Raw genomic sequence first — 55,604 nt, forward strand, 5'->3', positions numbered from 1 at the left:
GGCACGTTCACGGCGCGGACGAGGGCCGGGGGCGGCTGGAACACCGTGGAGCAGTTCGGCGGCGCGGGCAACATCCCGTCCGCCGGCAAGACCCTGTTCATCGGGCGGGACAGGGCGGGGACCCTCTTCTGGCACCGCGGTCTGAACAACGGCGGCCTGGCCGCCCGCGAGCAGGTGAGCGATCCCGGCGGTTACGCGCGCTCGAACCTCACCCTGGCCTACTCGCTGGACGGCGGGCCGATCCCCGACCTCCTGCAGAACCACCGGGGCCACCTCTACAAGAACGACGTCGACTTCGGCGGCGGCTGGCAGATCTACGACCTGATCGTCGGGCCCGGTGACCTGAGCGGCGACGGCAGGTCCGACCTGCTGGCCCGTGACGGCTCCGGCGTCCTGTGGCTGTACCGGGGCGACGGCGCGGGCACGGGCATCGTCGGCTCCCGGATCAGGGTCGGTGCCGGCTGGGGCGCGTACAACCGGATCCTCGGGGCGGGCGACTTCTCGGGCGACGGGCGTGCGGACGTCCTGGTCCGCGACGGCTCGGGCACCCTCCACGTGTACCGGGGCACCGGTGTGGCGACCGCCCCGTTCGCCGCGCGCGCGAAGGTCGGCACGGGCTGGGGCGCGTACACCGAGCTGGTGGCGCCGGGCGACCTGAGCGGCGACGGCAGGGCGGACCTGCTCGCGGTGGACGCGGCGGGCGACCTGTACCGGTACCTGGGCACGGGGACGGGCGCCACCCTCTCCCCCCGGGCGAGGATCGGCAACGGCTACCAGACCTACACCATCCTGTACTGACGTGGCCCCGGGCGCCCCGCACCGGAGGCCCGGTGCGGGGCGCCCTCGCGTGCGGGACGGGCGCGAGTAGACTCCTGCCACAGCCGGGAGGGTGTTCGCCCCCCGTACGCGTTTTCGGCGTGCGGACGCGTCGCAGAGCCCCGCCCCGGTCCACTGTCATTCTGATCCCTGGGGGGGATCTCTTGCGTTCTGTGCGTTCCACGCGTGCCCGCCTCGCGGCCTGCACCGCTCTCGTTCTCTCCGCGGGCATGCTGCTCGCGACCCCGGCGTCGGCCGACCGGCCCGCGCCCCGCCCGGCCGCCGAGAAGCCGGCGGCCGGCTTCACCCCGCCGTCCCCGACACGTCCGGCGGCCGGGGCCGTCCGTGCGGGCGCCGCGGCGGCCGACGGCGTCGGTGCCTCTCCGCAGCTGTCGGACCTCGACGGCGACGGTGGCGGCGACCTGATCTACCGCGGCTGGGACGGCAACCTCTACACCGCCACGACCTTGGGGGAGGGCGGGCAGTTCGGGTCCTTCGCGGCGCAGCCCCCGAAGGACGTCGTCCCGATCGGCAACCAGGACGCGTACGCCGGCGGCCCCGAGGTGCTCACGCTGTCGCAGACGGGCACGCTCAGCATGTTCGCGAACGCCACGCCCACGGGCGGTTCGCGGGTCTGGCAGGGCAGCGGCTGGGGCGTCTACAACAAGCTCGTCGCGCCCGGTGACGTGAACGACGACGGCCGCGCGGACCTGGTCGCCCGCGACCACGACGGCACCCTGTGGCTGTACTACGCGACCGGCAACCGCACCGCGCCGTTCTCCGCGCGGGTGAGGCTCGGCGGCGGCTGGAACGCCTACGACCAGCTCCTCGGCATCGGCGACAACAACGGCGACGGCTGGGCCGACCTGCTCGCCCGCGACCCCGCCGGCACCCTGTGGTTCTACGCCGGCAAGGGCGACAAGAAGGCGCCGTTCGCCGCGCGCAAGGCCGTCGGCGGCGGCTGGGGCGCCTACAACCAGATGTTCCCCGTCGGCGACGACAACGGCGACGGCAACGGCGAGCTGATCGCCCGCGACCTCGCGGGCACGCTCTGGTACTACACCGGCCGGGGCGACGGCACCTTCGGGGCCCGTGAGCGGACGAGCGACCCGGGCGGCTGGAGCGGCGTCCCGCAGTTCGGCGGGGCGGGCAACAACCCGGTCGTGGGCAACAAGGAAAGCGTCCTCGCCCGGGACAGGGCCGGGACGATGTTCTGGTACGGCGCCACGACCGGCGGCAGGCTGGGCGCCCGCGACCAGTTCGGCGACACGGGCGGCTGGGCGGGGGCCAGGTTCACGCACCTGTCCTCGATGGACCTGGACGCCTCCTCCGACGTCTCGGAGATCTACCAGGGCGTCCTCTACATCGCGGGCAAGCCGATCGGCAGCGGCTGGGGCGTCTACAACGCGATCGTCGGCCCCGGCGACCTGTCCGGCGACGGCAGGGGCGACCTGCTCGCCCGCGACACCTCCGGCAACCTGTACCTGTACAAGGGCAACGGCGCCGGCACGGCGCTGGCCTCCCGCGTCAGGGTCGGCACCGGCTGGGGCGCGTACAACGCGATCGCCGGCGCGGGCGACCACACCGGCGACGGGCGGACCGACGTCGTGGCCCGCACCCCGGGCGGCGACCTGTACCTGTACGCGGGCACCGGCAACGCCGCGGCCCCGTTCAAGGGCCGGGTGAAGATCGGCTCCGGCTGGAACACGTACACCAGGCTGGTCGCCCCCGGCGACCTGAACGCCGACGGCAAGGCCGACCTGCTGGGTGTGGCCTCCAACGGCGACCTGTTCTCCTACCTGAACACCTCGCCGGGCAAGTTCTCCCTGCGGGCCAGGATCGGCACCGGCTACGGGATCTACGACTCCATGTCGTGACGGCCCCGGGTCCACGGGCGCCCCGCACCGGAAGGACCGGTGCGGGGCGCCCGCGCGTTCAGGCCGGCTTGCGGGCGACGGCGAAGACGCGGCGGAACGGGAAGACCGTCCCGTGCGGGCCGGGCGGGTAGGCCTCGCGCAGCCGGGCGCGGTACTGGCCGAGGAAGGCGTCGACCGCCTTCCGGTCGTCGCCCAGGGCGGTGAGGACGGGCCGCAGGGCGGTGCCCTTGACCCAGTCGAGGACGGGGTCCTCGCCCTGGAGGAGCTGGCAGTACGTGGTCTCCCAGACGTCCGCCTCGCAGCCGAGGCCGGTGAGGCGGTCGAGGTAGTCGGCGGTGTCGAGGACGTGGACGAAGCGGCGGCCCTGTTCGCCGAGGCGGTCATGCCACTCGGGGCTGTCGCAGAGCTCGCCGAGCAGGGCGTGGCTGGGCGAGACGAAGTTGCCGGGGACCTGGAAGGCGAAGGTGCCGCCGGGGCGGAGCCCGTCGATCCAGGCGGCGAAGGACTCGGGGTGGTTGGGCACCCACTGGAGGGCCGCGTTGGAGACGATCAGGTCGTAGGGTTCGTCCGGGGTCCAGTGGGCCGCGTCGGCGTGCCGGAAGTCGATCCAGCCGCCTCCCCGGGTGGTGCCCGCCCAGTCCTTCCCGGCCCGTTCCAGCATCTCGGGCGAGAGGTCGAACCCGGTGATGTGCGCGTCGGTCCACCGGTCGGCGAGGAGGACCGTCACGTTGCCGGGGCCGCAGCCGAGATCGGCCACGCGGGCGGGCCGGCCCCCGGCCGGCAGGTCGGGTATTCGGGCGAGCAGGTCGAGGAAGGGCCGGGCGCGGTGTCCGGAGTGGCGGAGGTACTGCTGTGGATCCCAGGTTGGTGCGGCGGATTCCACGGAATGCATGTTCTAAGCCCCCTTGCTGGAACGAATGACCGAAACGGAACGGTGTTGTTCCGGCCGGGTCCTTCCCCGTGGTCCAGGGAAATATATCTTGAGGGTGAGAATCTTTGGGTGAAGAAACTTGACCCGAAGAGACTTTATGTCAACAGACCCTTTACACTGATCGTCATGGAGGACGAGGTCGACCGACTGGTCGCAGCATGGCGCCGCGAGCGCCCCGACCTCGACGTGGAACCGCTCGAGGTGCTCAGCCGCGTCTCGCGGCTCGCCCGGCACCTCGACCGCGCCCGTCGGCTCGCCTTCTCCGAGCACCAGCTGGAGCCCTGGGAGTTCGACGTCCTCACCTCGCTGCGCCGCGCCGGAGCGCCCTACCAGCTCTCCCCCGGCCAGCTCCTCACCCAGACCCTGGTCACCTCGGGGACCATGACCAACCGCATCGACCGGCTCACCAAGAAGGGCCTCGTCGAGCGGCTCCCCGACCCCAGCGACCGCCGCGGGGTCCTCGTCCGGCTCACCCCCGAGGGCCGCGACCGCGCCGACGAGGCGCTCGCCGGGCTCCTCGCCCAGGAGCGCGCCATCCTCGCCCGGCTCTCCGGCGGCCAGCGCGCCGAACTGGCCGCCCTGCTACGCCGGCTGACCGCCCCGTTCGACAACATCCCCGGCTAGTACGGCCGAGACGGCGGGCAGCGGTTCCGCGGGTCCCACGCCCGCGCGGCGGGCCAGGGCCACCGCCGCCAGGGTCGAGTGCACGCCCAGCTTCCCCAGGACGTTCTGCATGTGGGTGCGGACGGTGTGCGGGGACAGGAAGAGGCGCTCGGCGACCGCCTTGCGGCCCAGGCCCGCGACCATGCAGCGCAGCACCTCCCGCTCGCGCGGGGTCAGCGACTCCACGAGCCGCTCGCCGTCCGTACGGTGCTTGCGGGCCGCCGTCAGCTCCCGCAGGACGCCCGTGAGCAGGGCGGGCGGCAGGTGCGTCTCGTCCCGCAGGACCCCCCGCACCACCGCGAGCAGCCGCTGGAGCGAGCAGTCCTTCGCGACCCAGCCCGACGCCCCGGACTGGAGGGCGAGCGCGGCCCGGTGCGGGTCGTCCCGCTCCGCGAGGACGACGGTGCGGACGGCGGGATGGGCCCGGCGCACCCCGGCCACCAGGGAGATCCCGTCCACCGCGCCGCCGTCGGGCGTCGCGCGGGCCGGGGCCGTACCGGGCGGACCCGCGCCCAGCTCGGCGTCGACGAGCAGCACGTCGAACCTGCGCCCCTCCGCCGCGCCGCGCTCCAGACAGCGCACGGCGGCCGGACCGCTGCCCGCCGCGGCGACGTCGACGTCCGGCTCGGCCGCGAGGGCGGCGGCCAGCGACTCGGCGAAGATCCGGTGATCGTCCACCACCAGGACCCGGATACGAGCCACGGACACCCCCAAGCGTCGAGGAACGGACCGGCGCGGGCACGGCGCCGGAGGCGGATCCGTCGTGGGCACGGCCGCCGCCGTGCGGGAAGGGATACCCACGCCCCGGGTGCCGTACCCGGCGGGCCCCGTCCCTCGAACGACGCCGGCCCCCACCGGCGCCGCCCCTCAGGGTAGGGGCGGGGCGCCACGGCGGGGGCCGAATCGCGGAACTGCGGGGGACGGAGGCCGGAAAGCGCCCCGGGGCCGGACGGGCCCAGGGGGTGTCTTGTCGATCGGGCCGCGAGCCCGGCCCGATCGACAAGACACCCCCAGCTCCTCAGAGGCGGCGGGCGCCCGCCGAGGGGAGCGCCGGGAAGACGCCCGGTGCCGTGTGCCCGGCCAGGGCGAAGGCCTCCTCGACGGTGGCGGCGACCTTCTCCGCCCGGTCCGTCTCCACCAGGACGACGGCCGAGCCGCCGAAGCCGCCGCCGGTCATCCGGGCGCCGAGCGCCCCGGCCGCGTTCGCCGCCTCGACCACCAGGTCCAGTTCGGGGCAGGAGACCCCCAGGTCGTCCCGGAGGGAGGCGTGGCCCTCGGTGAGGACCGGGCCGACCGCCCGGGGGTCTCCGGCGTCGAGCAGCGCGATCGTCCGCTCCACGCGCGCGTTGTCCGAGACCACGTGCCGTACGTACCGCCGTACCGTCCCGTCGTCCAGCCGGGCGAGGGCCTCGGGCAGGCGGGCGGCGTCGACCTCGCGCAGGGTGCGCACGCCGAGCGCCCGCGCGCCCGCCTCGCACCCGGCGCGCCGCTCGGCGTACGCGCCGTCCCCGAGCGCGTGCTTCACCCGGGTGTCGACGACGAGCAGGGTCAGCCCCTCGGCGGCCGGGTCGAAGGGGACCTGGCGGTACGACAGGTCCCGGGTGTCCAGGTGGAGGGCGTGGCCCTCCTCGGCGCAGGCGGAGGCCATCTGGTCCATGATCCCGCAGGGCACGCCGACGAAGGCGTTCTCGGCGCGCTGGGCGAGCCGGGCCAGCTCCGGCCGGGAGAGGCCGAGTCCGAACAGGTCGTTCAGGGCGAGCGCGGTGACGACCTCCAGGGCGGCCGAGGAGGAGAGTCCGGCGCCGGTCGGCACGGTGGAGGCGAGGTGCACGTCGGCCCCGGTCACCGGGTGTCCGGCCTCGCGCAGTGCCCAGACGACCCCGGCGGGGTAGGCCGCCCAGCCGCTGCCGGAGAGCGGCTCCAGGGTCTCCACGCCGAGCCGGACGGTCCCGCCGTCGATGTCGGCCGAGTGCAGGCGCAGGACGCCGTCGTCGCGGCGGGCGACGGCGGCGACGGCGGTGTGCGGCAGGGCGAGCGGCAGCACGAAGCCGTCGTTGAAGTCGGTGTACTCCCCGATGAGGTTGACCCGCCCGGGGGCCGCCCAGACCCCGTCGGGGGCGGCGCCGTAGAGGCTCTCGAATCCGGCCGCGACGCTCACGGGCGCTCTCCTTCTCCGCGCCGGGCGAAGGCCCAGGCGTCGGTGACGACGTCCGCCAGGTCGGGGCGGGAGGGGGTCCAGCCGAGCCGCTCGCGCGCGGTGGCGGCGGAGGCGACGAGGACGGCCGGGTCGCCGGGGCGGCGCGGGGCGACGACCTCGGGGACGGGGTGGCCGGTGACCTTCCGGACGGTCTCGATCACCTCGCGGACGGAGAAGCCGTTGCCGTTGCCCAGGTTGCAGATCAGGTGCTCGCCGGCCGGCACGGCGTCGAGGGCGAGCAGGTGGGCCTCGGCGAGGTCGGCGACGTGGATGTAGTCGCGGACGCAGGTGCCGTCCGGGGTCGGGTAGTCCTCGCCGTACACGGAGATCGCCTCGCGGCGGCCCAGGGCGACCTGGAGGACGAGCGGGATCAGGTGCGACTCGGGCTCGTGGCGCTCGCCGTACCGGCCGTACGCCCCGGCCACGTTGAAGTACCGCAGCGAGACGGCGGCCAGGCCGTGGGCGGCGCACTCGCCGCCGATCATGTGGTCCACGGCGAGCTTGGTCGCCCCGTAGGGGCTGGTGGGGGCGGTGGGGGCGGTCTCGGGGACCGGCACGGTCTCCGGTTCGCCGTAGGTGGCGGCGGTGGAGGAGAAGACGAGCCGGCGGACCCCGGCCGCGCGCATGGCGGCGAGCAGGGCCGTGGTGCCGCCGACGTTGTTCTCCCAGTACTTCTCCGGGACGGCGACGGACTCGCCGACCTGGGAGGAGGCGGCGAAGTGGAGGACGGCGTCGTAGGAGCCGTCGAGCCACGTCGCGGCGTCCTGGACGCGCCCCTCGACGAACTCGGCGCCCCCGGGGACGGCTTCGGCGAAGCCGGTGGAGAGGTCGTCGAGGACGGTGACCCGGTGGCCCCGTTCCAGGAGGTGGGCGGCGACGACGCTCCCCACGTATCCCGCCCCGCCCGTCACCAGATACCTCCGGGTCATGCGCTCGCCACCTCTCGCAGTCGTCGGGCCGCGTCCTCCGGCCGTACGTCGTTCATGAACGCCCCCATGCCGGACTCGGTGCCGGCGAGGAACTTCAGCCTGCCCGGGGCCCGCCGGACGGTGAAGAGCTCCAGGTGGAGCCCGAAGTCCTCCCGTCGTCCGTCCGTGAACGGCGCCTGGTGCCAGGCGGCGATGTAGGGGGTCGGCGGCTCGTCCGGGCCGAAGATCCGGTCGAAGCGCCTCAAGAGTTCCAGAAGGACCTGTGGGCACTCTGTGCGGGCGTCGCCGCCGAGGGCGGGCAGGTCGGGGACCCGCCGCTTGGGGTGGAGGTGCACCTCGTAGGGCCAGTGGGCGGCGTACGGCACGAAGGCGATCCAGTGGGCGGTCTCCAGGACCACCCGCTCGCCGTCGGCCCTCTCCCGGGCGACGACGTCGTCGAAGAGGTTCCGTCCGGTCGCCTCCCGGTGCTCGTCGATCCGGCGCCTCATGGCGGCCGTCCGGGGCGTCACGTAGGGGAAGGCGTAGATCTGGCCGTGGGCGTGGGGCAGGGTGACGCCGATCTCGGCGCCCCGGTTCTCGAAGCAGTAGACCTGCTCGACGCCGGGGAGGGCGGAGAGTTCGGCGGTGCGGTCGGTCCAGGCGTCGAGGACGAGGGCGGCCCGCTCCTCGGTGAGGTCGGCGAAGGAGTCCGTGTGGTCGTCGGTGAAGCAGACGACCTCGCAGCGGCCGAGGCCGCCGGAGAGCGAGGGGAAGCGGTTCTCGAAGACCGCCACCTCGTAGCCCTTCTCGGGGATCTCGCTCTCGCGGCCGCCCCGGGAGGGGCAGAGCGGGCAGGCGTCGGCCGGCGGGAGGTAGGTGCGGTCCTGCCGGTGGGAGGCGACGGTGACCGGGTCGCCGGTCAGCTCGTCGTACCGGATCTCGGAGCGGGAGACGACGCGGGTGAGGGGGCGGGGGTCGACGGCGTCGCGGACGGTGTCCTCCCGCGCGTCGTAGTAGATGAGCTCGCGCCCGTCGGCGAGCGTGGTGGCGGTCTTCTTCACGGGATGCCCTCCGGGCAGGACCAAGCGCGATCACACAGAACCACGCACAAAGAACCACATTCAAACATCGACGTCAATGGCGGGGCCCGGCTCCGGTCCCGTTCGCACCCCTCAGGAGGAGGTGCCCCGGGGGCGGGGGACCGCGCGGTCCAGGAGGCCCGTGCGGGCCGCCAGGGCCGCCGCCTCCAGGCGGGAGCCGACGCCCAGCTTCATCAGGACCCGCTGCACGTGCGTCCGGGCCGTGCTCGGCGCGATCCCCATCCCCAGCGCGATCAGCCGGGTGTCGTCCCCCTCCGCGACCCGCACGAGGACCTCCACCTCCCGCCGCGTCAGGAGCCGCAGCAGCCGCTGCCCCTCGTCGTCCGGCTGCTCCGAGGGGTGCAGCAGCTCCGCGAAGGCGCCCCGGAGGAGCTGCGGCGCCACCGCCGTCTCCCCCGCCCTGGCCTTCACCAGGGCCCGCTCGACCCCCTCGATGCGCTCGTCGTGGCGGACGTACCCGGACGCCCCGGCCGCGAACGCCGCCGCGATCCCGCGCGGCGACGGCACCGGGCCGAGCACCACCACGGCCACCTGCGGCCGCTCCCGCCTGATCCGCGCGACCGGGTCGAAGACCCCCGGCCCGTCCGGCGCCGCCGTGCCCAGGAGGCAGACCTCCGGCGCCCGGCTCACCACCAGTTCCGCCGCCCCCGCCACCGGCGCGGCCGCAGCGAGCACCCGGTGTCCGCGCAGCTTCAGCGCCGAGGCCAGCGCCTCCGCGTGCAGCCGGTGGTCGTCGACCACCACGAGGCGTACGCCCATCCCCGTCATTCCCCCTCCTCCGAACCCGCCGGAGGTCCGGCGGGCCTGAACCCGGCAAGCTACACGCTCCCCCGCCCCGTATCCCGCCAATCCCGGACACAGGCCGCCCCCGCGGCGGGACCGGACGGCGGGACCGGGGGCGCCGGAGACGGCGACGGGCCCCTCCGGATCACCGGAGGGGCCCGTCGGCCGTGCGGAACCGCCGTCAGCGCGGGACGGCGAAGGAGACCAGCAGGTACTCCGCGGGGCCGGTGTCCGACTCCCTGGCCTTGCTGACCAGCCGGTCCGAGATGAAGAACCGGCCGTCCCGGTACCGGAGTTCGGCACCGGTCAGGCTGAAGCTGCGCTCCGGGTTCCCGGTCGACCTGTCGGCCGGGTTCTCCAGGAGCAGCGTCTCCTTCATGGTGGCCCCGTCGACCGAGACGATCCGGCCGCCCTTGTCGTACGGCGCCTCCTTGTAGGCGATGAGGTTGGCGCCGTCCATCCGCATCGGGACGTAGGTGTACTTGTCGCCCGCGTCGGCCTTCTCCGGCGCCGTGCGCCCGGTCGCCAGGTCGAAGGCGATGATCTCGTTGGTCTCGTCGCCGTACTCGCCGCTGCTGCCCTCGTGCTCCTCGGTCGGCACGTACAGCTTGCCGTTGCCCACGAGCGCCTGCTCGCAGGACTCGACCTGGGTCGCGCGGCAGCGGGCCGCGTACTGCTCCGCGTCCGCCGTGATCTTCGCCTTCAGCTTCCCGGTCTTCTCGTCGATCGAGAAGAAGTCCGAGATGCCGCTGCCGTCGCCGGCGGTCTCGCCGACGTCGGCCGCGACGACCAGCGGCCTGGTGGAGACGATCGAGGCGTACTTGACGCCGGCCGGCATCTTGAACTGCGAGAGCGGCTTGCCCGACACCGGGTCGAGGTTCTGGATCAGCACGCTCGGGGCGTCGTACGTGCCGCACTTGCGGACCGCGACGAGGCCCTCGCCGCCGCCGTAGCCCAGGTCGTAGCAGCGGTCGTCCTCGGCCTTCGGCTTCCAGCGCGCGTTGCCGCTGGCGAGGTCGAAGGCCGCGCCGCCGTCGGTGCCGCCGGCCGCGACGGTCGCCCCGCTGAGCGTGACCTCGCTGAACCGCGCCTTGTCGTCGCCGGCGGAGACCGACTCGGACCACACCAGCTTGCCGGTGTTCAGGTCGACCACGCCGACCTGGGTGCACTGCTGGAAGTAGCGCGGCGCGACCCGCTTGGCGGCCTCGAAGAGGATCGGCACCTTGTTGTCGGCGCTGACGTGCCGCGAGGCGCCGCACATCTGGCCGGTCAGCGGCAGCGTCCACAGGACGCCGCCCCCGTCCAGGTCGTAGGCGACCAGCGAGTTGATACCCGGCTTCACGAACGCCTTGTCGGTGATCCAGGAGCCGGAGACGTCGGTGACGTCCGGGACCTTCGGCTGCGCGACCTTGTAGGCCACCTTCGCCCCGGTGTCGGCGGGCGCCTTCTCCTTGCCGCCGCCACCGCCGCCGCCCTTGCCGCCGGTGTCGCCGCCGCCCCCGGCCGCGGAGCCCTGCGTGGTGCCGTCCGGGTCCTTGGCCTCCTCGGAGCCGCCGGAGTTGGCGTACCAGATGCCGAAGCCGACGATCAGGGCGATCGCGACGGCCGCCGCGATGACGATCTGGAGCTGCGCCGACAGCTTCTTCCCGCCGCCGGGCGCCGGCGGGGCGGGCTGCGGGTATCCGCCGTACTGCGGCTGCTGGGGCTGCGTCGGATAGCCGTACGGGGCCTGCGGCTGCTGTGCCGGGTAGCCGTAGCCCTGGTCCGGCTGGGGCGGCTGGGGCTGCCCGGGGTAGCCGTACGGGGGCTGCTGCGGCTGACCGTAGCCCTGGCCGGCCGGCTGCTGCTGCTGCTGCGGGTACCCGTAACCGGGTCCGGGCTGCTGCGGGTGGCCGTAACCGGGTCCGGGGTCCTGCGGCGGAGGCGTCGGGGCTCCGAAGCCGCCCTGCGGGTCCGGCGGCTGGTTCGGCGGGGGCGGGGGTGGCTGCGTCATCGGTCCGTGTACCTCACTTGCTGAAGGCCATCATCGTCTTGACCAGCTTCTCTTCCTTGTCGTTGGTGGCGGAGACGCGTCCGCTCGCCACGACGAAGGTGCCGTTGCCGTAGGCGTAGCCGGCGCTGAAGAAACTGCTCTCGATCTGGGCGGTGGAGGCCGGGTGCTGAAGCAGGATCTTCGGCGCGCCCCCGGTCGGGGCGACGGTGGCGGTGGCGCCGCCCTTGTTGTACGTGGGCTTCACGTACGCCAGGACCTCGGAGCCCTCCATGCGCAGCGGCACCACGGTCTGCTCGTCGGGGGCCTTGGAGCGCCACTTGGCCTTGCCGTTGTTCAGGTCGAAGGCGACGATCTCGTTGGCCTTGCCGTAGCCGGTGTCGGTCGCCATGTAGAAGGTGTTCGCGTCGGCGGCGACGCCGGTGCAGCCCTGGAGGTTCCGGCCGAAGATGATGAAGCTGCCGCCGCACGCGGGGGCGAACTTGTCCGCGCCGCCCTGGATGTTGGAGCGGAGCCTGCCGTCGGGCTTGAGGGAGAAGATCGCCCACTTCTTCGGTTCGCGCTGGGTGGCCGAGACGACCAGCGGGTCGACCGAGTAGACCTTGTCGATCTCCCAGCCGGCGTCGAGGCGGAAGGTGAACTTCGGCTTGCCGGTGTTCGGGTCGGCCTCGCCGACCGCCTGGACCTTCTTGCTCGCGTCGCCCGAGGGGCAGCTCATGGCGGCGATCAGCTTCCTGCCGCCCGCGTAGGCGAAGGGCTTGCAGCCGGTGGTGGCGCCCTTGAAGAGCTGGCGGCCGTCGGTGAGCGAGAAGCCGTACGCGCTGCTGTCGCCGGCCGCGGTGACCGTGTTGCCGCTGATGGCCAGGGTGTTGTCGGAGAAGGCGAAGAGGCCGGTGGCCTTGGGGACGGCCTTCTTCCAGCCGGCCTTGCCGGTCTTCAGGTCGATCTGCTGGAGCTCGGTGCACTTGGCACCGTCCTTGGCGCTCTCCTCGTACCCGAAGACCATGATCCCGTTCGCGGAGGGCTCCGTCGGGGCCGCGCACAGCTTGAACGGCAGGGGGACGGTCCACTTCACGGCGCCGGTGGTGAGGTCGTGGCCCTCGACGCTCTTGTACATGGCCCTGACGACGGTGTCGCCGACGATCCAGGGCCCCTTGACGTCGGCGCCGTTGCGGGGCAGGTCGACGGTGTTCGTCGTGAGCCAGTTCACCTTGGCCTCGCCGTCCTGGCGGCCCGCGTTGAGGTCCTCCTCGCCGTTGTCCCCGTCGCCGGAGCCGTCGCCCTCGTCGGCCGTCCCGGTGGGCTCGGGGGCGCCGGAGGTCGGGGCGGCCGTGGCGGTGGGCCCGGCCACCGGCTCCTTCTCGTCGTCACCGCCGCCGACGACGGCCCAGGTCGTGACGGCGGCGACCAGGACGGCCGCGGCGGCCACGCCGGCGACGACGGCGGTGCGCTTCCTGGAGGGACCGCCGCCGGGCGGGGGCGGGGTCGGGGCGCCGGGGTAGCCGCCGTAGGGGCCCGGCTGCTGACCGTACGGCCCGGGCTGCTGACCGTACGGGCCCGGCTGCTGTCCCTGCTGCGGGTAGCCGTAGGGCGGGGGCACCGGCTGCCCGTACGGGCCGGGCTGCTGCGGGTGGCCGTAGCCGGGCGCGGGCTGCTGCGGGGCCTGCCCGTACGGGCCGGGCGCGGCCGGCGGCGGGCCCTGCGGGGGCGGCGGCGTCTGCGGCGGGACCGGCGGCACGGGCGGCTGCCCCTGCGGGGAGTGGCCCGAGGACGGGTTCGGGTCCCGGGGGGCTCCGAAGCCCCCCGGCGGCTGGTTGCTGGGCGGCTGCGACATGGCTGGTTCCCCCTAGGCGTGAACGGGTTTTCTTTCTACCACCCACGCGATGGCGCAAAAGCGACCGGTCCACCCCTTGTTCCCAAGGGAGGACCGGCCTGTGATGCCCTCGTTATGCGTCCTCGGCCAGTTCCAGCCAGCGCATCTCCAGCTCCTCGCGCTCCGCGGCCAGGTCCCGCAGCTCCGCGTCGAGCTTGGCCACCTTCTCGAAGTCGGTGGCGTCGTCCGCGATCCGCGCGTGCAGCTTCGCCTCCTTCTCGGAGACCTTGTCGAGCTGCCGCTCGACCTTCTGGAGCTCCTTCTTCGCGGCGCGGGCGTCCGCGGCCGAGACGCCCGGCTTCTGCTGCGCGGGCGCGGCGGCGGGCGCCGGGACGGACGCCTCGACGGCCCTGCGGCGGCGCTCCAGGTACTCCTCGATGCCGCGCGGCAGCATCCGCAGCGCCCGGTCGCCGAGCAGGGCGAACGTCCTGTCCGTGGTCCGCTCCAGGAAGAACCGGTCGTGGGAGATGACGACCATGGAACCCGGCCAGCCGTCGAGGAGGTCCTCCAGCTGGGTCAGGGTCTCGATGTCGAGGTCGTTGGTGGGCTCGTCGAGGAAGAGGACGTTCGGCTCGTCCATGAGGAGGCGCAGCAGCTGGAGGCGGCGGCGCTCACCGCCGGAGAGGTCCGCGACCGGCGTCCACTGCTTCTCCTTGGAGAAGCCGAACTGCTCGCAGAGCTGTCCGGCCGTCATCTCGCGGCCCTTGCCGAGGTCGACCCGGTCGCGGATCTGCTGCACGGCCTCCAGGACGCGCAGGGAGCCGGGGAGTTCGGTGACGTCCTGGGAGAGGTACGCGAGCCGGACGGTCTTGCCGACGACGATCCGGCCGGCGGCGGGCTGGACCTCGCCGCCGCTGCGGGCGGCGTCCGCGAGGGCGCGCAGGAGGGAGGTCTTGCCCGCGCCGTTGACGCCGACCAGGCCGACGCGGTCGCCGGGGCCGAGCTGCCAGGTGAGGTGCTCGATGAGCTTCTTGGGTCCGGCGGTGACGGTCACGTCCTCCAGGTCGAAGACCGTTCTGCCCAGGCGCGCGTTGGCGAACTTCATCAGCTCGCTCGTGTCGCGCGGCGGCGGCACGTCGGCGATCAGCTCGTTGGCCGCCTCGATGCGGTAGCGGGGCTTGGAGGTGCGGGCGGGGGCGCCGCGCCGCAGCCAGGCCAGCTCCTTGCGCATCAGGTTCTGCCGCTTGGTCTCCTCCGTGGCCGCGATCCGCTCGCGCTCGGCCCGGGCGAAGACGTAGTCGGAGTAGCCGCCCTCGTACTCGTGCACGTCGCCGCGCTGCACGTCCCACATGCGGGTGCAGACCTGGTCGAGGAACCAGCGGTCGTGGGTGACGCAGACGAGCGCCGAGCGCCGGCTCTGGAGGTGCTGGGCGAGCCAGGCGATGCCCTCGACGTCGAGGTGGTTGGTGGGCTCGTCGAGGACGATGAGGTCCTGGTCGTCGATGAGGAGCTTGGCGAGCGCGATCCGGCGCCGCTCGCCGCCGGAGAGCGGGCCGATGACGGTGTCCAGGCCGTTCTCGAAGCCGGGCAGGTCGAGCCCGCCGAAGAGGCCGGTGAGCACGTCGCGGATCTTGGCGCTGCCGGCCCACTCGTGGTCGGCCATGACGCCGATGACCTCGTGCCGGATCGTGGCCTCCGGGTCGAGCGAGTCGTGCTGGGTGAGGACGCCCAGGCGCAGGCCGCCGCTGTGGGTGACGCGGCCGGTGTCGGCCTCCTCCAGCCTCGCGAGCATCCGGATGAGGGTGGTCTTGCCGTCGCCGTTGCGGCCCACGACCCCGATCCGGTCCCCTTCGGAGACGCCGAGCGAGACGCCGTCGAGCAGGGCACGGGTGCCGTACACCTTGCTGACGTTCTCGACATTGACCAGGTTGACGGCCACGTTGACTCCTGTACGGGGTGATCGATCGACGTCCAGGGTACGTCGGCACGGCCGCTCGCCCGCCGGGCGTCCGCCGGACGGGCCCTGGCCGTCGCGCGAGGGCGCGCGCTCCGAACGCCGGTCCCGCCAAGCGCGGACGAACCCCCGGACGGAGTCGACCGTGAGGGTGGTCAGGAGGAGGATCACGAGGCCGGGGAGCGCCGGCGACGGGATCCGGCCGAGGAACGGCAGCGGCCGCAGCGGCTCGTCCCGGAGGAAGTACAGGAGCGTGAGCCAGCCGCACGTCCCCACCACGGCGGCGTGCGACAGCAGCCGCGCCCACGCCCTCCGGCGCCGCTTCCCCATCCGTCGCCTCCGTCCGCCGCCCCGGCCCGTCCGGCGGGTCAGGGTGGCAGGTACGGATGAAGGGAAGGTGTCAGTCCGGCAGAATCGTCGCCCCCGCCGCCGGGGACGTGGCCGTGCGGGCCGTGCGGCAGGTGCCGGAGGCGGTCAGGGCGGCGGCGACCGCCTTCGCCGACTCCGCGTCCTTCACCAGGAACGCGGTCGTCGGGCCCGAGCCCGAGACCAGCGCGGCGAGCGCGCCCGCGTCCGTGCCGGCCGCCAGGGTCGCGGCGAGCGAGGGGCGCAGGGAGAGCGCCGGGGCCTGGAGGTCGTTGGCGAGGGCGCCCGCGAGGGCGGCGGTGTCGCCGGTGCGCAGGGCCGCCAGGAGGGCGGGCGAGGCGGCCGGCTCGGGGACGTGCGTGCCCTCGGTGAGCCGGTCGAACTCGCCGAAGACGACCGGGGTCGAGAGCCCGCCGTCCGCGACGGCGAACACCCAGTGGAAGTCGCCGCCGACCGGCAGCTCCGTCAGCTTCTCGCCCCGGCCGGTGCCGAGCGCCGCCCCGCCGACGAGGCTGAACGGCACGTCGGAACCCAACTCGGCGCAGATGTCGAGGAGTTCGGCGCGGGGGGTGTTCAGGCCCCAGAGCGCGTCGCAGGCGAGCAGCGCGCCCGCGCCGTCCGCGCTGCCGCCGGCCATGCCGCCGGCGACCGGGATGTCCTTGGCGATGTGCAGGCGCACGTCCGGGGCGATGCCGTGCCGGGCGGCGAGCAGCTCGGCCGCGCGGGCGGCCAGGTTGGTGCGGTCGAGCGGCACCTTGTCGGCGTCCGGGCCCTCGCAGGTGACCGTGAGCGCCTCGGCGGGGGTGGCGGTCACCTCGTCGTAGAGGGAGACCGCGAGGAAGACGTTGGCCAGGTCGTGGAAGCCGTCGGGACGGGCCGCGCCGACCGCGAGCTGGACGTTGACCTTGGCGGGGACGCGGACGGTGACGGACCGCGGCCGGTCGTCGCGCGCGCCGCCGCGGATCGTCTCCGTACCACCGGCGCCGCCGCGCACCGTCTCCGCACCGCCGCGCACCGGTCCCGTACCGCCGTCCGCCGGTCCCGTACCGCCGTCCGCCGGTCCCGTGCCGCCGCTCATGCCTTCGCCTCCGCGATCCGTGCGAACTCCTCCACCGTCAGGGCCTCGCCGCGCGCCTGCGGCGAGATCCCGGCCTTCACCAGGGCCTCCTCGGCCGCCGCCGGGGAGCCCGCCCAGGTCGCGAGGGCCGCGCGGAGGGTCTTGCGGCGCTGGGCGAAGGCCGCGTCGACGACCGCGAAGACCTCCCGCCGGGTGGCGGTGGTCGCGAGCGGCTCGGCGCGGCGGACCAGGGAGACCAGGCCGGAGTCGACGTTCGGCGCGGGCCAGAAGACGTTGCGGCCGATGGCGCCGGCCCGCTTCACCTCGGCGTACCAGTTGGCCTTCACCGACGGCACGCCGTACACCTTGTTCCCCGGCCGTGCGGCGAGCCGGTCCGCGACCTCGGCCTGGACCATGACGAGGGTCCGCTCGATGCTGGGGAAGCGCTCCAGCATGTGCAGCAGGACGGGCACGGCGACGTTGTACGGCAGGTTCGCGACGAGCGCGGTGGGCGCCGGGCCCGGCAGCTCCTCGACCAGCATGGCGTCGGAGTGCACGAGCGCGAAGCGGTCGGCGCGGGCGGGCATCCGGGCCTCGATCGTGGCGGGCAGCGCGGCGGCGAGCACGTCGTCGATCTCGACGGCGGTGACCCGGTCCGCGGCCTCCAGGAGGGCCAGGGTGAGGGAGCCGAGACCGGGCCCCACCTCCACGACCACGTCGTCGGGGCGCACCCCGGCCGTGCGGACGATCCGCCGGACGGTGTTGGCGTCGATGACGAAGTTCTGGCCCTTCTGCTTCGTGGGGCGCACGCCGAGGACGGCGGCCAGCTCACGGATGTCGGCGGGGCCGAGGAGGGCGTCGGGGGTTTCGGGACCGGTGGTGTCGCTCACCAGTACAGACTAGGGCTTGCCCGGCGCACGGCCCGTCGCACGCCCTGTCGCTCACCCGCCCAGCCTGCGTCCGCAGTGGGGCCACGGGCTCGCCCCCCTCTGCACGTACAGCTTCTTCGCGCGGAAGGTCTGCTCGGCGGCGGGCGCGTCCTGGGCGGTGCCGGTGCCGCCGAGGGAGCGCCAGGTGGCGGGGTCGAACTGGTAGAGCCCGCCGTACGTCCCCGAGGGGTCGACGGCGTCCGGCCGGCCGCCGGACTCGCAGGCGGCGAGCGCGCCCCAGTCGAGGCCGTCGGCGCCGGCGACGGTGGCGGGCGGGCGGCGGGTGCCGATCCGGACCTTGCGGCTGACGGGCTCGCGGACGATCTCCTCGCCGAGCCGGCGGGGCCGCCCCTGGACGCCGTTGACCGAGCGCAGGCCGTACGTGACGCGGCGGACGCCGTGGACGCCCTGCCGTTCGACGACCTCGGTCCCGGCGAAGAGCTCCGGGTCGCGGACCCGCTCGACGGCGTACGGGACGGTCTCCTCGCGCACCCGCCTGCTGTCGGTGATCCGCAGCACGGTGACCGTCTGGCCGTCGCGGGGGAAGGAGCCGGGGTCGACGGAGAGGGCGTCCTGCCCGGAGAGGGTGATCCCGGTCTCGGCGAGCGCCTCGCGGACGGTGGCGGCGTTGGTGCGGACGGTCCGCTCGCGTCCGTCGGCGAGGAAGGTGACGGCCCGCTCGGTGCGCACGTCGAGGGCGAGTCCGTGCCGGGAGATGGCGGCCGAGCGGGAGACCGAGAGGTGGGCGCCCTCCGCGCGGACCCCGAACTGGCGCAGCGCCTCCTCGACGCTGCGGGCGGTCGTCCACACCCGGTGGCTGCGGCCGTCGAGGGTGAGGGCGAGCGGGCGTCCGTAGCGGACGACGACCTCGTCGCCGTCGGCGAGGGGTTCGCCGGGGGCGGGGGCGACGATGTCGTGCGCGTCGACGGCCAGGCCCTCGTCGGCGAGGAGCTCCCCGACGTCGTCGGCGAAGGTGTGCAGGGTGCGGGGGACGCCGTCGACGGAGAGCCGGACGGCCTTGTCGTCGGCGACGAAGGCGGTGGTGCCGCCGGCGAGGAAGGCGACGACGAGGGCCTGCGGGACGAGCCGCCGCAGGCCTTCCCCGGCGGACCGCGCGGTCCCGGAGACCCCGGAGGACCCGGGGCCCCCGGACGCGCCGGAGGTCCTGCGGCGGCGGGCGGCCCGGCGGGCCCCGGCGCGGGTGCCCTGGCCGGGGACGGTGCCGGGGCCGGACGCGGTACCGGGCACAACGCCGGGCGCCCCCGCGGAGGCGGGCACGACCAGTGGTGCCGCCTGTGTCGGCTGCTCGTGGACGGAGAGGCCGGGAGGGGCGGCGGGGGCGGGGAGGACGTCGGGGGCCGTGCCGCCGCTCCGGCGTCCGGCCCGGTGACTGCCCTGGGAAGTGCTCACGAGGCCGGGACCCTAGCCCCGGGCCCGGTCACGCTCCACGACGACCCGACCACTTCCCGTAACCGTTATGGATCGGTGACCGCCGGGGCGGTCCCGGGGGGGGGTCAGTAGTCGAACGCGCGGGCCGTGTTCACCGCGATCGCCCCGGCCAGCTCGTTCTCCCCGATCCCGCGCACCTCCGCCATGGCCCGGACGGTGACCGGGATCAGGTACGGGGCGTTGGGGCGTCCCCGGAAGGGCGCCGGGGTGAGGAAGGGGGCGTCGGTCTCGACGAGGACCAGCTCCAGGGGGGCGACCGCGAGGGCGTCCCGCAGCGGCCGGGCGTTCTTGAAGGTGACGTTGCCGGCGAAGGACATGTAGTAGCCCTTGGCCGCGCAGATCTCCGCCATCTCCGCGTCGCCGGAGTAGCAGTGGAAGACGGTCCGCTCGGGGGCGCCCTCCTCGTCCAGGACGCGCAGCACGTCGGCGTGGGCCTCCCGGTCGTGGATGACGAGCGCCTTGCCGTGCCGTTTGGCGATCTCGATGTGGGCCCGGAAGGAGCGTTCCTGCGCGGCGACGCCCTCCGGTCCCGTGCGGAAGAAGTCGAGGCCGGTCTCGCCGACGCCGCGCACGTGCGGCAGGGCGGCGAGCCGGTCGATCTCGGCGAGCGCGTCGTCGAGGGCCGCGTCCCCGCCGGCCTCCCGCGCCCCCTGGCGGGACCAGCCGTCGGGGTCGCCCAGGACGATCCTTGGGGCCTCGTTGGGGTGGAGGGCGACGGCCGCGTGCACGTTCTCGTGGGCGGCGGCCGTCTCGGCGGCCCACCGGGAGCCCTTCACGTCGCAGCCGACCTGCACGACCGTGGTGACGCCGACGGCGGCGGCCTTCACCAGGGCCTCCTCGACGGTCCCGGACTGCATGTCCAGATGGGTGTGCGAGTCCGCGACCTCCACGAGGAGGGGTTCGGGCAGCGGCGGCGGGGCGTCCTTGGCACTCATGGCCCGATCGTACGAGGGCCGCCCGCGAGGGGGCCACGAGTGCCGGCACCCGTGCGTTTCCGGTTACACACGCTTCCGGAAGGGGTGCAGGAGGTCCGACAGGTGCCAGTGGTGCGGTACGGGCGGGGTGTCGGGCCCCTCGGTCAGCTCCTGTCCGACGGGGCCGGCGGGCCCGATCGGCCTGGTCTCCCTGGACCCGTGTCCGTGCTTCTCCGTCGCGGCGATCAGGTCGAGCACCGAGGACACCTGTCCCGCGCGCATGATCCGGACGACGTGGCCGCCGCAGTTCATGCAGGTGGGGCGGGACAGCGGGGACGGGACCCGCTCTCCCCCGGCCTTGTAGACGACGAATTCCTGGCCGGCGGCGTCGACGTGGTGCTCGATGTCGTACGCCTGCTCCCAGCCGTATCCGCAGCGCATGCAGGCGAAGGCGTACGCCTCGTGGGCGGCGGATGTGCCGGTGCCGGTGATCTCGCTCATGCCAGCTCCTCTCCACTGCTCAGTGGACGCCTTTTCGGGCCGGAGCGCATCAGCGCGGGTCGAACCGTGGAGGGCTTTTGGCCCTTCCCTTGCCAAGTGCCCCGCAAAGGGTCCCGGCGCCGGTTTCGGCTTTGCCTTTCAGATTATCCCTTTACCGTTTCCGGGGCCCCGCGCAGCCTTTCCGGGATCCTGTGCGGCCGCGTTCTTTGCCGCGACGACGGCATCGAACACCTCTCGCTTGGGTAGCCCCGCCTCGGCCGCGACGGCGGCGATCGCCTCCTTCCGCCGCTCCCCCGCCTCCTCGCGCACCCGCACCCTGCGCACCAGCTCCTCCGCGTCGAGTTCGGCGGGTCCGGTCTCCGGAGCGCCCTCGACGACGACGGTGATCTCGCCCCGTACGCCCTCGGCCGCCCAGGCCGCCAGGTCGGCCAGCGGGCCGCGCTTGACCTCCTCGTAGGTCTTGGTCAGCTCGCGGCAGACGGCGGCCCGGCGGTCGGCGCCGAAGACCTCGGCCATCGCGGCGAGGGTGTCGTCGAGGCGGTGCGGGGCCTCGAAGTAGACGAGGGTCCGCCGCTCGTCCGCGACCTCGCGCAGCCGTCCGAGGCGCTCGCCGGCCTTCCTGGGCAGGAAGCCCTCGAAGCAGAAGCGGTCGACGGGCAGCCCGGAGAGGGCGAGGGCGGTGAGGACGGCGGACGGCCCGGGCACGGCCGTGACCTTGACGCCCTCCTCGACGGCGGCGGCGACGAGCCGGTAGCCGGGGTCCGACACGGACGGCATGCCCGCGTCGGTCACCAGCAGCACCCGCGCCCCGCCGACCAGCGCCTCGACCAGCTCGGGCGTCCGGGCGGACTCGTTGCCCTCGAAGTAGGAGACGACGCGCCCGGAGGTGTGGATGCCGAGCGCCCGGGTCAGGCCGCGCAGCCTGCGGGTGTCCTCGGCGGCCACGATGTCGGCGCCCTCCAGCTCGGTGGCGAGCCGGGGCGGGGCGTCCGCGATGTCGCCGATGGGGGTCCCTGCGAGTACCAGCGTTCCTGTCACGGGTGCCATCCTCGCAGCCCGGACGGGCGACGCGCACAGGCGCGTTCCCTACGATGGCGCGGTGACCAGTACCGCACCCGAGACCCTGGAGGGCCGGCAGTCCGTGGCAGAGCCCTCTTCGTGGCAGCAGCGGCTCCGGCTCTTCGGCTACGAGCCGCCCGCCGGACGCGCCGCCCCCGTCGGGCTGCGGGAGCGGCTCGACCCCCCGTACACCCGTCCCTCCGTGCGCGTGTGGTCGCTCCTCGGCGTCGGCCCCGGCCCGGCCGAGCGGCTGTGGCGGCTGCTCGCCTGGGGCGGTCCGCTCCTGGTCACGGCGGTCGCGGGCCTGCTCCGGTTCTGGAACCTGGGCAAGCCGGACGCGGTGATATTCGACGAGACGTACTACGCCAAGGACTCCTGGGCGCTGATCAACCAGGGGTACGAGGGGGCCTGGCCGAAGGACATCGACAAGACGATCCTGAAGGACCCGGGGTCGGTCCTCGTGCCGACCGACCCGGGTTACGTCGTGCACCCGCCGATGGGCAAATGGGTGATCGGCGTGGGCGAGAAGCTGTTCGGCTTCGAGCCGTTCGGCTGGCGCTTCATGGTGGCCCTGCTCGGCACCCTGTCCGTGCTCATGCTCTGCCGGATCGGGCGGCGCCTGTTCCGCTCGACGCTCCTGGGCTGCCTGGCGGGCCTGCTGCTCGCCGTGGACGGGCTGCACTTCGTGATGAGCCGCACCGCGCTCCTCGACCAGGTGCTGATGTTCTTCGTGCTCGCCTCCTTCGGCTGTCTCGTCCTGGACCGCGACCGGGTCAGGAAACGGCTCGCGGCGGCGCTCCCGGAGGACGAGGAGGGGGTGCTGCGGCCGGACGCGGAGGTCGCGGAGTCCCTGCGGCTCGGGTGGCGGCCGTGGCGGATCGCGGCCGGCGTGATGCTGGGGCTCGCGGCGGCGACCAAGTGGAACGGCCTGTACGTCATGGTGGCCTTCGGCCTGATGACGGTCCTGTGGGACGTGGCGGGGCGGCGCACGGCGGGCGCGGTCCGCCCGTACGTCTCGGTGATCAGGAAGGACCTGGTCCCGGCGTTCGTCTCGGTGGTGCCGGTCGCGATCGCGACCTATCTGGTGACCTGGACCGGCTGGATCGTCAGCGACAAGGGGTACTTCCGGCCCTGGGCCGCCGACCAGGACAAGCTGGACGGGGGCGGGACCTGGAGCTGGCTGCCGGACTGGCTGCGCAGCCTGTGGCACTACGAGACCGAGGTCTACTCCTTCCACGTGGGCCTGACCTCACCGCACACGTACGAGTCGAACCCCTGGTCCTGGATCGTCCTCGGCCGCCCCGTCTCGTACTTCTACGAGTCCCCGGCGCCCGGCACGAAGGGCTGCCCGGCCGACGCCGGGGAGAAGTGCGCCCAGGAGGTCCTGGCCCTCGGCACCCCGCTCCTGTGGTGGGCCGCCTGCTTCGCGATCCTGTACGTCCTGTGGCGCTGGGCCTTCCGCCGCGACTGGCGCGCGGGCGCGATCGCCTGCGGCGTCGCGGCCGGCTGGCTCCCCTGGTTCCTCTACCAGGAGCGCACCATCTTCCTCTTCTACGCGGTCGTCTTCGTGCCCTTCCTGTGCCTGGCGGTGGCCATGATGCTGGGCGCGCTCATCGGCCCCCGCGGCTCCTCGGAACGGCGCCGGACCTTCGGCGCGGTGGCGGCGGGCTGCCTCGTCCTGCTCATCGTCTGGAACTTCATCTACTTCTGGCCGATCTACACGGGCACGCCGATCCCGCTGGACGAGTGGCGGGGGCGGATGTGGCTGGACACGTGGGTCTAGCCGGGCGGATGTGAGGAGGGGGCGCGGCCGGTGGTCGCGCCCCCTCGTCGTCCGCGGGCGTGCCGGAGGCGTTCACTCGCTCCAGAAGCGCGCGAGTACGACGGCGGAGAGGACGAGGCCGGCGCCGGCCATCACCCCGGCCGCCGCCGGCCGTCGTCGCGGGTCGGCTCCGGCGGCCAGCAGGAGCTGGAGCGCCGAGGGAAGGAAGAGGAACATCCCGATCATGGCGCCCACGAAGGACCGGACCAGCAGCGGTGCCGCGACGAGTCCGGCGCACCGGCCGAAGCCCGGCGGCCGGGCGTGGAAGAGCAGCGGCACGGCGGTGAGGCCGGCGGTCGCGAGGACGGGGAACAGAGCGGCGTACCCCTCGTCCGTCCACGAAAGCAGCGGGATCAGAGGGGTGGTCACGGCGAGCAGCACGAGGCCGAACCGCCATGGGTGAACACCCTCTCGTGCCACGGTCGTCTGCATGCCCTGCCCCCCCGGTCCGGATGACTTGAACGCGTTCAAAGTATCGTAGGCGGCCGTGGACCGGCACCCCGGCCCGCAGGACATGCCTGGTGACGGAGGCCGGCGCGACGGGTGTGACGGACATGACGGAAGTCGCTCGACACGCCCTGGGGCCCCTGCTTGACTGGACGGCCGTCTGGGGGAGGGGAACGCAGTCATGCGCAGTGGAGCCAAGGTCGCGATCGTCGGAGGGGTGTTCGCGGTCGTCGCGGGCGGGGTCGGTTACGGGGGCTACAACCTGTGGAACGGGGTCACGGGCGGCGACTCGACCGTGAACGCCCGGGCCGAGAGCGCGCCGAGGACGGGGCCGATCACCGACGAGGAGGCGACGGCCACCGCGAAGGACTTCCTGGCGGCCTGGGCGGCCGGGGAGTCGGACAGGGCGGCCCAGCTCACGAACGACCCGGTCACGGCGGGACCCGCGCTGCTCGCCTACAAGGAGGGCGCGAAGGTCTCGAAGTCCGTGATCACCCCCGGGACGCCGGTCGGCCCCAGGGTGCCGTTCACCGTGCGGGCGACGGTCTCGTACGAGGGCGTGTCCAAGGACCTGTCGTACGCCTCCGAGCTGTCCGTGGTCCGGGGGCTGACCACCGGACGGCCGCTGGTGCGGTGGCAGCCGACCGTCCTCCACCCGAAGCTGACCGCCGGCGCGACCCTGCGCACCGGCACCGCGAAGGTCGCCTCCGTGAAGGCCGTCGACCGGAACGGGGTCGAGCTGACCAAGGAGAAGTACCCCTCGCTCGGCGTCGTCATCGACACCCTGCGGCAGCGGTACGGGGCGGAGACGGGCGGCACGACCGGGGTCGAGACCTGGATCGACTCGGGGAGCCAGACCGTCCCCGACGTCCCCCTCCTCGTCCTGCGGAAGGGCGAGCCGGGCACGGTGGAGACCACCATCGACGCGGGGGTCCAGGCGGCGGCCGAGAAGGCGGTCAAGGCGTACGGCCAGGCCTCCGTGGCGGCGGTCGAGCCGTCCACGGGCGCGATACGGGCGGTCGCCAACAGCCCGGCGGAGGGCTTCAACGCGGCCTTCCAGGGGCAGCAGGCGCCCGGCTCCACGATGAAGATCGTGACGGCGGCGATGATGATGGAGCACGGGATCGCCGGTCCCGACGACCGGGTGGAGTGCCCGCCCACCGCGACGTGGCTCGGCACCACCTTCCAGAACCTGGACCGCTTCGAGATCAAGAACGGCACCCTCACCGAGTCCTTCCGCCGCTCCTGCAACACCGCCTTCATCAAGGCGATCGGTCCCCTCAACGAGAAGGGGGTCGCGGACACCGCCCTCGGCGAGACCGCCCGCCGCTACTTCGGCATCGGCGCCGTCTGGGAGGTCGGCGTCCCGACGACACCGACGGACGGCAGCGTCCCCGCGTCGGACGGACCCGAGACGGCCGCCTCGTACATCGGCCAGGGGAAGATCACGATGAACGCCCTGAACGTCGCCTCGCTCTCCGCGACCGTGCGGGACGGCGGCTTCCGCCAGCCGTACCTGGTGGCGAAGGAGTACGGCGACCGGGAGTTCGTCACGGCCGAGCGGCTGCCGGAGGGAATCGCCTCGGGCCTGCGGAAGATGATGAGGTCGGCGGCGACGGCGTCGGACGGCACCGCGACGGAGGCGATGGCGGGGGTGCCGTCCCCCAAGGGCGCGAAGACGGGCTCGGCGGAGGTCGACAACCAGGGCATGTCCAACAGCTGGTTCACCGGCTACTCCGGCGACCTCGCGGCGGCGGCCGTGGTCCAGGCCGGCGGGCACGGGGGCGACGCGGCGGGGCCGGTGGTGGCGAAGGTGCTGAAGGCGGGCTGAGACGCCCGGGGCTCCGGGGCGTCTGGGGCCTCTCTGGGGCCTCTCTGGGGCCTCTCTGGGGCCTCTCTGGGGCCTCTGGGGCCTCTGGGGCCTCTGGGGCCTCTGGGGCCTCTGGGGCCTCTGGGGCCTTGGGGCTTCCAAGGGCCTCCGGGGCTTCCAAGGGGTGAAAGCAGGTCGCGTGGCCCATGCACCTACCACTACCGTGCGGGCCATGACTCCTGACGAGACGTCCCCCGCCCACCCCCTCTTCGCCGCCGCGCTCCAGGAGCTGGGGCTCGACGTCGAGGTCCGCCGCTTCCCGGACGAGACCCGCACCGCGCGGCAGGCCGCCGACGCGATCGGCTGCGCGGTCGCGGAGATCGTGAAGTCGCTGGTCTTCGCGGCGGACGGGGTGCCGGTGCTCGTCCTCGTGGACGGCGCGTCGCGGGTGGACGTCGAGCGGGTACGGGAGGAGCTGGGTGCGGAGAAGGTGACCCGGGCCGACGCGAAGGCGGTCCGGGAGGCGACGGGGTACGCGATCGGGGGCGTCCCGCCGTTCGGCCACCGCACCCGGACCCGGGTCCTCGCGGACCGGGGGATCCTCGACCACGAGGTGGTGTGGGCGGCGGCGGGCACCCCGCACACGGTCTTCGCGATCGACCCGAAGTCGCTGGTCGCGCACGCGGGCGGCACCCTGGTGGACGTGCGCGAGCCGTCGGCGTGACCCCGCTCGTCACGCTCGCGGTCCTGGTCGCGGCCGTTACGCACGCCGGCTGGAACGCCCTCGCGCACCACATCGAGGACCAGCTGCTCTCCTTCACGCTGATCGCGGGCGGCGGGGCGCTGATCGGCCTGGCCCTCGCGCCCTTCGCCCCCTTCCCGGCGGCGGGGGCGTGGCCGTACCTGATCGTGTCCGCACTCGTGCACGTCGGCTACTACATGCTCCTGATGCGCTCGTTCACGCTGGGCGACTTCGGGCAGATGTACCCGATCGCGCGCGGTACGGCCCCGCTGATCGTGACCCTCCTGGCGGCCGTCTTCCTCGACGAGGTCCCGGACGGTTGGCAGCTCCTCGGGGTGGCGGTGGCCTGCGCGGGCCTGACCGGGCTCGCCCTGTGGGGCGTCCGGGGCAAGGGCGCGCGACCGCACGGCCCGGCCCTGCTGGCGGCGGGCGCGACGGGCGTCTCGATCGCCCTGTACACGGTCGTCGACGGCGTGGGCGTCCGCGCCTCCGGCACTCCGCTCGGCTACATCGCGTGGCTGATGGTCCTGGAGGGGCTCGCGATCCCGGCGTACGCCCTGTGGCGCCGTCGCGCCGCGCTCCTCCCCCAGCTCCGCCCGTACGCCGCCCGCGGCCTCCTGGGCGCGGCCCTCTCGGTCGCCGCGTACGGCCTGGTCCTCTGGGCCCAGACGAAGGCCCCGCTCGCCCCGGTCGCCGCCCTCCGCGAGTCCTCGATCATCGTGGGCGCGGCCATCGGCGCCTTCCTCTTCAAGGAACGCTTCGGCGCTCCGCGCATCGCGGCGGCGGCGCTGATGGCGCTGGGAATCGGTCTGATGCTGCACGCGGGGTGACGGGGCGTCACGCCGAGGGGGACCAGGTACTCGCCTCTCCTCACCGGGGCAGGAGACCGGCCGGCGTCACCCCTCGCGCCCGCTCGAAGAGGTCCCGCGCCACGGGGTTCTTCAGGTACGGCTTGATGCGGCTGTGCATGACCTTGATGCGCTCGTCCGCCCGCCCGGACTGAAGGCTCGGGTAGTCCTCCAGCGCGAGGGTCCATGTGGCGCACGCCGCTTCGAGGTGCCCCAGGTCGAGCTGCCTCTCGGCCAGGGTGCAGCGATGCCGGACGCGAGCGCGCCGGTAGACGCTGTGGCGGACCTTGTCCGATTCCTGCATGGCCGTGATCGATCCGGCGACGTCGCCCAGTTCGAAACGTACCTGGCTGGCGTGGTACAGGAGCGAGGAAGGGTCGTAGGAGCCGAAGGCCTTGGACTGCGACTCGGCCTTCTCCATGGCAACTTCGGCTTCCTTGAGATAAGTCCGCGCCGCGGCTCGCGCCCCCGTCTGCGCCGCCGCGTGGGCCTGCTGGCCTGCGAGGAAGGCCCGCATCCGGGGCCCCGCCTCCGGTGAGGCGGCGGCAGCGGCGTCCGCGAGTCGCATCGCCTCCGCGCCGTGCCCCAGGTCGACGGCCTGGACGCTCTCATGCCCCGCAGGGTGGTGCAGAACGTCAAGTGGTCCTCGGCAGCCCCGGCGAGTTCGAGCGCCTTGAGGTAGTACCGCTGCGCCAGTCCGTGCAGCCCCTCGTCCACCGCCATGTACCCCGTGAGGTAGCAGAGGTCCGAGACGGCGCCCATCATCGCCTTGCGCACGTCGCCGGGGGCTTCCGCCCGCAGGTACGGGGTCGCCGTGTTCACGAGGAACGCCGCGGCCATGGGACGGGCGGTCCGTCCGCCGAACCGGTCGTCGAGGTCGGAGATCCGCTCGGTCATGGCGGCCACGGCCCGGACGTCCGCCATCCCTATGCGCTGCACATGGCCCTTCTGCGCCGCTTCCATTCGACCGATGACGTCCGGCCAGTCGGGAATGGTCAGCGCGACGGAGAAAAGGCCGACCCCGAGAACGCTCCGGCGCGACGGATCCATGTCCTGCCTCCCCAGGTCCACCAGTTCTTCCACGGTACTGGGAAGCGCGCCGGACTCCTCGGCGGGAGGAGACGGGAAACCCGTCTCGCCGTACGTCACGGGACGGCGCAGCCTGCGGGCCAGCGCCTCCAGGACCAGCGGCCGGACCGCTTCCTTCGGCAGGTGGCCCTTGAGCCACTGGTGGACCGACGGCTCCCGGTACCGGAGGGGTGTGCCCCGCTCCGTACCCAGCCGGTTGATCTCCTGTGCGAACTGCCGCAGCGTCCAACCGGTCTCCCGGTAGAGGCGCACGAGTCCTTCGTTCGGCTTCGGGTCGGCCACAAGTAATCAACTCCCCGTGAGGTGAACGCACTTAAAGCCCTTAAGTCCCGCTCCCTTCGCAACAGTACCGCTGTCGGTAGTCACGCGGTTGCCTAGAGCGAGCAGGGATCACCGCAAGGAACGACGCCACCGTGAGGGACCGAACCATGGACGAGAGAGCCGCTCCCGAGCAGGGCAGCGTGACGGAGCTCGGTGCGCAGGTGGACGCGGGGGCGTTCTGGCGGCTCGTTCCGGAGTCCGTACCGCGCGAGTACGCGGAGCCGACGCGGGCTCTGATCGAGCGGGTGCACAAGGGACTTGAGCGGTTGGCGGGCGAGGCGCCGGAGCACCCGCGTCACTGGGAGCCCGGGGACGTCGCCCGGGACACCCGTACCGACCGCGTGGGACACGTGATGGGTCACGTGGGACCCCGTTACCGACTTCGGCCACTGACAGGGGGAAGGGAATGGGAAGCGCACGCCGACGACATGGTGCCGGCCCGGCAGTCGGACGCGATGTCCCCGCAGGTTCGCGAGTTGAACCGCCGGAGCCGGGGTCGCGCCCCGCGTTCTTGGTGAACGGCTCCCCCGTCTTCGATCCGGGCGCGGAGATGGTGGGCGTGGTGCGGTCGGTGACGGGAGCGCTCGCGTCCCTCGAACGACCCTCCGGCCACCGGTGGCGGGCAGCCGCTTCGCGGCTTCGTCCCGCCACGCCGTACCAGCGCCGGCAACTCGAAGCGTTAGCGCGTCACTCGCGGCAGGTTCGCCGCGTCGGGACTCCCGCCCCGGGTGGGGAAGGGCAGTACCGCCCGGGGCGGGTTCCACGGAAGGTCCGTGAAAGTCCATGACCGAGAGGGGAGAACAGTATGGGATGGGGAACGGGCAAGGGCGGAAGCGGCGGTACCGGGCAGCACTCCGGCGGGAAGGACCCGGGCACGTCCAAGCCGTCCTCCGACACGGCCGAGCCGAAGGACCCGCCGAAGCACAAGAAGGAGAAGTGACGGTGACGGAAGACTTCGTGGCGGCCGAGCGGACCGCGCTTCGCGGTCTTCTCGACACGCTGAGGCGGGAAGGGCTCGTACCGCCCGAGTGGGAGCGTGCCGCACGGGCCGTGCCCCGCTCCGCGTACGTGCCCGAACGCATCTATCTCGGTGACGACTTGGAGCCGTGCGACCGCGCCGATGCCCCGGAGACGTGGTTGCGTGCGGTGTACGCCGACGACTCCGTGGTGACGCAGATCAACGACGGCGGGGATCCCGGGGAGGACGGCGAACGCTGGGCGTCGTCGTCCGCGAGCGCGCCGGGCATCGTGTTCCGCATGCTGCGCATGGCAGACGTGGACAGCGGACACAGGGTCCTGGAGATCGGCACCGGCACGGGCTGGAACGCGGGGCTGCTGTCCCACGTGGTCGGCCCGGAGAACGTGACGACCGTCGAAGTGGACCCCGTGCCGGCGGCCACGGCCAAGGACCGGCTGTGGAGGGAGGGACTCAGGGCGGAGGTGGTCACCGAGGACGGTGCCCTGGGCCACGCGGGCAGTGCTCCGTACGACCGGCTCGTGGCCACGTGTTCCGTGCGCTCCGTCCCCCCCCGTGGCTCGAACAGGTCAAGCCCGGGGGCGTCGTCCTGACCCCGTGGGAAAGCCCCTGGATCTGTTACGGACTGCTCCGCATGACCGTGGACGACGCCGGCACCGCGTCGGGTCGTTTCTCGCCGCACTCCGCGTTCATGCTCATGAGGACGCAGCAGCGCACCGATCTGCGGATCTTCCGGGACGTGGTGAGCGACGCCCATCGGCCCGACGAGTCGCGCACCGGGCTTCCGCCGTGGCGGGTGACGGGCGACGATCTCGCCGCGCAGTTCGCCCTGGGGATGCGACTCCGTGACGTGTGGTGGACGTGGCACGACGATCCCGACGTGGAGGGAGTGGCGTTCCGGCTCTGGGTCGCGACGACCGACGCGACGTCGTGGGCGGCCGTGGACCGGGACGGGAGGTCGGACGACCGGTTCACGGTCTGGCAGCACGGACCACGGCGCCTCTGGGACGAGACGGAGGCCGCGCACGCGTGGTGGACGTCGCACGACCGCCCCGGCCCCGAGCGGTTCGGGCTGACCGTGACGGCGACGGATGAGACTCCGTGGCTGGACAGCCCTGCGCAGCCGGTTCCCGTGACCGGTTGATCGGAGACCGCCCCGCCTGTGCGCCCCCGTGGCGTACGGGCGGGGTTTCGTCACGTCTCCCCGGCTTGACCTTCGAGTCGGGTGGAAGGTCTACCGTCGGTGGCATGACCACCATGCGGATCTCCCGGCTCGCCGGCCTCTTCGACCCCGCCCACTGACCCGTCCCGAACCAGAAGGTCCCCCCCGTGCTCGTCGCCCGTTCCCTCGCCCTGTTCGTCGTCGCCGCGCTGTTCGAGATCGGGGGTGCCTGGCTGGTCTGGCAGGGCGTTCGTGAGCACCGGGGGTGGGTCTGGATCGGGGGCGGCGTCGTCGCGCTCGGGCTGTACGGTGTGGTCGCCACGCTCCAGAGCGACGAGAACTTCGGGCGCGTGCTCGCCGCGTACGGCGGGATCTTCGTCGCCGGGTCGATCGTCTGGGGCGTGGTCGCCGACGGCTACCGCCCCGACCGCTTCGACGTGATCGGCGCCCTCGTCTGCCTCGCCGGGATGGCCGTCATCATGTACGGCCCGCGCGGCCACTGAGCGTACGGCTCAGGCCGTGGCGTTCTCCGCGTGGGAGCAGAGCGGGCCCGGCTCGGTCGTGGGGATGCGCATGCGGCGCAGGAGGTCGCGGGTGGAACGGAGGTTCAGGGTGCTGTGCCAGCTCGTGCCCGGGTGGCGGGCGCGCAGGTGGGAGAGGGCCCGGGTGCCCAGGCCGCTGCCCTGGAAGCGCTCGTCGAGGGTGACCTCGGTGATGACGCCCCGGGCACACCGGGCGCACATCCGGTAGTGGACCTCCCCGACGACCTGGCGCGTGTGGACCAGGAGCAGGCGCTCCTCGCCGGGGCCCGGGTCGTCCGGGACGTGCGTGGACAGGAACTCGACCGCCCCGTACGCCATGAACCGGCGCCGGAGGCGGGTGGTGATCCTGCCCCGTCGCGAGTGCCGGCCCGTGGGCCGGTCGGGCGACGGGGCGAAGGCCGAGCCGAACATGGTGCTGCTGCTGGGGCGCGCATGGTGTCCGTGCATGGATCCCGTGTGCCCCGGGCCCCGGGAGGTATCCCCCCCGGGGCGGCGTCCGGCCGCGCCGGCTTTCCTCAGCGGCGCCCGCCGCGGCTCCGGCGGCTCCGGCGCAGGAGCAGGAAGCCGACCAGGGCGGCGGCCGCGGCGAGCAGCGGCGTGCGGTTGGCCTTCGCCTTGTCCGCGACCGCTCCGGCCTTCTCCAGGACCGGGTCGGGGGTCTTCTCCTGGACCAGGTCGGACGCGAGCGCCGCCTTCACCTTGGCCTTCTCCGACGCCACCGCCGCCTTCTCCTTGACCAGGCCGGCCGACTGCGTCGCCTTCTCCTTGACCAGGTCGGTGGCGACCGCCGCCTTCACCTTGGCCCGCTCGGTGGCGACCGCCGCCTTCTCCCGTGCCGCGGCCACCTTCTCCCCGGCCTGCGCCTTGACGTCGGCCTTGGCCGCCAACGCCTCGACCGTACGGCCCAGTTCGTCGCGGGTGCGCTCGGCCTGCTCGCGCAGTTCCCCGAGGTCGGTCGCGGTCTCCCCGCGCTGCGGCTGGTGGTTCATCGGTGGGCCCTCTCCTTGATCTCGGCCACGTCGGCCTTGACGTTGTCGATCGTCTGCTCCGGGGTCGGCGCGCCCGCCTCGTCGATCTGCTTCTTCCCGGCCGCGGCCATGCCCGCCGCGCCCGCCGCGAGCAGCACGGCGACGATCAGGGCCGAGGCCCAGACCGGGAGGACCAGGGCGAGGGCCGCGATCACGGCCACGACGAGCGCCTGCGCGGCCAGGACGCCGACCAGGCCGGCGCCGCCGAACAGGCCGCCGCCCACGCCGTAGCGCTTGCCCTTCTCGGTCATCTCCGCCCGGGCGAGCCGCATCTCGTCGCGGACCAGCTCCGAGACCTGCTGCGACGCCCGCGAGACGAGTTCGCCCACCGACGCGTCGGCGGTGCTGCCGTGGACCGGCCGTTGGATGGTGCTCATCGCGTCCTCTCTTCGTCCGTCCCCCTCGACTTCCCTTCTCCTTCGCCTGCTCGGCCGGAGCGATTTCACACGGGGCCGTTCGCCCCCGGCGCGGGGCGGCGCGCCTCAGCCGCCCAGCACCTCCGCGAAGTGCCGGTTCACCGCGAGGAGTCCGCCGTCGACGCGGAGGACCGTGCCGGTGATCCAGGAGGCGTCCGGGGAGGCGAGGAAGGCGACGGCGGCGGCGATGTCGTCGGGGGTGCCGACGCGGCCCAGGGGGTAGACCCGCTCGGCGAGGGCGGCGAGCCCGGCCTCCCGGCCCTCCCAGGCCCTGGTCGCGATCGTGCCCGGGTTGATCTGGTTGACCCGGACCCCGCGCGCCGCCGCGTCCCCCGCCAGGGTGCGGGTGAGGGAGGCGAGACCCGCCTTGGCGGCGCTGTACGCGTGGTTGCCGAAGTCCGCCTCCGCGTTGACCGAGCCGATGGTGACGACCGCCCCGCGCCCGCCCGCCGCCGCCAGGTGCGGCAGCGCCGCCCGCGCGCAGCGCACGGCCCCCATGAACGTGACCTCGTGCTGGACGGCCCAGACCTCGTCCGGCTCGTCCTCGAAGCGGTCCCGGTCGGGCACCACGGGCCCGAGCGCGTTGTTCACGAGGACGTCGAGCCCGCCGAAGGCCTCCACCGCGTACGCCACGGCCGCGTCCACCGAGTCCTGGTCGGACACGTCGCAGCGTACGGACTCCGCCCCCGGCAGCTCCGCCGCCGTCGCGCGGGCCGCCTCCTCGTCCACGTCCGTGACGAGGACCCGCGCGCCCTCCGCCGCGAGGCGGCGCGCGGTGGCCGCGCCGATGCCGCGCGCCGCGCCCGTGACCAGTACCCCGTACCCGTCGAGTCGTTTCCGGAGATCCACGCGCTCCATGCGCTCCGTACGCTCCGTGTGCTCCATGCGTTCCATGGGGTGATCACAGCACCCGGTCCGCCGCCCGCACCAGGGGAACACCCGCGCAACGGGCCGGAGAAGGCGGGTCCGTGGCGGGAACGGGCCTCGCGCTCCGCGCCGGTGATCACCTACTGTCGCAAGTTCCGGCGCCCGGTCCGGACCAGTGGAGGGGGACATCGGGAACATGGGTCAGCTCGTCGCCGTGGCGGTCATCACCGTCCTGGCCGTCATCAGCCCCGGCGCGGACTTCGCGATGACCGTCCGCAACAGCTATCTGTACGGGCGGACCGCCGGGGTCCTCGCCGCCGTCGGCATCGCCCTCGGCGTCCTGGTCCACGTCACGTACACCATGCTGGGCGTCGGGCTCCTGGTGTCCCGCAGCCCGGCGCTCTTCACGGCGATGAAGCTGACCGGCGCCGCGTACCTGGTGTACATCGGGTACCGGACCTTCGTCACCAAGGCCCGGGTGGACGTCGACCTGTCGGACGGCGGGGGCCTGTCGAGGGCGGGCGCGCTGCGCACCGGCTTCCTGACGAACGCGCTCAACCCGAAGACGATGCTGTTCGTCCTGAGCACCTACACCCAGGTGGTCAGCGCCGACACCCCCGTGCCCCAGCAGATCGGCTACGGCCTGTTCATGTCGTTCGCGCACCTGGTGTGGTTCGCGCTCGCCGCGCTGCTCTTCTCCCGGCAGGGCCTGCGGGACCGGCTGCTGCGGCGGCAGACCGTGCTGAACAAGGCCATCGGCGCCGTGCTCGTCGGCCTCGGGGTGGTGCTCGCGCTGACGCCGTCGGCGGCCTGACCCGTACCCGGCGGCGGGTCCGTCAGGCCGTCACCGCCGCCACCGCCCGTACGAGGGCCTGGGCGCGCGGGTCGGCCGTGACCGTCTTCCGCATGCCGTTGGTGACGTAGCCGAAGGCGACGCCGGATTCGGGGTCCGCGAAGCCGAGGGAGCCGCCGCGGCCCGGATGGCCGAAGGAGGACGGGCCGAGGAGCGGCGAGGCCGGGCCGTGCAGCATGTGTCCGAGGCCGAAGCGGATGCCGACGAGCAGCACCCGGTCCCGGCCCGCGGACTCCTCGGTACGGGCGAGGGTGAGCGTCGCCGGGGCGAAGAGGCGCCCGGCGCCGTCGACGGGGCCGAGGGTGGCGGCGTAGAAGCGGGAGAGCGCGCGGGCGGTGGCGACGCCGGCCGAGCCGGGCAGTTCGGCGGCCCGGTAGGCGGGGTCGTTCTCGTCGGGCCTCGGGTCGATGACGCCGAAGGCGCGGCGGGTGAGGGAGTCCGGGTCCCGGTACGCCTCGGTGACCTCGCGCTTGGGGCGGAGCCGGAGCGCGCCGCTCCCGGCCGGTTCGACCTCCTCGACGGGGCCGAGGCGGCCGACCCGGTGGGCCTCCGCGTCCGGGAGCCCGATCCACAGGTCGAGGCCGAGGGGGGCGGCGATCTCCTCCGCGACCCAGCGGCCGATGGTCCGGCCGGTGACGCGGTGGACGAGTCCGGAGAGCAGCCAGCCGAAGGTGTGGGCGTGGTAGCCGTGGGCGGTGCCGGGCTCCCAGGCGGGGGTCTGGGCGGCGACGGCGGCGGTCGCCGTCGGCAGGTCGACGGCCTCGGCGAGGGTGAGCGGCCGGTCGAGGACGGGGACGCCGGCCCGGTGCGCGAGGAGGTCCCGTACGGTCACGCGGTCCTTGCCGGCCGCCTTGAACTCGGGCCAGTACGTGGCGACGGGGGCGTCCGGGTCGAGCAGGCCGCGCTGGTGGAGCAGCAGGGGCACGGCGGCGGCGACGCCCTTGGTGGCCGAGCGGACGACCTGGGCGGTCTCCTCGGTCCAGGGGTCCCGTCCGTCGGCGTCCTTCACGCCCGCCCACAGGTCGACGACCTTCACGCCGTCCCGGTGGACGGCGACGGCCGCCCCGCGCTCGCCGCGCTGTTCGAAGTTGCGCAGGAACGCGTCCCGGACGGGCTCCCAGCCCGCCGCCACCGTGCCCTGGACGTCCACGTTCCCGCTCCTCGTCTTGCCCTGTTCCGACCCTCCATGGTGCAACGCGGCACGCGGAGGGCCGATTCCGGGGCCCTCAGACCACCGACCGCGGGACGAAGCCGAACGGCAGCTCCAGGCGGTGCCGGGCCATCAGCGCCTCGTCCGCGAGGAGTTCGCCGGTCGGCCCGTCGGCGGCGATGACGCCCTCGCTGAGCACGACCGCGCGGGGGCAGAGCTCCAGGGCGTACGGCAGGTCGTGGGTGACCATGAGGACGGTGACGTCCAGGGAGCGCAGGACGTCCGCGAGTTCGCGGCGCGAGGCCGGGTCCAGGTTGGAGGACGGCTCGTCGAGGACGAGGATCTCCGGCTCGGTGGCGAGGACGGTGGCCACGGCGACCCGGCGGCGCTGTCCGAAGGAGAGGTGGTGCGGGGGCCGGTCGGCGTACTCGGCCATCCCGACCCGTTCCAGGGCCCGGCGCACCACGGCGTCGAGCTCGGCGCCGCGCAGCCCGGCGGCGGCCGGGCCGAAGGCCACGTCCTCGCGGACGGTCGGCATGAAGAGCTGGTCGTCGGGGTCCTGGAAGACGATGCCGACCTTGCGGCGGATCTCGGCCATGTGCTTCCCGCCGACCGGGAGCCCGGCGACGGTGACGGTGCCCGCGCCGCCGGTGAGGATGCCGTTGAGGTGGAGGACGAGCGTGGTCTTCCCGGCGCCGTTGGGGCCGAGCAGGGCGACCCGCTCGCCGCGCCCGACGGTCAGGTTCACCCCGAAGAGGGCCTGGTGGCCGTCGGGGTAGGCGTACGCGAGACCGCGGACGTCGAGGGAGGGCGGAAGGGTCATCGGAAGGTCCGTCCCAGGAGGCTGATCAGGAGGGCGGTGAGCGGCAGGGCCGCGGCGTACGCCCACTGGGCGCGGGTGGCGGTCACCTCGTCGAGGACCGGGATCGTGCCGGTGTAGCCGCGGCTGACCATGGCCAGGTGGACCCGTTCCCCGCGCTCGTACGAGCGGATGAAGAGCGCGCCCGCGGACTTGGCGAGGACGCCCCAGTGGCGCACGCCCCGCGCCTCGAAGCCGCGCGAGCGGCGGGCGACGGACATGCGGCGCATCTCGTCGGTGATGACGTCGCCGTACCGGATCATGAAGGAGGCGATCTGGACGAGCAGCGGCGGCAGCCTCAGGCGCTGGAGGCCGAGGAGCAGGGAGCGCAGCTCGGTGGTGGCGGCGAGGAGCACGGAGGCGGCGACGCCGAGGGTGCCCTTGGCGAGGACGTTCCAGGCGCCCCACAGGCCGGGGACGCTCAGCGAGATCCCGAGGACCTGCGTCTGCTCGCCGGGCACGACGAACGGCATGAGCAGCGCGAACGCGACGAACGGCACCTCGACGAGCAGCCGCCTGAGCAGGAATCCGGCCGGGATCCGGGCCTTCGCCGCCACGGTCGCGAGGAGCGCGGCGTACGCGGCGAAGGCCCAGACGGCCTCGCGGGGCGTCGAGACGACGACCACGACGAAGCCGAGGACGGCGACGAGCTTGGTGTGCGGGGGCAGCCCGTGGACCGGCGAGTGCCCGTGCCGGTAGAGCTTGTGGGCGTGCCCGGCGCCCATGTCAGGCCGCTTCGGGTGCGGCGTGCGTACGGCGGCGGCGGACGATCCAGAAGGCGCCGGTGCCGACGGCCAGGGTCGCGCCCACGCCGATGACGCCGGCCAGACCGCCGGAGAGGCGCGCGTCGGTGACGTCCTTGACGCCGTAGTCGGCGAGCGGGGAGTCCGCGGTGGCGTGCTCGTACGCGTCGGCCCTGGCGTCGATGCCCTGGTCGGCGGCGACCTTCTCCAGGCCGTCGGGGCTGGCGGAGGCGTAGAAGGAGACGAAGCCGGCGAGGACGAGGGCGGTGACGACACCGCCGATCCACAGCTTCTTCGGGGAGCCGGCGGAGACCGGGACGGGGGCGGTCGCGGGCTCGGCGTCGACCAGCTCGCCGTCCACCCGGAGCTTGAGGGGGGCGGTCAGGCCGCGCGCGCCGTACACCAGGTCGGGGCGGACGGCGACGACCGCGCCGACGGTCAGCATGGTGATGGCGGCCTCGCCGACGCCGATGAGGACGTGGACGCCGACCATGGCCGTGAGGACCTTGCCGACGGGGACGTCGGTGGTGCCGCCGACCGCGTAGATCAGCGTGAAGGCGGCGGCCGCGGCCGGTACGGAGACGAGCGCGGCGGCGAAGGAGGCGACGGCCACCGAGCGGCGGGTGCGCGGCAGGACCAGGACGAGGCCCCGGAAGAGCGCGTAGGCCGTGACGACGGTGACGACGCCCATGACGGTGATGTTCACGCCGAGGGCGGTGAGGCCGCCGTCCGCGAAGAGGACGCCCTGCATGAGCAGGACGACCGCGATGCACAGGACGCCGGTCCAGGGGCCGACGAGTATCGCGGCGAGCGCGCCGCCGAGGAGGTGTCCGCTGGTCCCGGCGGCGACCGGGAAGTTCAGCATCTGGACGGCGAAGACGAAGGCCGCGACGAGGCCGGCGAGCGGCGCCGTCCGCTCGTCCAGCTCGCGGCGGGCTCCGCGCAGGCTGACGGCGACGGCACCGGCGGCGACGACGCCGGCGACGGCCGATACGGGGGCGTTGATGAATCCGTCGGGTACGTGCACGTCGGAATGATGGGCGCTCCTGCGAAGGAGTTGCAAGAGCGCATGGGTCACATCATGGCCGCAGCTTGCCCGGCATGAGCCGTGCGATCACGGGGAAGGAGTGCAACATTGGCCTATAAGAGGACAAAAAGTCAGGAGCCCCCCGATGGCCACCGCACCCGCCTCCGCCGTCGACGACCCCGCCAAGGGTCGGATCATCAGCGACGCCCCCCTCTCCCGACCCGTTCCGGTGGCCCTGCGCTACGACCCCGTCCGCTCCCCCGCGACCGTCCGCTTCGTCTTCCCGGGCGCCGACGAGTGGTCCTTCCCGCGCGCCCTCCTGGAGAAGGGCCTGCGCACTCCGACCCGGCGCGGTGACATCGAGGTCTGGCCCTGCGGCCGGGTGCAGACGGTGATCGAGTTCCACACGGAGGAGGGGGTGAAGGTCGTCCAGTTCGACACCGCCACCCTGATCCGCTTCCTGCGCCACACCTACTCATCGCGCCCCTCGGGAAGCCCCGACGCCGCCGCCCCGGACGCGCGGACGCCGTCGGCGCGCCGCTGAGACGGCGCGCCGACGGCGTCGGGCGTACTGCCGAGGGCGTCGGGCCCTCACGGGGCCGGGCCCCGGTGAGGTCCGGCCCCTACGGCGTCAGGCCTTCACGAGGTCCGGCCTCGCCTCCGCGTCGGTCTCCCCGACGTGCCTGGCCAGCCCCTCGCCCTCCACGTCCACGTTCGGCAGGGCCCGGTCCAGCCACTTCGGCAGCCACCAGGCCTTGTGGCCGAGCAGCGCGAGGACGGCCGGGACGATCGCCATGCGGACCACGAAGGCGTCGAAGAGGACCGCGACGGCCAGGCCGAAGCCGATCATCTTGATCATCTGGTCGGTCATCCCGATGAAGCCGGAGAAGACCGCGATCATGATCACCGCGGCGGCGGTGACCACCCGGGCGCTGTGCCGGAAGCCGGTCACGATCGCCTCGCCGGGACGCTCCCCGTGCACGTACGCCTCCCGCATGCGGGTGACGAGGAACACCTCGTAGTCCATCGCGAGGCCGAAGACGACGCCCACCATGAAGATCGGCATCATCGACATGATCGGGCCGGTCTGCTCGACCCCGAAGAGGCTTCCGAGCCAGCCCCACTGGAAGACCGCGACGACCGCGCCGAGGGCCGCGACCACCGAGAGCAGGAAGCCGAGGGCCGCCTTCAGGGGGACGAGGACCGAGCGGAAGACCAGCATCAGGAGCAGGAAGGCCAGGCCGACGACGAGCGCCAGGTACGGCACCAGGGCGTCGTTCATCTTCTGCGAGAAGTCGATGTTCATCGCGGTGGCGCCGGTGACGAGGACGTCGTCGCCGGTGGCGTTCCGGATGTCGTGGACGAGGTCCTCGGTGGCGACGGAGGACGGGCGGTCCTTCGGGACCACCGTGATCATCGCGGCGTCGCCGGCCTTGTTCGGGGTCGCCGGGGTGACGGCGGCCCAGCCTTCGAGCTTCTTGATCGTGGTGACCGTCTTGTCGGCGGTGGCCCTGTCGCCGTCGACGACGACGAGCAGCGGGCCGTTGAAGCCGGGGCCGAAGCCGTCGGACAGCATGTCGTAGGCCCGGCGCTCGGTGGTGGAGACCGGCTTGACGCCGTCGTCCGGCAGGCCCATCTCCAGGGAGGCGGCGGGCACCGCGATCGCGCCGAGGCCGAGGACGCCGACGAGGAGCACGAGCACGGGGCGGCGGATGACGAAGCGGGCCCAGCGGGTGCCGCCGTTCGGCTTCTCCTCCTTGTCGCCCCTGGCCTCCCCGCCCTTGCGCTGCTTGCGGCCCACGACCTTGTCGCCGGCGAAGCCGAGCAGGGCCGGGATCAGGGTGAGCGCGATGAGGACGGCGATGACGACCGTGCCGGCGGCGGCGAAGCCCATCTTCGTCAGCATCGGGATGTTGACGACGGCCAGGCCGACGAGGGCGATGACGACGGTGAGTCCGGCGAAGACGACGGCGGAGCCGGCCGTGCCGGTCGCGCGGCCCGCGGCCTCCTCCTTGCCCCGGCCCTCGGCCAGCTCCGCGCGGTAGCGGGAGACGATGAAGAGGGCGTAGTCGATGCCGACCGCGAGGCCGATCATCATCGCGAGGGTGGAGGTGGTGGAGCCGAGGTCGAGGACGTTCGCGAGCGCCGTGATCGAGGAGACGCCGATGCCGACGCCGATGATCGCGGTGAGCAGCGGGAGTCCGGCGGCGACGAGCGAGCCGAAGGTGACGACGAGCACGATGCCGGCGATGACCACGCCGACGATCTCGCCCGCGCCGGTCTCGGGCATGGTCTGGAGGGCGTCGCCGCCGACCTCGACCGTCAGGCCCTTGCCCTGCGCCTGGTGTCCGGCCTCCGTCAGCGCCTCGCGCGTCGCGTCGGTCAGCTCCATGGCGTTGACCTCGTACGCGACGGAGACGTAGGCGGTGGAGCCGTCCCGGGAGACGGCCCGCGCGGTGTACGGGTCGGCGACCGAGACGATCTGGTCCGAGCCGGACTTCAGCGCGGCGACGGTCTCCTCGACGACGGCCTTGTGCGCCGGGTCGGTGACCTTCTGGCCCTCGGGGGCCTTGAAGACGACGCGGGCGGTGGCCCCGTCGGCCCCGGCGCCGGGGAAGCGCTCTTCGAGCAGGTCGAAGGCGCGCTGGGCCTCGGTGCCGGGTATGGAGAAGGAGCTGGAGGTGGCGGCGGGCGCGGTCGCGGCGCCGACGCCGGCGAGCGCGAGGAGCGCCACCCAGAGGAGGGCGACGAGCCGTCGGCGCCGGAAGGCGGAGCGACCCAGCTTGTACAGGAACGTGGCCACGGGGGCGTACTCCCGGTGTTGAGGGACAGGGGCGTGGGGAGCCGGCCCGACGGCGTGAGCGGCGCGACGTCAGGTGGAGAGGGCGGTGCGGGTGGTGCGGGTGGTGCGGGTGGTGCGGGTGGTGCGGGTGGTGCCGGGAGCCTCCGGAGAGGTCCCGTTGGCGCCGGGAGGCCTCCGGAGAGACCCCATTGATGCCGGGAAGCCTCCGAGGAGGTCCCGTCGGTGCCGGGAAACCTCCGGAGAGGCCCCGCGGGGCTCAGACGCCGAGTGAGGGGAGCACGACGGCGTCGACGTAGGCGCTGAGGAACGCGTGGTCGACCGGCTGATCCTCGATCAGCGGGCGGGCGACGAACGCGCCGATCAGCATGTGCGGGACGAGCTTCAGCGCCGGGTTGTCGGCGTCGACCTCGCCCCTGCGGACCGCCCGGTCCAGCACTTCCCGGAAGCCGTTCATCTCGGGTTCGATGAGCAGCTCGCGCAGCGCTCGGTGCAGGTCGGGGTTGTCGTGGACGGCATGGGCCAGACCCCGCATCAGCGCGGAGTCCTTCTCCATCTGGCAGTCGTCGGTCCGTTCGAGCATGATCCGGAAGTCGCCGCGCAGGGAGCCGGTGTCGATCTCGGAGAGGTCGGCCGGCTTGTTGGCGCGCAGCGCCCGGGCGACCAGCTCGGGCTTGCTCCCCCACTGGCGGTAGAGGGTGGCCTTGCTGGAGTGGGTGCGGGCGGCGACGGCGTCCATGGTGAGGGCGTCGTAGCCGACCTCGCGGAGGAGGTCGAGCACGGCCGCGTACAGCTCGGACTCCCGCTCGGGAGTGAGTCTGCTGCGTGCCATGCCGTGTCTCCTGCCCGGTGAATCGACGGAGTGCGAACGAAACCGTTTCGTACAGTACGAAGGTACTCCCGCTCCCATCGAAACGAAACCGTTTCGTACGTGTTCTGAACCACATCCCGGACCGCCTACCCGCGAACGACCGCATACACGTACGAGTTGCCACGCCTCCTCCGCCCCGAAAGCATGGGGTGGTGAGTGACGACGTCGCGTATCTCCGTTTTCCGCACCTCCACGACGACCTGCTGTGCTTCGCCGCCGAGGACGACCTCTGGGTCGCCCCGCTCGCCCCCGAGGGGGAGCGCCCCGGCCGGGCCTGGCGGCTCACCGTCGACCGGACCCGGGTCGGGCACCCGCGCTTCTCGCCGGACGGACGCCACATCGCGTACACGAACTGGCGGAGCCTGGACCCCGAGATCCACCTCGTCCCGGTCGACGGCGGGGCCGCCCGGCGGCTCACCTACTGGGGGTCCACCGACACCCGGGTCTGCGGCTGGACGCCCCCCGACAAGGACGGGCGCTCCGACATCCTCGCCGTCTCCTCGCACGGGCAGCCCTTCTCGTACTACTCCTGGGCCTACACCGTCCCCACCGACGGCACCCCGGGCCGCCGGCTGCCCTGGGGCCCGGTCTCCGACATCGCGGTCACCGAGGAGCTGGTCGCCCCCGACAACGAGGCCGAGCGGTGCACGCTGCTCCTGACCGGGAAGCCGCCGCACGAGCCCGCCTCCTGGAAGCGGTACCTGGGCGGCGCCACCGGCCGCCTCTGGCTGCACGGCAGGCGGCTGCTGGCCGACATCGGCGGGCACCTGGACTGCCCGATGGCCGTGGGGGGCCGGATCGCGTTCCTCTCCGACCACGAGGGCGTCGGCAACCTGTACTCCTGCCGGCCCGACGGCACCGACCTGCGCCGCCACACCGACCACGACGAGTTCTACGCCCGGCACGCCTCCAGCGACGGGCGGCGGGTCGTCTACCAGTGCGCGGGCGAGCTGTGGACCGTGGACGCCCTCACCCCCGACTCCCGCCCCCGCCGCCTGGAGGTGCGCCTGGGCGGCCAGCGCGTCGGCCGGCGGAGCTACCAGGTGCCCGCCGCCCACCACATCGACTCCCTCTCCGTCGACGAGACCGGCCGGGCCAGCGCCGTCTCCGTCCGGGGCAGCCTGTACTGGCTGACGCACCGCGACGGCCCGGCCCGCACGATCATCGACTCCCCCGGCGTCCGGGTCCGGCTGCCCGAGATGCTCGGCAGCGGCGGCCAGGTCGCGTACGTCACCGACGCCGACGGCGAGGACGCCGTCGAGGTCGCCCACCTGCCGCGCGCCAGCGGCGACCGGCCGCCGCGCCGGCTCGCCACGGGGGGCCTGGGGCGGATCGAGGAGCTGGTCTCCGACCCGGACGGCGAGCGGCTCGCCCTCGCCTCCCACGACGGCCGGCTGCTCCTCCTCGACGCGACCGAGGAGTCCACCGGGGAGGTCACCGAGCTGATCAGGTCCGTCAACGGACCCGTCCGCGACCTCGCCTTCTCCCCCGACGGCGACTGGCTGACCTGGTCCCACCCCGGCATCGGCCGCTCGCTGCGCTCGATCAGGATGGCCCGGATCTCGGGCCCCGGCGCCCGCACGGTCGTGGACGTCACCAACGGGCGCTTCGAGGACGAGAACCCGGTCTTCACCCGGGACGGGCGCTACCTCGCCTTCCTCTCCTGGCGCGGCTTCGACCCGGTGTACGACGTGCACACCGGCGACCTGTCGTTCCCGCTGGGCTGCCGCCCCTACCTCGTACCGCTCTCCTCCGCGACCCCGTCCCCCTTCGCGCTGCTCCCGGACGGTCGGCCGGCGGCCGGCGGCCTGGACCCGGCCGACGAGGACACGGCCCCGGCGGAGGGCACGGTGACGGTGGAGATCGAGGGCCTCGCCGAGCGGGTCACGCCGTTCCCGGTGGCCGCCTCCAAGTACTCCGCGCTGCACCCGGTCAGCGGCGGCGGCCTGGTCTGGCTGCGCTGGCCCATCTCGGGCGCGCTCGGCGAGACCTTCGCCAACCCGGCGGACACCTCGGGCCGCCCCACCCTGGAGCACTTCTCCATCACCAAGGCCCGCAAGAGCGAACTCGCCTCCGACCTCGACTGGTTCGCGGTCAGCGGCGACGGCACCCGGCTCGTCGTCGCGGACGAGGGCGAGCTGCGGGCGGTGCCCGCGACCGAGGCCGGGGACGGCGACTCGACCGTCTACCCGGACCTGCGGCGCATCCTGCACGAGGTCGACCCGGGCGCCGAGTGGCGGCAGGCCTTCGACGAGGCCGGGCGGATCGTCCGCGCCTACTTCTGGGAGCCCGGCATGGGCGGGGTCGACTGGACGGCGATCCTCGACCAGTACCGGCCGCTGGTCGAACGGGTCTCCTCCCCCGACGAGTTCGCCGACCTGCTGCGCGAGGTGATGGGCGAGCTGGGCACCTCGCACGCGTACGTCACCCCCGCCCGCCGCAACGAGGGCCCGCCGCACTACCAGCGGCCCATGGGCCTGCTCGGCGCCAACCTCGTGCCCCGCGAGGCGGGCTGGACGGTGAAGCGGATCCTGCCCGGCGAGTCCTCCGACTCCAAGGCCCGCTCCCCGCTGGCCGGTACGGGCATCCGCGAGGGCGCCGTCCTCACCCACGTCGACGGGCGGCCCGTGGACCCGGTCACCGGGCCGTACCCGCTGCTCTCCGGCACCGGCGGCACCACCGTCGAGCTGACCTTCACCCCCGACGGGGGCGAGGGGCGCGCCCGGCGCGTCGCCGTCGTGCCGCTCGTCGACGAGCGCCCGCTGCGCTACCAGGACTGGGTCGCCAAGCGCCGGACGGTGGTCCGCGCACTGAGCGGCGGGCGCTGCGGCTACCTCCACATCCCCGACATGGGCGGCTCCGGCTGGGCGCAGTTCAACCGGGACCTGCGCATGGAGGTCTCCCGGCCGGCCCTCATCGTGGACGTGCGCGGCAACGCGGGCGGCAACATCAGCGAGCTCGTCATCGAGAAGCTGACCCGCCGGATCCTCGGCTGGGACCTCACGCGCAACGCCCAGCCCGTCAGTTACGCCTCCAACGCGCCGCGCGGCCCCGTCGTCGCCCTCGCCGACGAGGCCACCTCCTCCGACGGCGACATGATCACCGCCGCCTTCAAGCTGCTCGGCCTCGGCCCGGTCGTCGGCCAGCGCACCTGGGGCGGGGTCGTCGGCATGACCGGCCGCCACCGGCTCGGGGACGGCACGCAGATCACGGTGCCGATGAACGCGGCCTGGTTCCCCGAGTACGGCTGGTCCCTGGAGAACCACGGCGTCGAACCCGACCTCGCGGTCCTGCGCACCCCCCTGGACTGGGCGGAGGGCCGCCACGCCCAGCTCGACGACGCCGTCCACGTCGCCCTCGCCCTCCTGGAGGAGACCCCGGCGTCGAGCCCCCCGGCATACGAGTCCCTCCCGAACCGCTCCCGCCCGAAACTGCCGCCGCGGGGGGAGGGATGACCCCTACCCGGCCCCGTACCCCAGGTCCAGTTCGTACGAGGTGCCCGGTCGGCCGTCCAGGACCACGCTGCCGACCGCGCCGAAGCCGACCCGTCGGAGGACGGCCCCCGACCCCGCGTTGTCGAGGGTCGTGACGGCGGTCAGCCGGCTCAGGCCGTACTCCTCGCGGGCCAGTCGGCACACCTCGCGGACCCCGGCCGTCGCCACCCCGCGCCCGGCGGCCCGTTCGGCGACCCGGTAGCCCAGCTCGGCGCTCCCGTCGGCGACGTCGACCAGGTTGAACCGTCCGAGGACCTCCCCGCCCTCCCCCACGAGCACGTGGAAGTGGACGGTCCCGGCCTCCTGCTCGTCGAGCAGCGCCCGGTGCCGTGCGTCGAAGTCGGTGAAGTACGCGTCGCCCCGGTCGGGCACGGACGCGGCGAAGTGGGCCCGGTTCTCCCGCTCGAACGCGAGCAGGGCGGGGGCGTGGTCGGGTCGGAGTCGTTCGAGTGCGGCCATGGGCGCCACCGTACGGAGAACCGGGGCGCGGGACGAGCGGTTTCGCGCCGGACCACGGGCGCGCGCGGAGGGGGCGGCCCTCGCGGGCGGGCGCGCGGAGGGGGGCGGTGTGCGCGGGCGGACGCGCGGAAGGGCGCACCCGGCGTACCGGGTGCGCCCTCCGCGTGGAACAGCCTGGTCAGGCCTGGCGGTTACGGGCCTGCTCGGCGCGGTCCTGCACCTGTCGGCGGGGGTCGCGCGCCTCGTCACCGGAGCGCTCGCGGCCCTGGGAGGCGCGCTCGGACGCCTCGTCCTTGGCCTTGCCCATGGCCTCGTTGGCCTGGTTCTTGAGCTGCTCGGCCTTGCCCTTGAACTGGTCCTTCATACCCATCGAAGTTCACTCCTAGCGAGGTGGGGGGACGTCGTGTCCCCGGCCTCGATCAGCCTCGCACGAGCGGACATTCCACGCATTTCGATCAGTCACGGACAGTGAGGTCCGGGGGTCGGCCCTTCTCCGAAGCCGCCCCCGGACCTCCGCTCAGACCCGCTCCGTCCGCTCCTGCTCGTCGGCCGCGCCGCCCGCGCCCACGAGCCCCCGGGAGACCGACCCGAGGCGCGGCTCGAAGCGCTTCATCTCGCGCTGCCCCACGGTCGCGATCACCCCGGGCAGGTAGCCGCGGATCGACTGCATCCCGCGCAGCCACCACTGGGCGTAGACGTGCGGCGCGCGCCGCTCGATGCCCGCCACGATCCGGTCGACGGCCGGGCCGAGGGGGTACGTGCGGTTCGACGGCCACGGCAGCCGCTGCCGCAGCTCGCGCATGACGTCGTCCTGGTCGGCGCCCCGCACCATGTCCGTGTCGGTCCAGGAGAGGTAGCCGACGCCGACCTTCACGCCCTTGTACGCGACCTCGGCGCGCAGACTGTGCGCGAAGGCCTCGACGCCCGACTTGGAGGCGCAGTACGCCGTCATCATCGGGGCCGGGGTGATCGCGGCGAGCGAGGCGATCTGGAGGAAGTACCCGCGGGACTCCATGAGGACGGGCAGGAACGCCCGGCCGGTCACGGCGCCGCCGATCAGGTTGACCTCGATGACCCGCCGCCAGGCGACCGGGTCGGAGTCGACGAACGGACCGCCCGAGGCGACACCGGCGTTGGCGACGACGATGTCGACCTTCCCGAACCGCTCCTTCACCTCGGCCGCGACCCGGGCCATCGCCTCGTGGTCGGTGACGTCGGCGTGCCACCAGTCGGCCTCGGTGTGCAGGCGCCCGGCGACCTCCTTGAGCTGCTCCGGCTCCAGGCCGACGAGCGCGATCTTCGCGCCGCGCGCGGAGAGCTTGCGGGCGAGGAGTTCGCCGACGCCGCGGGCCCCTCCGGTGACGACCGCGACCTGTCCTTCGAGACTCACCCTGCTCATGCGTCCTCCTTCACGTTCGTCACGTTCGCGGTGTCCTTCACGCCCAGGTACGTGAGGGTCAGTTCGCGGATCTGCGCGGTGACGGCCTCGGGGGCCTCCACCGGGGTCATGTGGCCCATGCCGGGCAGCTCGACGAAGGCCGTGCAGTGCGGCAGCGCCTCCGCGAGGGCGCGGGAGTGGACGGCCGGGGTGAGCCGGTCGGCGGTGCCGACGAGCACGGCGACCGGCAGCCGCAGCGCCCGCACGTCCCGTTCGAGGTCGAGTCCGGCCAGGACCTGCGACCAGCCGTGGCGCGGGACGCGCGGGCAGGCGTGCACGATCCGGGCGCAGGCGTCGACCTTCTCGGGGGCCGACCCCGGCCCCATGGTGGCGTACTTGAGGATCCGCTTCGAGACGGCGTTGACCGGCCCGAGCGGCGCCTTGGAGCCGAGGACGGCGGCGGTCAGCCGGGTGCGCAGCCCGCTCGGGCCGAGCGGCACGACGGTGGCCTCGGCGGTCAGCCGCGAGGGGCCGGTGGAGCAGAGCAGGACGGCGGCGGCGTGGTCGCGCAGCCGGTGGCGCTCGGCGGCGGCCATGATCGTCATGCCGCCCATGGAGTGGCCGGCGAGGACCGCGCGTTCGCCGGTGGCGAGGGTGGCGGAGAGCACCGCCTCCAGGTCGTCGGCGAGCGCGGTCGTGGAGTAGCCGCCGGGGCCGGGGGCCGGGGAACGGCCGTGGCCGCGCTGGTCGTAGGCGATGACCCGGTGGTCGGTGGCGAGCGCCCGGATCTGTTCGGCCCAGAAGGCGATGGAGCAGGTCCAGCCGTGGGCCAGGACGACGGCGGGGGCGCCCTCGGGGCCGTACACCTCGACGTGGATCCGGGATCCGTCGGCGGAGGTGACGGTGAGTTCGCGGGCCCCGGGAATCGGGGTCAGGTGCCGGCTCACTGGGCGGTCTCCTTCGTGCGCGGGGGACGGGACGTGGTGGTGGACGCCGTGCGGGGCGCGCGGAGCACCTCGTACTCGGAGAGGTCGACCTGCCGGGTCTCGCGCCGGAACTCGCCGGTGGTGCCCGGCCAGAGGGTGGTGTTGCGGCCGTTGGCGTCGAGGTACCAGCTGTCGCAGCCGCCGGACTTCCAGACGGTCCGCTCCATGCGGGTCTGGACCTTGCGGTTCCAGGCGTGGACGGCGGAGGGCCGGGCGGCGAGGGCGGCGCGCCCGCCGAGGACGTTCAACTGGCGCAGGTAGTCGGCCAGGTAGTTCAGCTGGGACTCGATCATCAGGATCATCGAGGAGTTCCCGAGGCCGGTGTTGGGGCCGATGATCGTCATCCAGTTGGGGAAGCCGGCGGCGGTGGCGCCGCGCAGCGACTCCATGCCGTCCTTCCAGGCGTCGGCGAGCGAGTGCCCGTCGGCGCCGAAGACGCGCTCGGCGATCGGCATGTCGGTGACGTGGAAGCCGGTGCCGAAGACGATCGCGTCGACCTCGGTCTCGCTCCCGTCGGCGCCGACCAGGGTCGAGCCGCGGACCTCGCGCAGACCGGAGGCGACGACGTCGACGTTGGGCTGCGCGACCGCCGGGTAGTACGTGTTCGACAGCAGGATGCGCTTGCAGCCGATGCGGTACGAGGGGGTCAGCTTGGCCCGCAGCGCCGGGTCCTTGACCGCCCTGGCGATGTTGGCCTTCGCCAGCTTCTCGACGAGGCCCAGCTCGCCGGGGTGCTTGGTGAAGGCGCCGACCTGGAGCTCGCGGATGCCCCAGAGCAGGCCGCGGCGCAGGGTGGCGGTGAAGGGCAGGGCCCGGTGCAGCCGGCGCTCGGCCCCGGTGATGTTCCGGTCCATGCGGGGCATGACCCACGGGGGCGTGCGCTGGAAGAGCGTGAGGCTGCGGACCTGCGGCTGGATCGCGGGCACGATCTGGATGGCGGAGGCCCCGGTGCCGATCATGGCGACGCGTTTGCCGGTGAGGTCGTAGTCGTGGTCCCAGCGGGCCGAGTGGAAGACCTTGCCGGGGAAGCCGTCGAGCCCCGGGACGTCGGGGATCCTGGGGTCGGAGAGCGGGCCGGTCGCGGAGACGACGACCTCGGCGCTGAAGGACCCGGAGGAGGTCTCGATCTCCCACCGCAGCGCGTCGGCGTCCCACTCCATCCGCAGCACCTCGTGGTTCAGGCGCAGGTGGGGCCGGATCCCGAAGGTGTCGGTGACGTGCTCCAGGTAGGCGCGGATGTGCCGCTGCCCGGAGAAGGTGCGGGGCCAGTCCGGGTTGGGCGCGAAGGAGAAGGAGTAGAGGTGGGAGGGGACGTCGCAGGCGCAGCCGGGGTAGCTGTTGTCGCGCCAGGTGCCGCCCACGGAGTCGGCCCGCTCCAGGACCACGAAGTCGGTGATCCCCTCGCGGCGCAGCCGGACGGCGGCCCCCAGGCCGCCGAATCCCGATCCGATCACCGCCACCCGTACGTGCTCGTGCTTCGCCATGCCGCCTCCCGTGCGCCCGGCCCGATTCCGCCAGCAATCACTGGCATGGTGGGGACTGTAGAGCAGCTCCATACCGAGCGGTAGGGGTACGACGAGGGAAAGTTACCGGCGGTACAACATAGGCTGGCGGACGTGGCAGAAGGATCGGGTCCCGGGACGGGCGAGCGCACGGCGGGCACGGGCGGTGCGGCGGGCGGAGGCTCGGGCGGTGCGGCGGGCGCGCACGCCGCCGTGCCCCCGGCGGAGGGCGGCGTGCGCGAGTACCGCGTGGAGGAGCTGGCGGCGGCGGCCGGCATCACCGTGCGCACCCTGCGCTTCTACCGCGAGCGCGGCCTGATCCCGCCGCCCCGCCGCGAGGGCCGGATCGCCTGGTACGACGAGCAGCACCTGGCCCGGCTGCGGACCATCGCCGCCCTCCTGGAGCGCGGCCACACCCTCAACGGCATCGCCGACCTCACCACCGCCTTCGAGAGCGGCCGGAACGTCCGCGAGGTCCTCGCCATCGACGCCCCCGGCGAGGAGGAGCCGGTCCGGCTGACCCCCGAGGAACTGGCGGACCACTTCGCGGGCGAGGTCACGCCCGAGAACCTGGCCGCCGCCCTCGACCTCGGCTACCTCGCCACCGACGGCGAGGAGATCGTCCACATCAGCCGCCGGCTGCTCGACGTCTCCGCCGCCCTCGTCCGCGAGGGCGTGCCGCTCGCGGAGGTCCTCAAGGCGGGGTCCCGGGTCCGCGAGCACGCCGAGGCGCTCGCGGATCTCTTCACCGAGCTGCTCCGCGCCCACGCGGCCGAGGAGGACCTGTGGCGGCTGCGCCCGCTCGCCAAGAGCGTGGTGGAGGCGGAGCTGTCGATGGCCCTGGACCGCCGCCTGCGCGACGAGCCCTGAGCCCCGGCCCCTACAGCTCGTAGACGGCGGTGACGGGCGCGTGGTCGCTCCACCGCTCGTCGTGGGTGGCGGCCCGCTCGACGTACGCCTTCACGGCCCGGGCGGCGAGCCCCGGCGTGGCGATCTGGTAGTCGATCCGCCAGCCGCTGTCGTTGTCGAAGGCGCGCCCGCGGTAGGACCACCAGGAGTAGGGCCCCTCCTGGCCGGGGTGGAGCCCGCGCACGACGTCCACGTACCCGCCGTCCTCCGCGTCGAGGACCCGGCTCAGCCACTGCCTCTCGTCGGGCAGGAAGCCGGCCTTCTTCTGGTTGGCCTTCCAGTTCTTGAGGTCGGCCTCGCGGTGGGCGATGTTCCAGTCGCCGCAGACGACGACCTCCCGCCCCTCGGCGGCGGCCCGGACGCGGAGGTCCTTCAGATACGGCAGGAACTCGCCCATGAAGCGGTACTTCTCGTCCTGCCGCTCGGTGCCGACCTCGCCGGAGGGCAGGTAGAGGCTGGCGACGGTCACGCCGGGCAGGTCGGCCTCGACGTACCGGCCGCTGTCGGCGAACTCCAGGCACCCGAACCCGACGCGGACCGCTTCCGGCTCGCGCCGGGTGTAGAGGGAGACGCCGGCCCGCCCCTTGGCGGCGGCGGGGGCGTGCACGGCGAACCAGCCCTCGGGCGCCCGCACCTCCGGGGGCAGCTGCGCCTCCTCGGCGCGCACCTCCTGGAGGCAGAGGACGTCGGCGGAGGTCCCGGCCAGCCACTCGACGAAGCCCTTCCTGGCGGCGGCGCGGAGTCCATTGACATTGGCGGTCGTGACAGTGAGCATCCCGGGAGAATACAGACACCCGCCACCCGCACACACGTACGATGAACCGCATGAACATCCGTCCCACCCCCTACGACCACCCCGACGCCGTCAAGCTCAACGACGAGGTCCAGGCGGAGTACGCCGTCCGCTACGGCGACGAGGGCGACGTCACCCCGCTGGACGCCGGCATGTTCGTCCCGCCCCGCGGCCTCTACCTGCTCGCCTACCACCCCGAGGGCCACCCCCTCGCCACCGGCGGCTGGCGCACCCAGGACGCCAACGACCAGGGGTACGCGGACGGCGACGCCGAGCTCAAGCGCATGTACGTGATCCCCGAGGCCCGCGGCCTGGGCCTGGCCCGCCGCATCCTCGCGGCCCTCGAAGCCGACGCCCGCACCGCGGGCCGCACCCGCATGGTCCTGGAGACGGGCACCGCCCAGCCGGAGGCCATCGCCCTCTACACCTCCAGCGGCTACGCCCCGTGCGTCAAGTTCGGCCACTACCGCGACTACGAGAACAGCCGCTGCTACGCGAAGGCGCTGGTCTGATCCGCCGGGGCGAGCCGGGTCTCGCACTTCGTCGACATCAACGGCGTCGGCACGTTCCTCCGGGCGGAGGACCGGGTCCTGCGCCCGTGCTTCGACCCCGTGTTCCCGGAGGACCGCTGGGGCACAGCGCCCGACGGACTCCTCGACGTCATGCGACGGATCGGCTTCCGCTTCGACGACGACGATCCGGAGAGGGATCTGTCCTCACCCGCGGCGTTCGCCCCGGCCGAGCACCTGACCGGCGTCGCCCTCACCCCCGCACTGCTCCAGGACACGACGTTCACCTGCGCCACCGTACGGATCCGCTGACCGCCGCCCCCGGTGGACGGCAGACGTGGCGGTTCCAGCTGCCCCAGGTCGCGACCGGGTGTACATGCCCCCGAAACGACGAAGATCCCGCCCGATCTTGCGATCGGACGGGATCTCGTCAACGCTCCTGAGCTGACTCAAGAACAGTCGTCTGTGGACCTGTGGGGATTTGAACCCCAGACCCCCTCGATGCGAACGAGGTGCGCTACCAGACTGCGCCACAGGCCCTTGCGACGTGTGAAACATTAGCACCCCGATCGGCGAGAACAAAAATCGCTTCCGCCGCAGGTCAGCCGAGGGCGTCGGGGGCGGCCCCCCGGATCGCCCCGTCCCGGTGCCGCCACCGGATCTCGGTCAGGGCGTCCTCCGCCTGCCGGCGGATCTCGGGGTGGGGGTGGTCGAGAAAACGTCTGGCGAGCGGTATCGCCGCCCTGTCGTGCGTGGAGCCGAGGGCCGACAGGACGTAGGTGAGGAGCGGGGGGTCGAAGCGGGCCGCCGCGGCGGCGAGCGGGGCCACCGGCGGGAGGGGGAGCACGTAGCGCGTGCCCGCCGTGCAGACCGCGTGCAGGGCGGACTCCAGGACCGTCCGGTCCTCGTCGTCGGACAGGGCGACCGCGGCCAGGCGTCCGACGGTCCGCTCGGCGTCCTCCCGGGGCAGGAGGCCCGCCTCCAGGAGGTCGTTGATCTCGTCGAGGCGGAAGTCCCGGTGGGGCGTGGCCGGGTCCTCGAATTCCCGCCAGGCCTTCTCGATCCGGGCCGTCGGGTGCTCGTGTCCGTCCATGGGCGGGAGCGTAGGGCCCGCCCGCCGGGTCACTCGTTGGCGGCCCGGGGGCGGTCGTCGTCCGCGTACTGGTCGAAGAGGGGGGTGCGGCCCTGGTCGCGGTCGCGGCGCGGGCCGGCGGGGCGCCGGCGGGGGGCCGGGGCGGGGGTCGGGTCGGCCGCCGTGGAGGAGCGGGCCGCGCTCCAGGTCTCCGGGTCCGTGATGTCGACGCCGCTCGACGCGCGCGGGGCGACCGGCGCGGTGACGTACGTGGGGAGCGGGACCGGGACCGGGTCCCAGCTGTCGCCGCGGGCCGGGCCGCGCTCGCGCTGCTGGTCCACCCACTCCGCGTGGTCGGTCTGTTCGACCAGGGCGCGCCGGTCGGCCTCCTGCGGGGAGACCGCGGAGGCCGTCGCGGGCGCCGGGTCGGCCTCCGGTTCGGGCGTGGGGACGGGGCGGCGGCTCTCGCGCAGCCGGGCGGCCGCCGCCTCGGCGCGGCGCCGGTCCATCACGTACACGAAGCGGCGCCGCTCCTGGATCCGCAGGTGGACGATGTACGCGCTGAGGAGCAGGGCGGGGGCGGCCGGCGCCCACAGGAAGGCGACGCCGCCGACGGCCGCGACGACCGCGCCGAGGGTGAAGGCGAGGAAGAGGACGATCGTGGTGCGGCGGCGGCGGGCGAGGGCCTTGCCGCGGCGGGCGCGCTCGGCGGCGCCCGGGGCGGAACGGGCCGGGGCGGACGCGGGTTCGGACGCACGGTCCGGCTCGCGGTCAGGTCCGTGCTCCGGCGTGCGGTCCGAGTGGCGGTCCGGTGCGTGGTCCGGCGTGCGGTCGGGGTGGCGGTCCGGGAGCTCCAGGCGCGCCTCCGTCCTGGCCGCGGGCGCGGAGAAGGCCCGGACGTCGACCGAGCTGAGGTGCTCGGTCGCCGCGTCCGGGTCCACGTCGGGCGTCGGGCCCTGCGCCGTACGGTCCCGCTCCTTCAGCTCCTTGGCATAACGGCGTTCCATGCCCGCCCGTCCGGAAAGCAGCCGGATGGCGGTGCTGAAGCGTTCCGTCGGACGGGCTTCGTTCAGCTCGTCCTGCCTGCGGAGCCACATCGGTACCAAGTAGGCGGCCCAGGCCCCGACGATGACTGCGTAGATGAGGCCGCTGCTGCTCACGCTTCACACGGTAGAGGGGTTCGCGGGAGGGCATAGGCCAATTGGCCCGGTGTGTCGCACGATCTGGCTGATATCACTGAAATTTTTTGTGATTGTTCCGACCGATTGACCGTCAACTGGCGATTGAATTCGAACACTTATTTCATTCTGGTTCGACGCCAGCGTTTCAGCAGCCCTTCCGGCACCTCTTCCGCCGTGAGCGCGAACACCAGGTGGTCCCGCCACGCCCCATCGATGTGGAGGTAGCGGGGCCGCAGCCCCTCCTCGCGGAAGCCCAGCTTCTCCACGACCCGGCGCGAGGGCCCGTTCTCCGGGCGGATGCACACCTCCACGCGGTGCAGGCCGACCGTGCGGAAGCAGTGGTCCACGGCGAGCGCGACCGCCGTCGGCATCACCCCGCGCCCGGCCACCGCGCCGTCCACCCAGTAGCCCACGTGGCCCGAGCACATCGAGCCCCAGGTGATCCCGGCCACCGTCAACTGGCCGGCCAGCCGCCCCTGGTACTCGATCACGAAGGGAAGCATCCGGCCCGCGTTCGCCTCAGCCCGCAGGTGGCGCACCATCTGACGGTAGGTCGGGCGCTGGGCGGCCGGGGCGCCCGGGGGCGGCGGCGGGACCGTCGCCTCCCAGGGCCGCAGCCACTCGCGGTTGCGCCGGTTCACCTCGCGCCAGACCGCGTGGTCCCGCATCCTTATCGGTCGCAGGACCACCTCGCCGTCGACGAGGACCGCGGGCCAGGACGGGATCACGACGGCCGCGGATGATCGCCGCCGCGGATCTGGTCGACGGCGTGCCTCAGGAGCGGCTCCAGGACGGCCAGGCCGTCCCGCACCCCGCCCGTCGAGCCCGGCAGGTTCACGATCAGGGTGCGGCCCGCGACCCCGGCGAGGCCCCGGGAGAGCGCCGCCGTCGGCACCTTCTCCCGGCCGTACGCGCGGACGGCCTCCGGGATGCCGGGGATCTCCCGCTCCAGGACCCGGCGGGTCGCCTCGGGGGTCAGGTCGGTGGGCGAGATGCCCGTGCCGCCGGTGGTGACCACCAGGTCGTACCCGGCGGCCACGGCCGCCCGGAGCGCCGCCTCGACGGGCTCCCCGTCCGGGACGACCTGCGGGCCCTCCACCGCGAACCGCAGGGCGGTCAGGGCCTCGGCGATCAGCGGGCCGCCCTTGTCCTCGTACACCCCGGCCGCCGCCCGGTTGGAGGCGGTGACGACCAGGGCCGAGTAGGCGTCCGCCGGGGTCTCCGCGGGCGCGGCGGGCTCCGGGTGCTCGTGGGTCCCCGCCACCCGTCCGGCGCGCGTCACGACTCGCCCCGCGTCCAGCGGCCCGACTTGCCGCCCGTCTTCTCCTCCACCCGCACGTCGGAGATGACCGCGCCCTTGTCGACCGCCTTCACCATGTCGACGACCGTCAGGGCCGCCACCGAGACCGCCGTCAGGGCCTCCATCTCGACGCCCGTCCGGTCCGTGGTCTTCACCGTCGCCAGGATCTCGACCGCGTCGTCCGCGACGGACAGGTCGAGGGTGACGCCCGAGACGGCCAGCGGGTGGCAGAGCGGGATGAGGTCCGGGGTCCTCTTCGCGCCCATGATCCCGGCGATCCGGGCGGTCGCGAGCGCGTCGCCCTTCGGGACGCCCTCGCCGCGCAGCAGCTCGATCACGCG

Annotated in this window: 53 protein-coding genes, 1 tRNA gene and 2 pseudogenes (2 of these 56 cut by a window edge); 17 read left to right on the forward strand and 39 right to left on the reverse strand. The window is 73.6% G+C overall.

Going from position 1 to position 55,604, the window contains the following annotated elements:
- On the forward strand, positions 1-798 hold the 3' portion of the coding sequence (locus ACFY7E_RS20025; protein WP_389486625.1) for an FG-GAP repeat domain-containing protein. It extends 915 nt beyond the left edge of the window; only the last 798 of its 1,713 coding nucleotides appear in the window; its start codon lies beyond the left edge, outside the window; its stop codon occupies positions 796-798.
- 191 nt (positions 799-989) lie between these two features.
- On the forward strand, positions 990-2,693 hold the full coding sequence (locus ACFY7E_RS20030) for an FG-GAP repeat domain-containing protein (protein WP_389486627.1): 1,704 nt from the start codon (positions 990-992) through the stop codon (positions 2,691-2,693).
- A gap of 58 nt (positions 2,694-2,751) precedes the next feature.
- Here the strand turns inward: ACFY7E_RS20030 and ACFY7E_RS20035 are convergent, their stop codons facing one another.
- Positions 2,752-3,585 (reverse strand): trans-aconitate 2-methyltransferase, encoded by an 834-nt coding sequence (locus tag ACFY7E_RS20035; RefSeq protein ID WP_389486629.1) that lies wholly within the window; start codon positions 3,583-3,585, stop codon positions 2,752-2,754.
- A 165-nt stretch (positions 3,586-3,750) separates the two neighbouring features.
- Between ACFY7E_RS20035 and ACFY7E_RS20040 the strand changes: the two genes are divergently transcribed.
- Positions 3,751-4,248 (forward strand): MarR family transcriptional regulator, encoded by a 498-nt coding sequence (locus ACFY7E_RS20040; protein WP_356544035.1) that lies wholly within the window; start codon positions 3,751-3,753, stop codon positions 4,246-4,248.
- Here the strand turns inward: ACFY7E_RS20040 and ACFY7E_RS20045 are convergent.
- The 14 genes from ACFY7E_RS20045 to rsmI all read right to left on the reverse strand — a co-directional run bounded on the left by ACFY7E_RS20045 (position 4,207) and on the right by rsmI (position 21,295).
- Positions 4,207-4,989 (reverse strand): LuxR C-terminal-related transcriptional regulator, encoded by a 783-nt coding sequence (locus ACFY7E_RS20045; RefSeq protein ID WP_389486631.1) that lies wholly within the window; start codon positions 4,987-4,989, stop codon positions 4,207-4,209. The genes ACFY7E_RS20040 and ACFY7E_RS20045 overlap by 42 nt on opposite strands.
- A gap of 316 nt (positions 4,990-5,305) precedes the next feature.
- On the reverse strand, positions 5,306-6,445 hold the full coding sequence (galK, locus tag ACFY7E_RS20050) for a galactokinase (RefSeq protein WP_389486633.1): 1,140 nt from the start codon (positions 6,443-6,445) through the stop codon (positions 5,306-5,308).
- Positions 6,442-7,413, reverse strand: a complete 972-nt coding sequence (gene galE, locus ACFY7E_RS20055) for a UDP-glucose 4-epimerase GalE (RefSeq protein ID WP_383447743.1) — start codon at positions 7,411-7,413, stop codon at positions 6,442-6,444. Before galE ends, galK begins: the two co-directional genes overlap by 4 nt.
- Complete coding sequence (gene galT, locus ACFY7E_RS20060; RefSeq protein WP_389486635.1) at positions 7,410-8,453, reverse strand: galactose-1-phosphate uridylyltransferase; 1,044 nt, start codon at positions 8,451-8,453, stop codon at positions 7,410-7,412. Before galT ends, galE begins: the two co-directional genes overlap by 4 nt.
- A gap of 111 nt (positions 8,454-8,564) precedes the next feature.
- Entirely contained in the window at positions 8,565-9,251 is a 687-nt protein-coding gene (locus tag ACFY7E_RS20065) for a LuxR C-terminal-related transcriptional regulator (protein WP_389486906.1), read from the reverse strand.
- Positions 9,252-9,456: 205 nt separating this feature from the next.
- The gene (locus ACFY7E_RS20070; protein WP_389486637.1) at positions 9,457-11,268 is read right to left on the reverse strand and encodes a PQQ-binding-like beta-propeller repeat protein; all 1,812 of its coding nucleotides are present in this window, start codon (positions 11,266-11,268) and stop codon (positions 9,457-9,459) included.
- A gap of 13 nt (positions 11,269-11,281) precedes the next feature.
- Positions 11,282-13,099 carry a PQQ-binding-like beta-propeller repeat protein gene (locus ACFY7E_RS20075; protein WP_389486639.1) on the reverse strand — a complete coding sequence of 606 codons (1,818 nt, stop codon included), beginning with the start codon at positions 13,097-13,099 and terminating at the stop codon, positions 11,282-11,284.
- 112 nt (positions 13,100-13,211) lie between these two features.
- Complete coding sequence (locus tag ACFY7E_RS20080) at positions 13,212-15,017, reverse strand: ABC-F family ATP-binding cassette domain-containing protein (protein ID WP_389486908.1); 1,806 nt, start codon at positions 15,015-15,017, stop codon at positions 13,212-13,214.
- A gap of 415 nt (positions 15,018-15,432) precedes the next feature.
- Entirely contained in the window at positions 15,433-16,476 is a 1,044-nt protein-coding gene (locus ACFY7E_RS20085; RefSeq protein WP_389486641.1) for a 4-(cytidine 5'-diphospho)-2-C-methyl-D-erythritol kinase, read from the reverse strand.
- Complete coding sequence (rsmA, locus tag ACFY7E_RS20090; protein WP_383439970.1) at positions 16,473-17,345, reverse strand: 16S rRNA (adenine(1518)-N(6)/adenine(1519)-N(6))-dimethyltransferase RsmA; 873 nt, start codon at positions 17,343-17,345, stop codon at positions 16,473-16,475. Before rsmA ends, ACFY7E_RS20085 begins: the two co-directional genes overlap by 4 nt.
- Positions 17,346-17,396: 51 nt before the next feature.
- Entirely contained in the window at positions 17,397-18,794 is a 1,398-nt protein-coding gene (locus ACFY7E_RS20095; protein WP_389486643.1) for a ubiquitin-like domain-containing protein, read from the reverse strand.
- 104 nt (positions 18,795-18,898) lie between these two features.
- Positions 18,899-19,768: a TatD family hydrolase gene (locus ACFY7E_RS20100; RefSeq protein ID WP_389486645.1), complete on the reverse strand. Its 870-nt coding sequence runs from the start codon at positions 19,766-19,768 to the stop codon at positions 18,899-18,901.
- A gap of 63 nt (positions 19,769-19,831) precedes the next feature.
- Positions 19,832-20,248, reverse strand: coding sequence for a hypothetical protein (locus ACFY7E_RS20105; RefSeq protein ID WP_383439966.1), 417 nt, complete (start codon positions 20,246-20,248; stop codon positions 19,832-19,834).
- A gap of 138 nt (positions 20,249-20,386) precedes the next feature.
- Positions 20,387-21,295: a 16S rRNA (cytidine(1402)-2'-O)-methyltransferase gene (rsmI, locus tag ACFY7E_RS20110; RefSeq protein WP_389486647.1), complete on the reverse strand. Its 909-nt coding sequence runs from the start codon at positions 21,293-21,295 to the stop codon at positions 20,387-20,389.
- A gap of 52 nt (positions 21,296-21,347) precedes the next feature.
- Here rsmI and ACFY7E_RS20115 point away from each other — a divergent pair, with 52 nt between their 5' ends.
- Positions 21,348-23,090, forward strand: a complete 1,743-nt coding sequence (locus ACFY7E_RS20115) for a dolichyl-phosphate-mannose--protein mannosyltransferase (RefSeq protein WP_389486649.1) — start codon at positions 21,348-21,350, stop codon at positions 23,088-23,090.
- A 72-nt stretch (positions 23,091-23,162) separates the two neighbouring features.
- On the opposite strand, the gene ACFY7E_RS20120 is transcribed toward ACFY7E_RS20115, so the two are convergent.
- A complete protein-coding gene (locus tag ACFY7E_RS20120; RefSeq protein ID WP_389486651.1) occupies positions 23,163-23,561 on the reverse strand; it encodes a hypothetical protein in 399 nt (132 codons plus the stop codon).
- A gap of 196 nt (positions 23,562-23,757) precedes the next feature.
- Between ACFY7E_RS20120 and ACFY7E_RS20125 the strand changes: the two genes are divergently transcribed.
- From ACFY7E_RS20125 to ACFY7E_RS20135, 3 genes are all read left to right on the forward strand, one after another.
- Positions 23,758-25,407, forward strand: a complete 1,650-nt coding sequence (locus tag ACFY7E_RS20125; RefSeq protein ID WP_389486653.1) for a penicillin-binding transpeptidase domain-containing protein — start codon at positions 23,758-23,760, stop codon at positions 25,405-25,407.
- Positions 25,408-25,618: 211 nt separating this feature from the next.
- Entirely contained in the window at positions 25,619-26,110 is a 492-nt protein-coding gene (locus tag ACFY7E_RS20130) for a YbaK/EbsC family protein (protein WP_389486655.1), read from the forward strand.
- Positions 26,107-26,958: an EamA family transporter gene (locus tag ACFY7E_RS20135; protein ID WP_389486657.1), complete on the forward strand. Its 852-nt coding sequence runs from the start codon at positions 26,107-26,109 to the stop codon at positions 26,956-26,958. Before ACFY7E_RS20130 ends, ACFY7E_RS20135 begins: the two co-directional genes overlap by 4 nt.
- Before the next feature lie 40 nt (positions 26,959-26,998).
- Here ACFY7E_RS20135 and ACFY7E_RS20140 read toward each other — a convergent pair.
- A pseudogene (locus ACFY7E_RS20140) lies at positions 26,999-28,347 on the reverse strand (tetratricopeptide repeat protein).
- A gap of 844 nt (positions 28,348-29,191) precedes the next feature.
- Here ACFY7E_RS20140 and ACFY7E_RS20145 point away from each other — a divergent pair.
- The 4 genes from ACFY7E_RS20145 to ACFY7E_RS20160 all read left to right on the forward strand — a co-directional run bounded on the left by ACFY7E_RS20145 (position 29,192) and on the right by ACFY7E_RS20160 (position 31,027).
- Positions 29,192-29,326, forward strand: a complete 135-nt coding sequence (locus ACFY7E_RS20145; protein WP_389486659.1) for a hypothetical protein — start codon at positions 29,192-29,194, stop codon at positions 29,324-29,326.
- A gap of 2 nt (positions 29,327-29,328) precedes the next feature.
- On the forward strand, positions 29,329-29,955 hold the full coding sequence (locus ACFY7E_RS20150) for a hypothetical protein (protein ID WP_389486661.1): 627 nt from the start codon (positions 29,329-29,331) through the stop codon (positions 29,953-29,955).
- A gap of 41 nt (positions 29,956-29,996) precedes the next feature.
- Positions 29,997-30,506, forward strand: coding sequence for a hypothetical protein (locus tag ACFY7E_RS20155; RefSeq protein WP_389486663.1), 510 nt, complete (start codon positions 29,997-29,999; stop codon positions 30,504-30,506).
- Between the two features lie 185 nt (positions 30,507-30,691).
- A complete protein-coding gene (locus ACFY7E_RS20160; protein WP_389486665.1) occupies positions 30,692-31,027 on the forward strand; it encodes a YnfA family protein in 336 nt (111 codons plus the stop codon).
- A gap of 9 nt (positions 31,028-31,036) precedes the next feature.
- Here the strand turns inward: ACFY7E_RS20160 and ACFY7E_RS20165 are convergent, their stop codons facing one another.
- The 4 genes from ACFY7E_RS20165 to ACFY7E_RS20180 form a co-directional block, all read right to left on the reverse strand.
- Positions 31,037-31,513, reverse strand: coding sequence for a hypothetical protein (locus ACFY7E_RS20165; protein ID WP_389486667.1), 477 nt, complete (start codon positions 31,511-31,513; stop codon positions 31,037-31,039).
- Between the two features lie 68 nt (positions 31,514-31,581).
- Entirely contained in the window at positions 31,582-32,055 is a 474-nt protein-coding gene (locus ACFY7E_RS20170) for a DUF3618 domain-containing protein (RefSeq protein ID WP_389486669.1), read from the reverse strand.
- The gene (locus tag ACFY7E_RS20175; protein ID WP_389486671.1) at positions 32,052-32,471 is read right to left on the reverse strand and encodes a phage holin family protein; all 420 of its coding nucleotides are present in this window, start codon (positions 32,469-32,471) and stop codon (positions 32,052-32,054) included. The genes ACFY7E_RS20170 and ACFY7E_RS20175 overlap by 4 nt, the downstream gene beginning before the upstream one ends.
- Before the next feature lie 105 nt (positions 32,472-32,576).
- Positions 32,577-33,368, reverse strand: a complete 792-nt coding sequence (locus ACFY7E_RS20180) for an SDR family NAD(P)-dependent oxidoreductase (protein WP_389486910.1) — start codon at positions 33,366-33,368, stop codon at positions 32,577-32,579.
- Positions 33,369-33,573: 205 nt separating this feature from the next.
- Here ACFY7E_RS20180 and ACFY7E_RS20185 point away from each other — a divergent pair, with 205 nt between their 5' ends.
- Positions 33,574-34,191: a LysE family translocator gene (locus ACFY7E_RS20185; protein WP_389486673.1), complete on the forward strand. Its 618-nt coding sequence runs from the start codon at positions 33,574-33,576 to the stop codon at positions 34,189-34,191.
- Between the two features lie 22 nt (positions 34,192-34,213).
- Here the strand turns inward: ACFY7E_RS20185 and ACFY7E_RS20190 are convergent, their stop codons facing one another.
- From ACFY7E_RS20190 to ACFY7E_RS20205, 4 genes are all read right to left on the reverse strand, one after another.
- Entirely contained in the window at positions 34,214-35,380 is a 1,167-nt protein-coding gene (locus ACFY7E_RS20190) for a serine hydrolase domain-containing protein (RefSeq protein ID WP_389486675.1), read from the reverse strand.
- A gap of 76 nt (positions 35,381-35,456) precedes the next feature.
- On the reverse strand, positions 35,457-36,203 hold the full coding sequence (locus ACFY7E_RS20195) for an energy-coupling factor ABC transporter ATP-binding protein (protein ID WP_383439942.1): 747 nt from the start codon (positions 36,201-36,203) through the stop codon (positions 35,457-35,459).
- A complete protein-coding gene (gene cbiQ / locus ACFY7E_RS20200) occupies positions 36,200-36,964 on the reverse strand; it encodes a cobalt ECF transporter T component CbiQ (protein ID WP_389486677.1) in 765 nt (254 codons plus the stop codon). The genes ACFY7E_RS20195 and cbiQ overlap by 4 nt, the downstream gene beginning before the upstream one ends.
- A gap of 1 nt (position 36,965) precedes the next feature.
- Complete coding sequence (locus ACFY7E_RS20205; protein ID WP_389486679.1) at positions 36,966-38,009, reverse strand: energy-coupling factor ABC transporter permease; 1,044 nt, start codon at positions 38,007-38,009, stop codon at positions 36,966-36,968.
- A gap of 145 nt (positions 38,010-38,154) precedes the next feature.
- On the opposite strand from ACFY7E_RS20205, the gene ACFY7E_RS20210 reads away from it, so the two are divergent.
- Complete coding sequence (locus tag ACFY7E_RS20210; RefSeq protein ID WP_389486681.1) at positions 38,155-38,553, forward strand: SsgA family sporulation/cell division regulator; 399 nt, start codon at positions 38,155-38,157, stop codon at positions 38,551-38,553.
- Between the two features lie 87 nt (positions 38,554-38,640).
- On the opposite strand, the gene ACFY7E_RS20215 is transcribed toward ACFY7E_RS20210, so the two are convergent.
- The gene (locus tag ACFY7E_RS20215; protein WP_389486683.1) at positions 38,641-40,812 is read right to left on the reverse strand and encodes an MMPL family transporter; all 2,172 of its coding nucleotides are present in this window, start codon (positions 40,810-40,812) and stop codon (positions 38,641-38,643) included.
- A gap of 256 nt (positions 40,813-41,068) precedes the next feature.
- Complete coding sequence (locus ACFY7E_RS20220) at positions 41,069-41,641, reverse strand: TetR/AcrR family transcriptional regulator (RefSeq protein WP_389486685.1); 573 nt, start codon at positions 41,639-41,641, stop codon at positions 41,069-41,071.
- Between the two features lie 191 nt (positions 41,642-41,832).
- Here ACFY7E_RS20220 and ACFY7E_RS20225 point away from each other — a divergent pair, with 191 nt between their 5' ends.
- Complete coding sequence (locus tag ACFY7E_RS20225; RefSeq protein ID WP_389486687.1) at positions 41,833-45,135, forward strand: S41 family peptidase; 3,303 nt, start codon at positions 41,833-41,835, stop codon at positions 45,133-45,135.
- 3 nt (positions 45,136-45,138) lie between these two features.
- Here ACFY7E_RS20225 and ACFY7E_RS20230 read toward each other — a convergent pair whose 3' ends face one another.
- The 5 genes from ACFY7E_RS20230 to ACFY7E_RS20250 all read right to left on the reverse strand — a co-directional run bounded on the left by ACFY7E_RS20230 (position 45,139) and on the right by ACFY7E_RS20250 (position 49,481).
- On the reverse strand, positions 45,139-45,633 hold the full coding sequence (locus ACFY7E_RS20230; protein WP_383439883.1) for a GNAT family N-acetyltransferase: 495 nt from the start codon (positions 45,631-45,633) through the stop codon (positions 45,139-45,141).
- A gap of 178 nt (positions 45,634-45,811) precedes the next feature.
- Positions 45,812-46,003, reverse strand: coding sequence for a hypothetical protein (locus ACFY7E_RS20235; RefSeq protein ID WP_389486689.1), 192 nt, complete (start codon positions 46,001-46,003; stop codon positions 45,812-45,814).
- A 147-nt stretch (positions 46,004-46,150) separates the two neighbouring features.
- The gene (locus ACFY7E_RS20240; RefSeq protein WP_383439880.1) at positions 46,151-47,032 is read right to left on the reverse strand and encodes an SDR family oxidoreductase; all 882 of its coding nucleotides are present in this window, start codon (positions 47,030-47,032) and stop codon (positions 46,151-46,153) included.
- Positions 47,029-47,958, reverse strand: a complete 930-nt coding sequence (locus ACFY7E_RS20245; protein ID WP_383439878.1) for an alpha/beta fold hydrolase — start codon at positions 47,956-47,958, stop codon at positions 47,029-47,031. The genes ACFY7E_RS20240 and ACFY7E_RS20245 overlap by 4 nt, the downstream gene beginning before the upstream one ends.
- A complete protein-coding gene (locus tag ACFY7E_RS20250) occupies positions 47,955-49,481 on the reverse strand; it encodes a flavin-containing monooxygenase (protein ID WP_389486692.1) in 1,527 nt (508 codons plus the stop codon). The genes ACFY7E_RS20245 and ACFY7E_RS20250 overlap by 4 nt, the downstream gene beginning before the upstream one ends.
- 231 nt (positions 49,482-49,712) lie before the next feature.
- Here ACFY7E_RS20250 and ACFY7E_RS20255 point away from each other — a divergent pair, with 231 nt between their 5' ends.
- Positions 49,713-50,369: a MerR family transcriptional regulator gene (locus ACFY7E_RS20255; protein ID WP_389486912.1), complete on the forward strand. Its 657-nt coding sequence runs from the start codon at positions 49,713-49,715 to the stop codon at positions 50,367-50,369.
- A 10-nt stretch (positions 50,370-50,379) separates the two neighbouring features.
- Here the strand turns inward: ACFY7E_RS20255 and ACFY7E_RS20260 are convergent, their stop codons facing one another.
- Positions 50,380-51,183: an exodeoxyribonuclease III gene (locus ACFY7E_RS20260; protein ID WP_389486694.1), complete on the reverse strand. Its 804-nt coding sequence runs from the start codon at positions 51,181-51,183 to the stop codon at positions 50,380-50,382.
- Positions 51,184-51,233: 50 nt separating this feature from the next.
- Between ACFY7E_RS20260 and ACFY7E_RS20265 the strand changes: the two genes are divergently transcribed.
- Both ACFY7E_RS20265 and ACFY7E_RS20270 read left to right on the forward strand, forming a co-directional pair.
- A complete protein-coding gene (locus ACFY7E_RS20265) occupies positions 51,234-51,713 on the forward strand; it encodes a GNAT family N-acetyltransferase (RefSeq protein WP_383439872.1) in 480 nt (159 codons plus the stop codon).
- A 12-nt stretch (positions 51,714-51,725) separates the two neighbouring features.
- A pseudogene (locus ACFY7E_RS20270) lies at positions 51,726-52,022 on the forward strand (DUF6461 domain-containing protein); the annotation flags it as partial.
- Positions 52,023-52,176: 154 nt separating this feature from the next.
- On the opposite strand, the gene ACFY7E_RS20275 reads toward ACFY7E_RS20270, so the two are convergent.
- The 6 genes from ACFY7E_RS20275 to moaC all read right to left on the reverse strand — a co-directional run.
- Positions 52,177-52,250, reverse strand: a tRNA-Ala gene (locus ACFY7E_RS20275).
- 61 nt (positions 52,251-52,311) lie between these two features.
- Positions 52,312-52,803, reverse strand: coding sequence for a hypothetical protein (locus ACFY7E_RS20280; RefSeq protein ID WP_389486696.1), 492 nt, complete (start codon positions 52,801-52,803; stop codon positions 52,312-52,314).
- 29 nt (positions 52,804-52,832) lie between these two features.
- The gene (gene glpR, locus ACFY7E_RS20285) at positions 52,833-53,942 is read right to left on the reverse strand and encodes a gephyrin-like molybdotransferase receptor GlpR (RefSeq protein WP_389486698.1); all 1,110 of its coding nucleotides are present in this window, start codon (positions 53,940-53,942) and stop codon (positions 52,833-52,835) included.
- Between the two features lie 137 nt (positions 53,943-54,079).
- Complete coding sequence (locus tag ACFY7E_RS20290; RefSeq protein WP_389486700.1) at positions 54,080-54,691, reverse strand: GNAT family N-acetyltransferase; 612 nt, start codon at positions 54,689-54,691, stop codon at positions 54,080-54,082.
- Positions 54,688-55,227: a molybdenum cofactor biosynthesis protein B gene (locus ACFY7E_RS20295; RefSeq protein ID WP_389486914.1), complete on the reverse strand. Its 540-nt coding sequence runs from the start codon at positions 55,225-55,227 to the stop codon at positions 54,688-54,690. Before ACFY7E_RS20295 ends, ACFY7E_RS20290 begins: the two co-directional genes overlap by 4 nt.
- Positions 55,228-55,241: 14 nt before the next feature.
- A protein-coding gene (gene moaC / locus ACFY7E_RS20300; RefSeq protein ID WP_383439863.1) for a cyclic pyranopterin monophosphate synthase MoaC crosses the window boundary here: on the reverse strand, positions 55,242-55,604 show its 3' portion. It continues 123 nt past the right edge of the window; the window shows 363 of its 486 coding nt (coding positions 124-486); its start codon lies off the right edge, out of view; the stop codon is at positions 55,242-55,244.

The sequence above is a fragment of the Streptomyces sp. NPDC012825 genome (genome assembly GCF_042900925.1).
Taxonomy (GTDB): Bacteria; Actinomycetota; Actinomycetes; order Streptomycetales; family Streptomycetaceae; genus Streptomyces.

Bases quoted from the DNA above. Each gene is read 5' to 3' on its own strand.
- ACFY7E_RS20075 (WP_389486639.1), bottom strand. From the start codon at position 13,099: ATGTCGCAGCCGCCCAGCAACCAGCCGCCGGGGGGCTTCGGAGCCCCC.
- ACFY7E_RS20145 (WP_389486659.1), top strand. From the start codon at position 29,192: ATGGGATGGGGAACGGGCAAGGGCGGAAGCGGCGGTACCGGGCAGCAC.
- ACFY7E_RS20155 (WP_389486663.1), top strand. From the start codon at position 29,997: ATGACCGTGGACGACGCCGGCACCGCGTCGGGTCGTTTCTCGCCGCAC.
- ACFY7E_RS20260 (WP_389486694.1), bottom strand. From the start codon at position 51,183: ATGCTCACTGTCACGACCGCCAATGTCAATGGACTCCGCGCCGCCGCC.
- ACFY7E_RS20130 (WP_389486655.1), top strand. From the start codon at position 25,619: ATGACTCCTGACGAGACGTCCCCCGCCCACCCCCTCTTCGCCGCCGCG.
- ACFY7E_RS20170 (WP_389486669.1), bottom strand. From the start codon at position 32,055: ATGAACCACCAGCCGCAGCGCGGGGAGACCGCGACCGACCTCGGGGAA.
- rsmI (WP_389486647.1), bottom strand. From the start codon at position 21,295: ATGGCACCCGTGACAGGAACGCTGGTACTCGCAGGGACCCCCATCGGC.
- ACFY7E_RS20065 (WP_389486906.1), bottom strand. From the start codon at position 9,251: ATGGGCGTACGCCTCGTGGTGGTCGACGACCACCGGCTGCACGCGGAG.
- ACFY7E_RS20240 (WP_383439880.1), bottom strand. From the start codon at position 47,032: ATGAGCAGGGTGAGTCTCGAAGGACAGGTCGCGGTCGTCACCGGAGGG.
- ACFY7E_RS20210 (WP_389486681.1), top strand. From the start codon at position 38,155: ATGGCCACCGCACCCGCCTCCGCCGTCGACGACCCCGCCAAGGGTCGG.
- ACFY7E_RS20175 (WP_389486671.1), bottom strand. From the start codon at position 32,471: ATGAGCACCATCCAACGGCCGGTCCACGGCAGCACCGCCGACGCGTCG.
- ACFY7E_RS20165 (WP_389486667.1), bottom strand. From the start codon at position 31,513: ATGCACGGACACCATGCGCGCCCCAGCAGCAGCACCATGTTCGGCTCG.
- ACFY7E_RS20250 (WP_389486692.1), bottom strand. From the start codon at position 49,481: ATGGCGAAGCACGAGCACGTACGGGTGGCGGTGATCGGATCGGGATTC.
- ACFY7E_RS20085 (WP_389486641.1), bottom strand. From the start codon at position 16,476: ATGAGCGGCGGCACGGGACCGGCGGACGGCGGTACGGGACCGGCGGAC.
- ACFY7E_RS20040 (WP_356544035.1), top strand. From the start codon at position 3,751: ATGGAGGACGAGGTCGACCGACTGGTCGCAGCATGGCGCCGCGAGCGC.
- galE (WP_383447743.1), bottom strand. From the start codon at position 7,413: ATGACCCGGAGGTATCTGGTGACGGGCGGGGCGGGATACGTGGGGAGC.
- ACFY7E_RS20265 (WP_383439872.1), top strand. From the start codon at position 51,234: ATGAACATCCGTCCCACCCCCTACGACCACCCCGACGCCGTCAAGCTC.
- ACFY7E_RS20220 (WP_389486685.1), bottom strand. From the start codon at position 41,641: ATGGCACGCAGCAGACTCACTCCCGAGCGGGAGTCCGAGCTGTACGCG.
- ACFY7E_RS20125 (WP_389486653.1), top strand. From the start codon at position 23,758: ATGCGCAGTGGAGCCAAGGTCGCGATCGTCGGAGGGGTGTTCGCGGTC.
- ACFY7E_RS20120 (WP_389486651.1), bottom strand. From the start codon at position 23,561: ATGCAGACGACCGTGGCACGAGAGGGTGTTCACCCATGGCGGTTCGGC.
- ACFY7E_RS20100 (WP_389486645.1), bottom strand. From the start codon at position 19,768: ATGAGTGCCAAGGACGCCCCGCCGCCGCTGCCCGAACCCCTCCTCGTG.
- ACFY7E_RS20235 (WP_389486689.1), bottom strand. From the start codon at position 46,003: ATGGGTATGAAGGACCAGTTCAAGGGCAAGGCCGAGCAGCTCAAGAAC.
- ACFY7E_RS20185 (WP_389486673.1), top strand. From the start codon at position 33,574: ATGGGTCAGCTCGTCGCCGTGGCGGTCATCACCGTCCTGGCCGTCATC.
- ACFY7E_RS20280 (WP_389486696.1), bottom strand. From the start codon at position 52,803: ATGGACGGACACGAGCACCCGACGGCCCGGATCGAGAAGGCCTGGCGG.
- ACFY7E_RS20230 (WP_383439883.1), bottom strand. From the start codon at position 45,633: ATGGCCGCACTCGAACGACTCCGACCCGACCACGCCCCCGCCCTGCTC.
- ACFY7E_RS20105 (WP_383439966.1), bottom strand. From the start codon at position 20,248: ATGAGCGAGATCACCGGCACCGGCACATCCGCCGCCCACGAGGCGTAC.
- ACFY7E_RS20180 (WP_389486910.1), bottom strand. From the start codon at position 33,368: ATGGAGCGCGTGGATCTCCGGAAACGACTCGACGGGTACGGGGTACTG.
- ACFY7E_RS20035 (WP_389486629.1), bottom strand. From the start codon at position 3,585: ATGCATTCCGTGGAATCCGCCGCACCAACCTGGGATCCACAGCAGTAC.
- ACFY7E_RS20070 (WP_389486637.1), bottom strand. From the start codon at position 11,268: ATGACGCAGCCACCCCCGCCCCCGCCGAACCAGCCGCCGGACCCGCAG.
- cbiQ (WP_389486677.1), bottom strand. From the start codon at position 36,964: ATGGGCGCCGGGCACGCCCACAAGCTCTACCGGCACGGGCACTCGCCG.
- ACFY7E_RS20195 (WP_383439942.1), bottom strand. From the start codon at position 36,203: ATGACCCTTCCGCCCTCCCTCGACGTCCGCGGTCTCGCGTACGCCTAC.